The sequence below is a fragment of the Algibacillus agarilyticus genome, assembly GCF_003286125.1.
GTDB lineage: Bacteria > Pseudomonadota > Gammaproteobacteria > Enterobacterales > Alteromonadaceae > Algibacillus > Algibacillus agarilyticus.
On sequence record NZ_QMED01000010.1, the window covers coordinates 57,672 to 115,342 of the forward strand.

Consider the following 57,671-nt stretch of genomic DNA (forward strand, 5'->3'; position numbering starts at 1 on the left):
AGCTGAACTTTTAATTTCGTATACGTTAAATTGGCTTTATCAACACTACCAAAGTAAATGGGGGAAACCTACCAATGCTGCAGGTGAAGAGCAAGCATTCTATGTACTGGGTATGGGCAAACTCGGCGGCGGCGAACTCAATTTTTCATCCGATATTGATCTCATCTTTTGTTACCCCGACTCGGGCTACACCCAAGGCGGTACAAAAGAGCTTGATAATCAAAGCTACTTTACCCGGTTAGGGCAAAAACTGATCGCGGCCCTAAACCAACAAACGATGGACGGGTTTGTTTATCGAGTTGATATGCGCTTGCGACCTAATGGCGAATCAGGGCCTCTCGCCATGAGCTTTGCCATGTTAGAAGATTATTATCAGTCTCAAGGTCGTGATTGGGAACGTTACGCCATGATCAAAGCCAAAATAATAACGTCTAAGCAATGGTATAAAACCCCAACTTATAACGAATTAGCGCAACTCTACCGCCCCTTTGTTTATCGTAAATATATCGATTTTTCTGCCATCGATTCATTACGAAAAATGAAAAAACTCATCAGCCAAGAAGTTAAACGTAAAGGGCTACAAGACAATATAAAACTTGGGGCGGGCGGGATCCGTGAAATTGAATTTATCGCGCAAACTTTTCAACTGATTCGCGGCGGTCAAGATCCTAGCCTTAGATTACATTCAACTCGTGCCGCCTTAAAGCAAATCGCACTCGGTGGTGAACTCCCCAGCGAACAGGTAGACATATTATTATCGGCTTATGCATTTTTGCGTAAAACAGAGCATGTTTTACAAGAATTAAACGATGCACAAACCCAAACATTACCCAGCGATGAGCACGATCAGCTACGCCTTGCGATCGTTTGTGGCTTTAATCATTACTCCGATTTTTATACCGAACTCACTGCACAATTAGCTAAAGTGCATCAAGTCTTTAAATCTGTGATTGCCGACCCCGAAACCCAACACGAACATGAAGCAGAATTTGATTACTGGCTTGACGGCGTTAAACCAGAAACGATTCAAGAACATATAGAACACACTCATTCGCATTTAAACCATGTAGCCATTGCAGAGCAGATTATTCAGGCGAAAGAGACACTCGATAAACGACATATTGGCCCGCGAGGTCGAGACGTTTTACATCGCTTAATGCCTTGGCTAATCGACGAAATACTCAACTACGATCACCCCGAAATGACTCTATCACGGGTTGCTAAATTTATATCGGCGATTTCAACACGCACAACGTATTTAGAATTATTACAAGAAAACGCCAAAGCTTGTCACCAACTCATCAAGCTACTCGAAGCCAGCCCTTGGATTTTTGAGCAGCTTTGTAAACATCCTGTATTACTTGATGAATTGATCGATCCTGAACAACTCTACAAAGTTTATAACAAAGCACAATATGCCGATGATTTGCGTCAAAAGTTATTAAGAGTTGAGCCTGACGATTTAGAATTACAAATGGAAACACTTCGACATTTTAAAAACACGCAACAACTGCGAATTGCAGCCGCTGATGTCAGTGGGATATTACCTGTGATGAAAGTAAGTGATCACTTAACCTGGCTAGCCGAAACCATATTAGATCAAGTAATGCATTTGGCTTGGCAACCTATGGTCGCTAAACACGGAAACCCCGAAAATTTAAGCAACACGAATGATAAAGGTTTTTCGATATTAGGTTACGGCAAACTTGGTGGCTGGGAACTAGGTTACGGTAGTGATCTCGATATGGTTTTTGTACATAATCAAGACATCAACACCAATACCACGGGCGATAATAACGGTGCTCGCAGCATTAGTATTCCACAATTTTACATTCGCTTTGCGCAAAAAATGATTCATTTAATGGCGACACGAACACACTCAGGCATTTTATATGAAGTCGATATGCGTCTACGTCCGTCAGGTAATTCAGGCTTATTAGTCACATCAGTGCAAGGCTTTGAAGACTATCAAAAAAATGATGCATGGACATGGGAACATCAAGCACTCGTGCGCTGTAGAAGTGTCGCCGGTGATCAAAATCTAGCCCAAACATTAAATGATGTGCGTCATCGAATACTTTGCATGCTGCGAGAATCGCATCAGTTACAAAAAGAAGTAACCGAAATGCGCGACAAAATGCGTAAACATTTAGCTAAAGGCACAGAAACAGAGTTTGATATAAAACAAGACACAGGCGGGATCGCCGATATTGAGTTTATTACCCAATACTTAGTGCTCAATTATAGCGAGCACCACCCGGCATTAACACAGTGGTCAGACAATGTACGTATATTAGAAACAGCGGAAAAAAACCAAATAATCAGCCCAGAACAAGCTGAAACATTAATCGAAAGCTATCTAACATTACGTAATAAAGGCCATCGTCTTGCACTTGCGCAGCAAGAAGTGATAACAGAGGCACAAGCCTTTCAGCAAATACGAGAAAGTGTGATTAAAGTTTGGCAATCAATTTTAGAAAACACATGAAAATATTAAATAAGTAAAAGACTCAATAAAATTAACAGGTTGCTTAACTGACTATTTAAGCAACCTATTTTTATTTACGTCATTAACGTAGAGTGGCAGATGCTATAACGGTTTTACATTAACCGCTTGAGGCCCTTTTTGACCGTCTTCAACTTCAAATTCAACCGATTGACCTTCGTTCAACGTTTTGAAACCAGTGCCAGTGATCGCGCGAAAATGCACAAAAACATCATTTCCACTATCTCGCTCTAAAAAACCAAACCCTTTTTTCTCATTGAACCATTTTACACGGCCTGTTGTTGTCGCCATTTTATAACTCCGTTATTTTAAAGCTAAGGTGATTCAATTGGCGCAGCTTAACAGCGAAAAAACGCTAAAACTAACATTGAACTCACTTAGACATATTATTATGTATATCGATGGCGTAACGCCAGATCGATGATGTGCTGAAAGATGCAGATACTACTTAGGGTTAAACAAGCGGCGATATCCAGAAATGTCATCGAAACTGCTATAACTTAAGTTGCTGTATTCTGTACCAGCAACTAAAAGTATAAACCACATTATTAACTTGTAAACTCAAAAAACATGACACTTTTATTTACCGTATAAATCTATATTTATCATTATCTTACCTGTATTAACATCGAGTTAATCATGTTGATAAATAAGAATACAGTTTCTATAACCACTTATTTCTTGAGTTTTAATTAATGTTAAATTTAAACTTGAAAAATGTGCTTGCAATAAATTGAGTTCAAAGCGCGTTTCAGGCATAAAATTAATATACAGATAACCACCAACCGCTAAATGCTGGCAGATCTGCTGACAATAAGCACGAGTTAGTAAATTCATACTAGAGGCTTGCTGACTGTATATATCACTAATGATCAAATTGTATTTTGCTGAGCTTTGTTCTAAATAAGCTAACCCGGTGTCGAGTACACAATGTATTTTATGCTCATCAGGGTTAAAATGATCTTGGAACAGTTGTAACACCGCCAAACTCGGATCAACCACTTTATAGCTAAACTGGGGGTAATACGTTTTAAGATAACGAAAATGACTTCCCCCGCCCAACCCAACTTCTAACACACTGGCATCAAGCGGTAATTCACACAGCAATGGAATTAAAGGTTGTTGATGAGGAAACAAGAGTTCAGCTTGATCAGCAAAGCCCATAACAGATTGCACCGTCCCATTTAGCGTTAACCAACGGTATTGCACATTTTGATTAACCTGCCACTGAGCACTACTTTCAATTTTCATGGCGAGTAATGAGTCAGGCACTAAACTTTTTTTCAGGTCGACAAGCACAAATAAAGCGTTTAATCTCAATTGATAGATAAAACAATTAAAGCACGCTTTTACTCATGTATCGAATAATTACACCAAAAACAGCAGAAGATCTTGCACGATACTACCAATTTCGTTGGCAAATGTTACGTCAACCTTTGGGCTTGCCCGAGGGTTCAGAGAAAGATGAATACGACAATTTAGCAGAACATCGCATGGTTGTTGATTTACAAGGTGAGATAATTGCCGTTGCGCGTTTACATTTGAACTCTTCAGACGAGGTACAAATCCGTCATACCGCGGTTAAAGCCAATAAACGTAATCAAGGTTTAGGCTCTTTGATCATGACAACGCTAGAAGAAGCCGCCAAAAAAATGGGCGTTCAACGTGTTACGCTGTTTGCCCGAGATGACTCTATCGGCTTTTATGAAAAATGCGGCTATGAAGTCAGTGGGGAAGCGCCACAAGAAAAAGGTGGTGTTGATCGTTGTCAGATGATCAAAACCATTCCGGACAAACCGCACTTTTTACGTCATCCTAAATGGTGTGAAGAATTACAAAAAATTTGGGATAAAGAGATCCCCGTTGCGCATTTAATGGGGATAAAAGTATACCAATTCACAGGCTATTTATTAGAAACACGAGCGGCACTCAACGCTAATTTAAATTTGCATGGCACCATGTTCGCCGGCTCGATTTATTCGCTAGCAACATTAAGCGGCTGGGGCTTAATCCATCTGATGTTAAAAGAAAAAGGCCTAGAAGGTGAAATTGTATTAGGTGATGGTAACATTCATTATCACAAACCGATCACGAGTGTACCCAGAGCTCTTTGCCATCTAAGCTCTGTTGAAGGTGATTTAAAAGGTTTAAAGAGAGGACGTAAAGTCAGATTGCGTTTAAAAGTCAGTATTATGGATGAAGATAAGGCCGTAGCTGAATTTTTTGGTGTTTATGTCATATTACCAAAAACCGTTATACCTCAAATTGCCAATGAGCCAAATCAATAAATTGAAGCCACGCCCAAAGGACGTGGTTTTAATTTTTAATAAAGAATAAAGAATAAAGAATAAAGCTCAGATTGCTATTTTCTGAGCTTATACCCTAGCGACTTAGATAAAAACCGCTATTTTTCTTGTAACCAGCGCGCAGCCTGCAAAGCAAAATACGTTAAAATACCATCGGCCCCAGCACGCTTAAACGCGAGTAACGACTCCATGACACAGGCTTTTTCGTCTAGCCAACCATTCTGAATCGCCGCCATATGCATCGCATATTCACCCGAAACTTGATATGCAAATGTCGGTACCCCGAATTCATCTTTAACACGACGCACAATATCTAAATAAGGCATACCCGGTTTAACCATCACCATGTCTGCACCTTCTAACAAGTCTTGCGCCACCTCTTGTATGGCTTCATCACTATTAGCCGGATCCATTTGATAACTATATTTATTGCCTCCTTTTAAATTGCCAGCAGAACCAACCGCATCTCTAAAAGGACCATAATAACTCGAGGCATATTTTGCCGAATAAGCTAATATTTTCGTATTCACATAACCCTGAGCTTCTAATGCTTGACGAATAGCGCCTACACGACCATCCATCATATCAGATGGTGCCACAACATCAGCGCCCGCTTCAGCATGCGACAAGGCTTGTTTAACTAATACGTCAACGGTAGCATCATTTAGAACATAGCCGGCTTCATCTATAATGCCATCTTGACCATGCTCGGTGAACGGGTCTAAAGCAACATCAGTGATGACCCCTAATTCCGGAAACTCCGTTTTTAAGGCACGAATGGCTTTTTGAGCTAAGCCATCTTCGGCATAAGCTTCTTCAGCATTCAATGATTTCATCGCATCAGAAACAACAGGAAACAGCGCAATGGCTGGTACACCTAACTCAACTAATTCGGCGGCCTCTTTTAGCAATAAATCAATCGATTTTCGTTCAACGCCAGGCATCGACTCTACCACTTCAACTCGATTTTTACCTTCAACAACAAACACAGGATAAATTAAATCATTAACACTTAATGCATTTTCTGACATAAGACGACGTGAAAAATCATTTGCACGCATGCGTCGTTTACGAGAAGCCGGAAATTGATTAAAAGCGCGAGTTGTCATAATGCTCTCCTTGAGTTGATTAATTTGAAACGACCACTTTATTACGGCCGGTTTGTTTAGCTTGATATAATGCATCATCAGCCGATTTAAGCAGATCAGCTTCTGATTTTTTGCCACTAGCAATGCAGGATGCCACACCAGCGCTGATGGTTATACTTAACGCACCGCCACAGGTATGGAGATCTTTCTCAGTAATTTGTTGACGAATATCTTCAGCCATTTGCAAACCGCCTTCAGCTTCAGTCGCCGGTAAAATTAAAGCAAACTCTTCGCCGCCATAACGACAAATAGCATCTGTTGGGCGTTTTAACAGGCTCTCTGCTATTTTGGCCACTTGCCGGATCACATCATCACCCGCCTGATGACCATAGGTATCGTTAACGCGTTTAAAGTGATCAATATCAAGCATGATCACGGTTAAACAAGTTTGTTCTCGCCGTGAACGCCGATATTCAGCTAATAATTTTTTATCAAAAAAGCGCCGGTTACGGATCCCAGTGAGTGGGTCTAACGTACTTTTTTCCTCTAACTCTTGATTTTTTTCTTGTAGCTCACGCAAGGTAACCTCAAGCTCAAAAGTACGTTCTTGCACCATCGCTTCCAGCTCTTCTTGTTGCTCTATTTGCACTTCAATCAACTTAGCTTGGGCTTCGCTTGCATGCTGAGCTTGAATCAATGCTTCTTTTTGAGTCGCCAATGCATTAAAACGTTCTTCGCTGTAAGCAAAAGCCAACGCAATCGCCAACAACAACGTTTGACCAAACATCGCGATTAAAATAGCTTTAAACACATAATCGGCACCAAATAAACCAAACTGATTTAAGGCATAAAAAACCAAGAATAAAAAGGTAAATACCCAAGCCGAAATATAAGATTTAGCGCCTGAGATCGCCTGCTTGTATGCAATAAAACCAACACAAACAAACCCGATAACTAAGGTTAAACTTAACGTTAATGAGCCTAATGAAGCCAATTGATACGGTAAAAAAAAGCTCACTAGCAACCAAGTTGCACAGACAACAGTTAGGGTTCGTTTCACTTTTTTAATGCGCTTGGTGTAACCACTTTTCTGCAACTTAGGCATAAAATGTAAAGAAAATAGCAACATAGCGCAGAAAAACACACTACTCAAAGAAGAAGAAAACGCCCAATCATTAAACGAAAAACCATCAGGCCGACTATTAAGCCAACATAAAGACATCATCAAATAACCTGCGTAATATAAAAATCGAATGCCTTTAGTTGTAAAATAAAGTAATACACCGCCAATAAAAACAGCTAGTAAAAAGCCGGTAAAAAGCAAACTCATATGTTGATGCAAGTTATTAATTTCAGCTCGTTCTGCCAATGCAGGAAAAGAGCTAAACAGAAAGCCAATAATGAAAAGCCAAGCAAATCGCCATTTACTCTCCTGACCTAACATGGCTTGAGATCCAAGTTAAAAAAGTCACAACTGTTAGACCATAATTGAGCGGCAAGCCATAATTCATCTACTTGGCGCTCTTGTGCAATAGTTTTAAGAATATGAGGTAAAAAAGCCGGCTCATTACGTCTATTTTTAGGTTTGTTAACAAGATCGCGAGGCAATAAAAAGGGCGCATCGGTTTCGATAAGCAGTCGATCGGCAGGGACTTTCTTTGTTAATTCTTTTACCGCGAGCCCACGGCGTTCATCACAGATCCAGCCAGTAAAACCAATATAAAATCCCATATCTAAATAATCATAGAGCTCTGATTCAGTGCCCGTAAAGCAATGAACAACGGCTTTACTTAAGTTGGTTTGATAAGGGCTAATAATTGCTTTAAAACGCTCATGTGCGTCACGCTGATGCATAAATAATGGTGCATTGAGCTCAACAGCTAACTCAACTTGTTGTTCAAAGATACGTTCTTGGATCGGTCGTGGAGAGAAGTCACGGTTAAAATCAAGACCACACTCGCCTATCGCAACCACATTTTTATATTGAGTAAACAGCTGTTGCAATTGGGCTATAAAATTATCCGGAGCTTCTTTGGCATCATGCGGGTGGATCCCAGCGGTAGAATATAAGCACGAGCTAAACTCTTGTGCTAATTCAGCCGCCAGTTTAGATTCATGCATATTCGTGCCAGTCGCGATCATCACTTCAACACCGTGATCGAGCGCACGCGCTAATACGGCACGATAGTCCGCAGCAAACTGCTTATTGGTAATGTTTATTCCGACATCAATTAATTTCATGCTACTTGATACGCTTCACTCTAATTTGGTCTTGATACCATAGCGGGCTTATTAGCTAATTTTAAAGGCAGCCCGTTTGTTTTCACTGACGTAACGCTGTTGCTATCTATCAGTTCAAAGCATCATTATGATGGCTCTTGTTCATTTTCAAGGTCATCATCTTCTGTGTCTTTTGGCTGATAAAAACGGCTACACAAAACGCCCACTTCAAACAAAAACCACATCGGCAACGCCAATAATGTTTGTGAAATAATATCAGGTGGTGTTAGCAGCATACCCAATACAAAAACACCAACAACGACATATGGACGTTTTTCAGTTAATTTTTTAGCCGTCGTGACGCCTGCCCAAACCATTAAAATAATCGCCACGGGTATTTCAAATGCCAAACCAAACGCGAAGAAAATCTTCAAAACAAAGTCTAAGTAGCTGCTAATGTCTGTTGCGATCGTGACGCCTTCGGGGGCAATTTGAGTAAAAAAACCAAACGCGAGCGGAAAAACCACAAAATAGGCAAAAGCGATACCGGCATAAAAAAGTAAAGATGATGAAAACAGTAGCGGTAAAATTAAACGCTTTTCATGTTTATACAAACCTGGGGCTATAAAACTCCAAATTTGATGCAACACCACCGGGATAGCCACAAAAAATGACAACACCATGGTTAATTTAAAAGGGGTTAAAAAGGGTGCAGCAACGCCTGTCGCGATCATGCTACTTGAATCAGGTAATACATCGAGTAAAGGCTTAGAGACCCAAAAATAGATATCGTTAGCAAAGTAAACCAAGCAACAAAAAACAATAATAACCGCCGCAACGATCCTTAAAAGTCTATTGCGCAGCTCGATTAAATGGCTAATAAATGGCTGTTGTTCACTTGTCATTTGTGTTTTCAGATGTTTTTGGTTGTGAAGAATGTAGAGCGGTAGACACATCATCAGCAGCCGACTTCAGCTCAGCAAGTGCGTCACTTTCTCGGCTATTTAAATTTTGCATACTTTTTTGCTCTGCTTGTTTTAGTTGCTCATGTAACTCATGGACTCTTAATTCATGATTAATTTCGGATTTAACCGAATTAACCGTTTGCTTTATGTTAGTAAAAGTACGACTAACACTGCGTATCGCACCAGGCAATCGCTCTGGTCCTAATACCAATAAAGCAATAACAGCAACAAAAATGAGTTCCCAAAACCCAATATCAAACACTTAATCTACTCTACTTTGCTTTTGTCTTTATTAACAACCGCTTCAGATTCAGTGAATTTCGCATCACTTTTATCTTCCATCACTTGAACTGATTCATCTTCTTTCTCTGCCGCTTTTTCAGGTGTTAATTCATCTTTAAACCCTTTAACCGCGCCACCTAAATCTTTACCTAATGAACTCAATTTTTTAGATCCAAACACTAAAACAACAATTAACAATATGATAAGCAATTGCCAAATACTAATTCCGCCCATAAATTTCTACCTATATCTACTTTAATCAAATTAACTGAAATGTATCTTACACGTGATAATCAACGTATCGATACTATACTTATTTTTATTCATCTAAATAACTTAATATGCCTTGTTAAACAAAGAGGCGATCAAAACATTAAATATTAGCCTTAACTATTAATAAAAGCCTTATTAATACACCAACATATTGTTTTAATTGCTTTAACGTCTTTTTACATTCAACATTTAGAGTTGTTCAGACACATTCACTTGGTGTGATAAAAACATTTTAATGGAGCTCGCTTGTATTTACCAACAAAGTATTTGATCTTCGGCATACTAATTACATTAAATGGGCAATTATTTGCACAAGAAAAGCCTTTGCCTTGGTTAGATCAATTTCATGTTGATGTGAGTAACTCTTTATTCAATAGCGCAGACTGGTTCGATAATTTTTTTGCAGATGAGCATATCGCTGATTTAGAAACGCAAGCAAGTGCAAAAATACGCATTGGCTGGGAACCTAAAGAACATGATCTCGCTAAATTGAAAACTCGAGTTAGGCTACGATTACGTTTACCTAACTTTAAACGTAAAGTAGATCTGATTTTTGATGACTATGAAGAAGTAAAACAAGAAGGGGTAACCGAAGAGCTCATTAATGAATCAAGAAATAAACAACAATCATCCGACTTTAATGTTGCGCTGCGTTGGATACATAAGTCAGATAAAAAACATTACTTTTCAACACGTATTGGTTTAGCGAGTCATCCAGATATATACGCTAGAGCCTTGTATCGCTATATTTGGCAAACCTCTAAAAACACAAATATTGTATTACAACCTTCAATTTACTATTACGCAGATCAAGGACATGCTGAACGTTTGTCTGTCAATTTTGAAGCCAGTACAACAGACACGGATTTATTCCAATTTAATAATAGTTGGCGTTATATACAAGAACGCGACAAAGTTGACTGGTCACACAGCGTAGCTTACTTAACTCAGCTAACCCAAACTCAAGCGCTTATATCCAGTATATTTGTAAATGGCATAACCAACAATGGCTACCATCTTGAAAATAAAGGTATCTCGATACGATATCGAATACAGTCATCACGCACTTGGTTGTTTTTTGAGGTTGAACCTTTTATACACTGGCCTGAAAGTGAAGATTTTGAGCAAACAGCGGGAATAGCATTGCGAGTTGAAGGCCGATTTTATCAATAATGATAAAAACCAACCCAGATTGATAAATGTAAAAACCCATATGATTATACTGCGTTAAGGTTAATTAAGCCTCTAACCACAACGTGACGGGGCCATCATTAACTAAAGCCACTTTCATGTCGGCTCTAAATGTGCCGGTTTGAGTAGTGATGCCTTGCTTTTTTATTGCCGCGACAAATTCAAGGTAAAGTTCATTTGCCCATTGTGGTTCGGCTGCGCCAGAAAAGCTCGGACGAGTCCCTTTTTTAGTATCGGCAGCCAATGTAAATTGCGAAACCACTAAAATCTCGCCTTCAACATTGCGCACATTTAGGTTCGTTTTGCCTTGCTCATCTTCAAAAATGCGATAGCCGACAACACGCTCTGCCAGACGTTGAGCTTGGGCTAATGTATCGCCTTTTTCAACGCCAATAAAAACCAATATACCTTGATTAATTTGCCCAACAATATTATTTTCAACGGTTACACTGGCTTGTGAAACCCGCTGTAAGAGTACCTTCATACTTTTTACCTTTGATTATAAATTTAAGCAATATCGATGAATGCTTTTGATGCTCGGCAAAACGCTTTAGCGATACCCGGCTCGGCCACAGAGTGACCGGCTTCAGGAATAATCTGTAAATGACTATTTGACCATACTTGATGTAAAGACCACGCTTGCTTTAAGTCACAGACAGCATCATATCGACCATGAATAATAGTCGCAGGAATATGGGCAATCTTATCCATATTTAACAAGATTTGATTTTCTTCAATAAAAGATTGGTGTCGAAAATAATGACACTCGAGCAAAGCCATCGGCAAACAATTTTGCTTTTCAGCTAAGTCTGCTTCATTATTCGCATTAAAATTTATACGAGAGATTCGATATTCCCATAGCGCCCATTGCCGAGCCGCATTTAATTGCTCTAGTTCATTATGGCTCGATAATTTAGGCCAATACGCCTCAATCGGATTCTCATCAACTTTAACTAGACGATTGAAGTGTTGATATTGATCGGGAAATAAACAAGCTGCGCCGCCATTTGGATAATATAACCACTCGATATCTTGCTGACGAGCCAAAAAAACACTTCTTAAAATCATGCCTTTAACACGCTCAGCAAAAGCTTGTGCATATAACAAAGCCAATGTTGTGCCCCATGAGCCCCCCGTAACAAACCACTTATCTATAGCTAAATGTTGACGAATTGCTTCAATATCATTAATGAGATCATGAGTTGTATTTGCTTGGGTAGACAAATAAGGGCGAGATTGCCCACAACCGCGCTGGTCGAATAAAATAATGCGATATTTCGCAGGGTCAAACAAACTACGGTACAGCGCAGATGAGCCACCACCAGGCCCACCGTGTAAATAAATAATAGGGATCCCTTCAAGCGAACCCGATTGTTCAATATAAATTTCATGACCATCACTAACCGGCAGCCACTCTTGATGAAACGGTTTAATCGGTGGATAAAACATAAGGTCTAGGGCCTTTAAAACGCTTTTTTCGAGTAGGACGCGCATTTAACCAGTAAACGATTTGTGCCCCCATTAATACAATATTCCAAACTAAAAATAACCATAAACAAAAAATGGGTAAAATAGCGAGAGAACCATATAAGTCATCGTAGGTGGGTACATAGAATAGATATAAGTTAAATCCCCATTTAGCCAATTCAAAAACCACACTACAAAATAAAGCACCGATTAAAGCAGGCTTCACCTTAATTTTTTTCATGGGTAAATAGTAATAAAGCACAAAAAAGTAGGCCGAGGATAACAGCAGAGGCACAACGCTCAAAAAGAGTGAAAAACCTTTAACATCATCAAGTAAACGACTCGTTGCAATGGTTGAGCTAATGATAACACTCGTCGCGATCACTAATGAACCAACCACAACAACAGATAAATACAATGGTAGCGCTTTTTTAAAGGGTCGTCGGCGTCGCACCACAAAAATACGATTAATTTCAAAATCGACGGTTTTCAATAACGATAAAACAATAATACCTAATGCCACAAAGCTTAATACAGAAGAGCCCTGCACATTATCCAAAAATTGATGCAGGTAGGTTTGAATATGCGAACTCGACTCCGGTAAAAAATTAAGAACGATAAACCGTTCGATATCCCCCATAAATTGCTGGAAAAAAGGCAACATAGCCAATAACGATAACGAAATCACAAATAAAGGTACAATAGCGAGTAACGAAATAAAGGCTAAATGACCGGCAACAGTACCAATTTCATCATGTTGGCATTTATTAAAAAAATTTTTAATAACCCACCAGTAAACTAAATATTTATAGCGCATGTAATTATAAAAACCGTTTAAGAAATTCGATAGAAGGCGCAAAAAAAGCGGCTCCGGTTTCAGCTTGGGTATAATTCAGTAGTCGATCATAATGACCACGGCCATCTCCCTCAATCATGCTTTTTAGCATTTGTTTAAACGGGTTAGGATCGTGACACAACGATATAAAAAACAAACCCTGTACTCGCATTGTGCCATAAGGCATAGATTGACGTAATATTTCAATCGATTCACCTAGGCCATTCTTTAAGTTAGTCCGTTTAGTATGCGAAAAAGCCGGTTTTTCAGCACTTGGGTACTCAATGTTATCGGATTTAGTTCGGCCTATGATATCTTCTTGTTGTTTTGTTGGGATCTCGTGCCATGTATCCATACGATGACGGTAACGTTGAATGTGTACATAACTGCCACCCGCAAAAAGTGGGTCGGTTTTATGATCAACTAAAGCGACTCTACGACGTTTTTCACCATGTGGATTTTCGGTCCCATCGACAAACCCTGTTAAATCACGACCATCTAAATAACGAAAACCTTTAACCTGTTCGATAAGCTTAAGCGAATCGGCAAATAACTCACAGACATGCGTGCCAACCAGATGATTAACGTCTACTCGGTCTGAACGAATATGAACAAAAATATCGTAAGGTGTATGCGGTGCAACCCTGCTTTCAACCGCCATACCGGGGAAAGCAGCTAATCGATTAGGTCTTCCTTCAGGAAACAAAACCGACCAATATTCAGAGCCTATTGCAACAAATGAACTCAGCTCGCTCTCTGAATATTCATCGACATAATCATTTATCATCGGGTGAAAACAAGCAAGATGATGCCTTATGAGAGCCTCTGTGCCCGGTTCAGCTTCAAACAATAAATATAAACTATGTAAATTCGCCTCGGCTAACAAACCAGGTTGATGACGCATATTTAAAAACCTATGAACCCATAAAACAGCTAAATAACGAGTGAATAAAGTGATTGAGCATAACCTAAACAACCCTATTTTACGAATTTTGCAACAATTAGGTTATAACGGCGTGGGTAAATTGCTGCAACTCCATTTTTAATGCCGTGATCTGCGGCTCTAATAATTGAATATTTTGCTCTTTAAGTGCAGATTCAATCAATGCGGCTATTTGTGTAATTTTGGGGTAACCAAACCCACCAGCACTGCCTTTTAAACTGTGAGCTAGAGCTTGGCATTGTTCCCATTTTTCATCAGTGTAGGCTTGTATAATTTCATCAATTAAAGCAGGCAATGCTTTAATAAACGCTTGGGTTAACTGTTGATACTCGATAGATTGACTCATATCGATTAATTCAACATCGTTATTAAGCTCTCCAAGCGTGTGGTTAATAGCGGTAAATAAATCTTGTTGATCTATTGGTTTCGCCACCGTTGCGTTGCAACCTTGCTCTTCATATAACGCAATTTCATCTTTCATTATATTAGCGGTTAATGCGATCACCGGCGCTTCAAAGCCCATGGTACGTAACATTTGCGTTGCTTCTAAGCCTCCCATAACTGGCATTTGCATGTCCATTAATACTAAATCATAATCATTAGTTAACGCCGCTTCTACAGCAAGCGAACCGTTATCGACAATATCAACGGTAAAGCCGCGCTTTTCTAGTAACAATTTAACTAAACGTTGATTGTCTTGATTATCCTCTGCAACTAAAATGTGCGCAGCAGTGGCCTCACTTATGCGTTTATTTTGCTGATAATGATCCAGTTCAATTAATGGAAACTCGTCCAACCAATTAATATCGCTTAATGACAAACCAATATTTAATGTCACTTCAAAACGACTACCGATGCCTTTAGCACTTTGCACGGTTATATTGCCGCCTAACAATACAGCCAAACGTTTTGATATACATAAACCTAAACCGGTGCCACCAAAATTACGCGTCGTGCTGGTATCGGCTTGTTCAAAAGGGTTAAATATTTTATCTAACTCATCACTCGACATACCAATACCGGTGTCAATAACTTGAATGATAATGTGACCGGTTTGTGGTTGAGCTTTTACATTAACATCAACCTTTCCTTCCATCGTGAATTTAACAGCATTAGAGCACAAGTTAAGCAATATTTGCTTTATTCGCATTGCATCTGATTTGATAACATCTGGCAACGGGAAGTCATAATTAATCGTAAACTCAAGCTCTTTATCTTTTGCACAAACCGCAATAACCGGTTCGATATCCATTAATACAGTAAATAAGCTAAGTGTCTTATATTCTAATTCAAGTTTCTCGGCTTCAATTTTAGACAAATCGAGTATGTTATTAATTAATCCTAATAAGTGGCTACTATTACGAAGGACCGTTGAAATGTTTTTTTCACGCTCTTCTTTAGTGCATTCTTCAATAAGCAACTGCTCAGTAAAGCCAATTATCGCGGTCAGGGGGGTTCTTATTTCATGACTCATGTTGGCTAAAAAGCGACTTTTCATTTGATTCGCATTATCGGCTTCGATAATCGCTTGTTTTAATTGGGCATTAGCCGCATGTAAGTCTTCTGTGCGCGCGGAAACTTGTTGCTCCATGGAATATTGATAACGTTCAACTTGTGTTTGATAGTTTTTGAGTCGGGTCGCCATCACTCTAAACTCGTTAAATAAATCGCCCAGCTCATCTTCACTCGCGAATTCAAATTGCAAATCAAATTCACCTTTACCTATTTTTTTACTCGCACGACTCAACTCTTCAACCGGCCAAACAAGTAATTTACGCAGAATAATAAAAATAACAGTGGGAATGGTGAAAATAGACACAACCAATAACAATAATGCAAATAGCGTTATATTTTGCGCATCGTTATAAAGTTTATTGTAGGGTACAGCAGAAAAATAATGCATATCATCAGTGAGTCGGGTACTAAAATGAACATAACGCTCTGCACCTAAAAAGTTAAGGACTTCCGATGATGCATTGCCACTTTTCTCAATTGCTAATAATTCAGCTAATTCTGCTGGCGAGAGTTGCACATTTATAAATTCGGGTTGAGAGCTTTGAAATACGCGCCCCGAATCGGTATATAACAAATTGACCGCATCATCAAAAAGCTTGTCGTTAATACTTTGAAATAATAAGGCGGGCTGCAAATTAATCGCAACATAACCCCATAAAATGACATCATTTGTATCAAAATCAACTTGATGAATTTTTTGAATATAATGAATGTTAAATGCGCTACCTTGATTTAGCACCAAGACTTGCTGCTCATTCATAATAGAATCTAATGTCGGCTTGATATAAGAAGCTTGAGACTCTGAAAACAAATCAGCACTGTAAAATGCAATGTTATCACCTGTATTAGAGATTAATTCGACACTCGCGATTTCAGGGTAAGCTTCGGTATAGCTTGAAAAAACAGCAAGCAAGTCACCTAAACGAGATTCATAAAAAGAGGATTGTAAGGGTGTTGTGATCAAACGCTCTAAAATAGGCGAGCGAGACAATAAACCAAGTGTTTGACCATATAAAGAAATGATACTATCTATTTTTTGCTTATTTTGTGCAACATTATGCTTAACAACTAACTCAGATTGTTTCTTGGCGGATAAGTTAGAATTAATAAGTGTAAACCCACCTAACACGAGTAAAGGTGCGATCACTAAAGGGATAACATACCGTATAAGTTTATAACTGAGCTGGTGTTTTCTCATCTTATGAGCTTACTAAATCCATGTTTAAGCACTATTTTTATATTAATCTTTTTATAACATGAATGCATCGTATTATACAGCGACTTAAAATCACAAGGACACATGCGTTAAAACCACTCGTTTTATAAACAAAGTGAGTGTAAATTATAGCGTTAATTTTAGATTTGTGGCTTTCAAATTCCACAGCTCAAGACTCTACCCTATATAAAAAGCGTATATTGCAGTGACTTGAGTGTAAAATAGTTTGTAAACACCGACATAAAAGGAGTGATCACGTATGAGTAATTCAATCAATACTATGAAAAAACATTGTGAAGTGATAACTTTGCACTCTATGCTACAATATTAAAAACGAATTTAAATGGATTTAGGTCAATAACAGTATGCTCCCTAGCGTTTTGCACCCAATCAATATTAGCGTAGAAAGACGTTTACTCGCCTTATGCTTAATATTCTTTACCTGTAAGTTAACGGCTGTAGAGTTACCAGACGACCTGCAAGCAGTATTGTTATCAAAACTGCTGCCTTATGAGCAAAGTATTGTGCAGCAATCTCAAGATTTAAATATATTTATTATTAACTCCCCAGGGATCTTTCAAGCCTTTAGCCGCTTAAAAACCAACAGCAATATCAAGTTCAGCAAAATAAAACAAGGCGATACACTGCCAGAAGAGCATTACCAACTCATTTATTTAAATGATGAAAAAAATTTAGCGGGGGCAATGCAATACGCTCGAGAACACAATGCGATAATAGCCACAGGGCAAGTCGAGTTAGTTAAGAAAGGCGCAACAATTGGAACGGGCACAGAAAAAGGCAAGCCTAAATTTTATCTTAATTTATCTTCATCTTTCGCCGCTAAATTACATTGGGATCCGAAAGTCTTAAAAATAGTAAAAACCTACCCTTAGCTAAGCCTTAAACAGGTATCTTCTGCTTTCAATTTAACTTACGTACAAAGATAAAATCAAGCAAACAGATACTCAGGTTACATCAAGATGCAGGGTTCGCTCGGCATTTAAATGGTTTAGCTATAACTTCTCATCCTGCTCACGCCAAAAAACACCTGCATTCCTGTGACGTGGCAAACAAGTCCATGTTTAGCATGGTTAAATTAAACACGCTTACCGCATTGATCACTTTAGACCGACCCTAAGATTATAAACTAACGCTCAACTTTAAGTATATTTGGCGACCAGGCTGTGGATGATAAGCGGGTATAAAACCAGCAGGGTTAGGGTTAGTCAAAACATCATACTCAGTTTCATCACTTGAGCCATCTTGTCTACCGACACCATAATATTGTGCATCAAATAAATTTTCGATTTGTAAAGAAGGCCTCATGTTTAAACCCGATACCGAAAACGTTTTTCCGCTGACCTTCAAGTTGAACTTAGTGTAACTCGGCGCTACATGTTCAAAATAACCATTTGCAGGATGTACCGTTCTGTCGCCTACATAATTCATTCTGATATCAATATTATAATCGTCAGAATCGTAATTTAAGCCAAGGTTGAACTTGTGAGAGGCGGAATTATTAATGCCTGAATAGCCATTACCATTATCACCTTCATTAAAGTGATAATTTACATAGCTTTTAAATTGGCTAGTGAAGCGTAAATCAGAGCTAAAACTATAACCTAAAACTTTATGTTGTTCGGTGTTAGCATAAACACTGCCACTATCACCATTAAGCCCATCTAAAGGCACTAAGGTAATAAGGTCCGACATATCAGAATAAAAAACAGATGCGTTAAAGCTCATACCATCAAGCCAACTGACTTTATCATCTAACCAACTACCTTGCATGATAACTTCATAAGTGCTGATCTCTTCTGGCTTTAATTCATTGTTGCCTCTAAACTCATCCGTCAATTCAAAGATAGAAGGCTCTCTAAATGCTTGACCATATAAAAATTTCAAATTGAGTTGCTCAAACAGTTTGGTCGGCATTTTATAAATAAACGCTACGCGGGGGTTAAGCGTACTGCCAAAATCATCACTTTTGTCATATCGCAAACCTAAACTATAATTCCACCGGGCGCTCAGCGTTGAGTCATAGATAGCATATAATGCTTGCTCGTTAACAACATCTACCGCTTGTGTTTCAACCGCACCTAAACGTTTGTTTTCGCCCTGAGTAGCATGTAACCAAGAAGAAGAGGTGATCGCATCATGTCCTTGCTGCATATTACCTAGAAAGGCTATTTGATTCATTTTATCACTTTGCATGACTCTAAAACCGAGCACCAAAGCGCTTTCATCATTATGACGCCATTCAATTTGCTCTTCTAGTCCCACTTGTGAATTAAAGCTATGGTAACTCTTTGTTAACTCTGAAAATTGATAAGTATATCGAAATGCCGTTTCAGGTTTTTGCCTATTTTCTCTATACCATGTTCTTGTTTTTGATAAGAATTTTTGGTTTATCCGGTAATCTAAATCAAAATACAGGTGCTTGCCGGTGTGATGAGACTTAAAGGTATCCAACCAAGATTGATATTCATAATTAGGTACATAACTCGCTAAACCTTCTTCTTTATCCCATAAATAAGCACCTGCACTTAATTTGCTGATCCCTTGTAGTCGGTTTTCTTCTTCTGGTGAAAAATAACTGACATTGCCCCTCAATGCCCAAATATTTTTTTCTGTATTAAATCCACCCGGCATCAATTCGCCAGCTGAAGGATGATTTACATCCGTTTGGTAATTACCATCCACATAAGCTTGAGTTTGCATTTGAGGCCATTCGTGGCCCGAAAAATAACCTTGTGGATCATAGCGATCACCCTGATCGCCCTGAGTCGTATAATGTTTTAACGCCGCATTAATATTAATGTTTTTAAATTGGCCATGGTGAGTGAAAGTAATGCTACGGGTATTGTTTTGCCCGGCTATAACATCAAGCGACGAGGATGTCATCGATACTTGTTTTTTAGTGATAAAATGAATGACGCCCGAAAACGCATTCGCACCATAAGCAGCAGAACCAGGGCCTTGGATTATTTCAATACGATCTAAATCAGCAAAGATATTTTCTTCACCCCAAAGCTGAGACCAATTAAAAGCAATATGGTTTTGCACTACACCATCTAATAAAACAAGTAATTTGGGGTTTCCAGGGCCGCCACCGACCCCGCGGTTAGCACTATGAGTCGGATATTCACCTCCGCCATCTTCATAGGTAGAAAAATCAAAACCCGGGATATCTTGCAAAACTTCAACTAAATTATTATAGCCACGTTGAGTTATTTGCAGCTGCGTTATCACCGTAATATTGGCAGGAGAATCGATAAGGCGCTGTTTAGTACGAGAAGGGGTAATGACATCAAGCTCGAGTAATTCAGAAAGCGACATCCCTTCTAACGTTTCGAAAGACAAAGACGTTAATTCGGTATCAGTGCGGGCATGCGACCAAGTTGAAAATAAAGATAACGATAATATCGCTAAAGTACGACTTAAAAATTGACTATTAACATCCATGAAATAAGTATTGTTCAGGCCTGAAAGTTAAATTAATTGTATACAGAAATCTAAGATCTGTCTGCTTAAATGATAAAAAACAAAGCATTAAAAACTAAAAAGCCCCTTTATAGGGGCTTTTTATTGAATGTTACATCTAGGCTATTTAATTATTTGCCTGAAGTAAATTCTGGATAAGCTTCCATACCACATTCAGCAATATCAACGCCTTCATACTCTTCTTCTTCAGAAACTCGAATACCCATAATAGCTTTCAGTGCAAACCACACAACGAAGCTAGAAGCGAATACCCAAACGAAGATAGTAACGGCACCCACTAATTGACCAACAATAGTGGCATCAGTAGTTGCAGGAACAAGTAATAGACCTAATAAACCAACAACACCATGTACAGAGATAGCACCCACTGGATCATCAATCTTAATTTTATCTAAAGCTAAGATAGAGAATACAACTAGAACACCACCTAAAGCACCAAATAGTGTAGCTTGTAAAGCAGTAGGAGCAGAAGGTTCAGCTGTGATTGCAACTAAGCCTGCTAATGCGCCATTTAACGCCATTGTTAAATCAGCTTTCTTGAATAATATACGGGCAACAATTAATGCACCGATAACACCACCAGCCGCAGCCGCATTAGTATTTAAGAATACCATCGCAACTGAGTTAGCACTTGCAATGTCGCCAAGTTTAAGTACAGAACCACCGTTGAAACCAAACCAACCCATCCATAAAATGAATGTACCTAAGGTAGCCAATGGTAAGTTTGCACCAGGAATCGCTTTAGCAGTACCGTCTGCGGCATATTTACCTTTACGAGCACCTAATAAAAGAACACCCGCTAAAGCAGCTGCAGCACCAGCCATATGAACAATACCTGAACCCGCGAAATCAGAGAAACCAAAATCGTCGCCAAGGTTGTAAAGACCAAATACATCGTTACCACCCCAAGTCCAACCGCCTTCTAACGGATAAATAACACCCGTCATGACAACAGCAAACGCTAAGAAAGCCCAAAGCTTCATACGCTCAGCAACCGCACCCGATACAATAGACATAGCCGTTGCAACAAATACAACTTGGAAGAAGAAATCAGACGCACCAGAATAGATAGAACCACCTACAAAGCCATCTTCACGTGCAGCAAAATCAGAAAGAACCGCTGCCGAATCTACAGTTTCAATACCCTGTAAGAAAACACCACCACCATACATAATGTCGTAACCAACAACTAAGTACATGATGCAAGAGATAGCGAATAACGCTACATTTTTAGTTAAAATTTCGGTTGTATTTTTAGCACGTACTAGACCTGCTTCTAACATGGCGAAACCAGCCGCCATCCACATAACTAAGGCACCACATACTAAAAAGTAAAATGTGTCCATAGCATACTGTAAGTGGAATATGTTGTTTTCCATTATATTCTCCCCAAATATAGTTAATTAATCAAAAGGTTAAATAGCTGAATCGCCAGTTTCACCGGTACGGATACGCACAACTTGTTCTAAATCGTAAACGAAGATTTTACCATCGCCGATTTTGCCGGTTTGCGCTGCAGATGAGATTGCTTCAAGCAGACGTTCAACGTTGTCGTCTGTGATAGCGATTTCTAATTTAACCTTTGGTAGGAAATCGACTTGATATTCTGCGCCACGATATAGCTCAGTATGACCTTTTTGACGTCCAAAACCTTTTACTTCTGTTACTGTTAAACCATCGATGCCAATTTCAGAGATAGCTTCTCTTACATCGTCTAGTTTAAATGGTTTGATGATCGCTGTGACCAGTTTCATGTTATTACTCCAAATTAACCAAAAAATTAATCTCGAGTAGTACAATACAACTGTTATGCCAACATTAATAAACACTTAAAAAACAAATAGTTAGCAATATAGAGAAGTATTAAACACAGAAACGCACAACATTTGTGCGCTCAAACAGGATTTCACCGCACCAAATTAAAGCAACCAGTTTTAAAACACGCGTTAAAAACGATAAAAGCAAGTGGATTACAACAAATCAGTCATAATCGAATAAAAAAACGATTTAGCTGAATATTAGTGTTTATGCGTTATAAATTAAGGCTTAAGCCATTAACGATAGGTTAACAAACTATATACATTTTAAAGAAAAGCACTATAAAGGGGATTTATCACACTGCACAAATATAATGCAATGTGATTCTATTCATTATTTTCGGCGAAGCGGTGGTGCATCTATATCCATTTTAGGTGCAACTATCGATACTTTTTTCTTTGGCTTATGTACTTTAGGCTTACTACTTTTAGCTTTATTTGATTTAGCTTTAACCGCATTAGCATTTTTAGGTTTAGCCGGTGTTTTAAACACGCCTTTAAATTTAGCCTCTAAGCCTTCGATCACAGAGAAGTTAATATCTATTTGTAAAAAGGCTTTAAGCTGCTCAAAGCTTTGCCAATCACGTTTGCCCACAATAGAGTATGCATCACCTTTAAAACCAGCACGTCCGGTTCGGCCGATACGATGAATATATTCTTCTGCTATTTTAGGTAAATCAAAGTTAATAACCGCACTCACGTTTTTTAAATCTAATCCCCGAGAAGAAACATCAGTCGTAACCAGTACTTTAAATCGACTACGTGAAAAATCATCTAAAACTGAATTACGCTTGGCCTGCGAAAGGTTACCCGACAACCCGGCAGCATCCATACCTTGCTCAACTAAAAATTCAGCTAACCCTTGAGTGTCATCTCGCGTTGCCGTAAAGATTATTATTTGGTTTTGCGGTGTTGATTTGACTAAATATGCCAATAACGCTTTTTTGTGATCCAGATGATCAGCAAGATAAAAGTGCTGTGTGATATCTTGGTGTTGATCACTTGCAGCCCCAACGGCAATCCGTTTGGGCGCATTTAACAATGATTGACCAATCGATAAAACATCGGCGTTATCTAACGTTGCCGAAAAAAGTAATGTTTGCCTTTTTCGATGATTTGCCGCGGTATGTATGTGCTTTAATTGGTCTGAAAAACCAAGGTCAAGCATGCGATCAGCTTCATCAAAAACTAAGACTTCTAAACTCTCTAAGGTTAAATGGCGATGAGTTAAGTGATCAGCCAAACGGCCAGGTGTAGCAACAATGATTTTAGGTTGCTTGCGTAATATCTTGGCTTGATCATTAAAATTATCACCCCCTATTAATTTCACTGCCGTGTATTGCGTATTAGCAATTAATAACCGTAATTGCGCATAAACTTGATTAGCTAACTCACGAGTAGGCGCCAAAACGACAGCTCTAGGATCACGTTTACTAAACGCACGTGTGTATAACATGTTGTGCAATACGGGTAATAAATATGCAAGCGTTTTACCTGAACCTGTTTGTGACGACGCGATGAGATCACTGCCATTTAAAGCCGATGGGATCGCAAGCTGTTGTATTTCAGTCGCGCCTTTAAACCCCATATGGTCTAGTGATTTAAGTAGAAGAGGGTGTAAACGGAATTCGGTAAATTTCAACGAGAGAGCTCCAGTAAATTAACAGCGCTTATTATACCGTTTCTTATTAAATAAGCGAGTTAACAGCATCCCTAAAGGTTTAAAATTCAAATATATTAACTCACATGCAGCTCTCTAGTAATGGGAATCTAGTAGAGCTACATCAACAACAATGGATTACATTTATTGTAAATTTTTAGCAACCACCGTATCTTGCAATGATATATCTAACCATAAATGCGACTGCGCAATGGGTGTTCCGTTAGGTAGATTATGATTTTCCAATTGAACTATATTCAGGTTTTCTTTGCTCAACTTACTAATAGCGTTTTTAACAAAAGTTTGTTGATAATAAAATTGATCAAACTCACCACTTTTAATCAAAATATTTATACCTTGCCTAAGGTCATTTGCCAATTTTGCGTTATTTGTAAAATAATAAATGGGCTGTGTGTATGCCAATGCAACAGCCGAACGATGAATTCCATTATCAAGCCCCTTTTCTATCATTATTTTGTTATAAGTATCAAAAACCAGTAAAGGAATGGGAAGCATATCAAAACGCCCGCCTTCAAGCATATGCAATAAATGAGCTGGTTTGCTCGCAGTGTAGGTAGTCAAACCACTGCTAAGTAACGTGTTTGCATTTTCTGAAGCGCGTAGCTGGCCAAAAGTATAATTTTTTAATTTTGTTTGAGTTAAATAGCGTATGCTTGAGAGATCCATGCTCTTATTAGTGAGAATAATCTGATATCCTTCTAGGCCTTTATATATCGGTATTTTAACTGCATTAAACTCCAGCTCCAATGCTTTAGAAGTTGTTTGCCACATTACCGATATTTCATCTTCAAGTAGCGCTTGCTGCAAAGCATGTCCACTCAAGTTAGTCGGCTTAGTCGCAATTCTGGGAGGAGTACGATTATCTTTAGCACTTAATGCTTTGTGTAAAAGTACTTGAGCATAATGGTCTTGAGCACTAAATGTTTTAGGCGTAATTATGTCAATACTCGCCATTGCGCTCACCGAAACAAGCATACTATATAGGGTTAATACATAGATGAGTTGATGTTTTATCATGACCCTTTCCTTAGTTAATTATAATAATCTTCTTTAATTAACTATTAGTTTAAGTCGGTCTGTTGCTTTAATTATGTTCAATTAAATTATATTTTTATTACCAAACGTAAAAAATGAAGGTCATTTAATTTAACTCCCTGTTAATAAATGATTATTTTAAATGAGTAATATTACCAACCATATTTAATTGGGTTTAAGCTAGGTAATAGATGGGAAATAGCGACTTAATTCTGCGGCGATCGCTTACAATTATCTTTTAATGAATAAAGACCATTTGTGAATAGAGTTAACCCTTTCAGTGACTAACTCTATTCATAACTATCATAATAGCTAGGTATCTAGGGTAACAAACTCTTCTGCCGAGGTAGGATGAATTGCAATCGTATTATCGAAATCCGCTTTAGTCGCGCCCATTTTCATTGCAACAGCAAAGCCTTGCAATAGTTCATCTGAGCCAAAGCCAATAGAATGAATGCCGACTATTTTTTCATTTTCGCCAACACAAACTAATTTCATACGTGTAGGTTGACGATGAGAGGTCATCGCCTGATAGAGTGCAGTAAATTGAGATTTATACACCTTAACACTTTCATTACCGTGTTTAGCTATCGCCTCTGCTTCTGTTAAACCGACAGTGCCAATCGGTGGGTGACTAAAGACAACCGTCGCGATGGTAGAGTAATCTAGGTGTGCATCAACTTGATTATTAAATAAACGCTCTGCTAATCGACGTCCTGCTGCAACGGCTACCGGTGTTAATTGAGCTCGCCCGGTATTATCGCCAACGGCATAAACACCTGCGACGCTTGTATTTTGATATTTATCAGTTGGAATAAAACCGTTATCATTTAGTTCAATACCTGCCGCTTGAATATTAATATTGTCTGTTGCTGGTTCTCGCCCTATCGCCCAAAGTACACAGTCAACAGGAGGTAAACTATTGCCATTTTCTAAATGAACCACTAATGACTTATCTTCTAATTGCTCAATATTTGTTGGCGAAGATTGTTTATGCAGCATAGGGCCATCTTCATTCATCACTTCAACTAATGTGTCGCTCAAAATAGGATCAAAATTACGTAGCGGCTTATCTTTACGCACAACCAAATGTGTTTCAGAACCTAAAGCATGAAATACCCCCGCGATCTCAACGGCAATATAACCCGCTCCAATAACAGCTACGCGCTTAGGTTGCTCAGTCAAGGCAAAAAAACCATCAGAGGTTATACCAAACCCTGCTCCCGGTATATTGGGAACAGCAGGTCGACCACCAGTGGCTATAACAATATGGTCAGCGGTATATTGAGTTCCATTGACTTCGACTGTATTTTTATCAATAAACTTCGCAAAGCCATTGATTACGGTTACACCATTGCTATCAAACCCTCGTTGATATGAGGCATGTATGCGCTCTATGTAGGCTTCTCGGTTTTTAACTAAACGCGACCAGTCTAACGTCGGGCTTTGCATGTCAAATCCGTAATCTTTACCATATTTTATTGCATCAGCTATTTGCCCTGCATACCACATCGCTTTTTTAGGAACACAACCGACATTAACACAGGTGCCACCAATATATTTGGCTTCAATCACGGCTGCTTTTTTACCATGCTTAGCAGCCCTGTTAGCACTGGCAATACCGCCACTGCCACCACCAATCGCTAAAAAATCAAAATGTTGTGTCATGTTCACTCCGTTTTATTTTAGTTCGATACTTATGAATTATGATTAAAGCAGATAAAATCATCTATGAATATTTAACCTGTACTTAATCAGCTTATTAAATAGCTTGGTTTATCATGTTGGATTGAAATAGCGTGAATAGCAATTTACTTTTACCGATTACACTTATCGATAAAATATATTAAGCTTAATGCTAATTTATAATTTAATCGATTTTATTATGCAAACTACAATTTTCGACAAAATCATAGCTAAAGAAATCCCTGCGGATATTGTCTATGAAGATGATAAGGCACTTGCCTTTAAAGACATTAGCCCACAAGCCCCCACTCACCTATTGATCATACCTAAAGTGAGTATTGCCACCATTAATGATATCAATAGTGATAATGCAGAATTAGTCGGTCACTTATTTGTTGTCGCAGCTAAAATAGCAAAAGAAGCGGGGTTTGCTGATGATGGGTATAGGGTTGTTATGAACTGCAATGAAGATGGTGGCCAAACCGTCTATCATATCCATTTGCATTTATTAGCCGGCAAGCCTTTAGGCTGGCCACCTTACCAAGAAAGATTAAAATAATAATCACAGATATAAAAAAACCGATAAGCAGCTGCATATCGGTTTTTTTAACAGTGAAACAGAGTTTACTTAATAACTTTCAAATGACTTCTGCTTTTTGCTTTATTGGTTTGCTCAGCTTGCGGTGGCTCTTCGTTTTCGATTGCAGTTAGCGGCGACTTCGAAACCTCTGGCTCTTCAGCTTCGCTAAGTATGTTGAATACATCACTGCTTTCAACTTCATCACTTTCTTCAATATCTTCCGGCGGAAACGGCATGCCTTCACCCGTTTCTTTGGCATAGATATAAACAATAGCATAAATAGGCACGATCAAATGTCGAGGCTGACCACCAAAACGCGCATTAAATGAAAGCTCATCGTCGTTTATTTGTAATGAACCCGTCGATTGCGAGGAGATATTTAAGACAATTTGACCATCTTTAACATGCTCGCGCGGCACTTGTACATTTGGCGCATTCGCGTTAACAACTAAGTACGGAGTACAATTATTATCTTGTATCCATTCATACATAGCTCTAACCAAATAAGGCTTACATGAAGTCATTGTTGGCATAACTAAACTCGCATATCTCTTTCAGCATCAGTTAATGATGCTTGAAATGAATCACGTTCAAAAACACGCATCATGTAGTTTTTAACTTCTTTACTGCCTTGGCCAATTAAATCAATGCCAAGTTTTGGCAAGCGCCAAAGTAAAGGAGCTAACACACAGTCAACCAAACTGAATTCTTCACTCATAAAGTAAGGTGTTTCAGCAAACACAGGGGCAATAGCTAAAATACTTTCACGTAATTCAGAACGTGCAGCAGCTGATTCTTCATTGCAAGCTTCGATTTTAGTAACAAGGGAATACCAGTCTTGCTCGATACGCTCCATCATTAAACGACTTTTACCACGGGCAACAGGATAGACAGCCATCAGTGGCGGATGAGGAAAACGCTCATCTAAGTACTCCATAATGATATTTGCGTTATACAACACTAATTCACGGTCGATCAAAGTTGGAACGCTTCCATATGGATTTACTTCCCAAAGTTCTTCCGGTTTGTTGTTTTCGTCAATTAGTTTAATGTCAACACTAACACCTTTCTCTGCTAATACGATTCGAACCTGGTGACTATACAGATCGATTTCGTCAGCATATAGCGTCATGACAGAACGTTTATTGGCGGCAACAGCCATGGGTAATCTCCTAAAATAGCTTGAATATTATCTGACACCTGTCAGTAATATAATCGTTACTTGTTGTAGAAAAATAATATTTTAACAACAACTTAAGCAAGACTATACAAACACTAAAGGGGAGCTAAGCCCCCCCAATATTAATTAACGCTTACATTACACTAATTAGTGTACGTCACGCCAATAATCTTTCTTAAGTAGGTAAATAAAGAACACAAAGATAATTAAAAACCCTATGACCCATGTACCTAATCTTTCTGATTCTAAACGCGTTGGTTCAGCGGTATAAACTAAGTAATTAACTAAATCACGCATTGCTGCGTCATATTCTTCAGGTGACAATTTACCAGAACCATCAACTACAATTTTTTCACCTTGTTGTACACCTTCTTCACCATCAACCATTGCAGTGTGCGCAATTTTAGTTGGAATACCTTGTAAGCTTTGTAAAACATGCGGCATACCTACATTAGGAAATACCGTGTTATTTACGCCAAAAGGTCTTAAAGGATCAACATAAAAACTTCGTAAATACGTATAAATCCAATCAGGGGTACGAACACGTGCAACTAAAGTTAGATCAGGTGGTGTGCTACCAAACCATTTAGGCGCATCGTCTTCAGGCATCGTATTAGTGATATGATCACCTACTTTTTCGCCTGTAAACATTAAATTTTCTTTAAGCACATCAAGTGAAATACCATTGTCATCAGCTGTACGCTGATAACGTTGATATTTTTGCTGATGACAACCTAAACAATAGTTAACAAATAATGCCATACCACGTTGAATAGACGCTTTATCCCTTAAATCAACTTCAACATGATCTAAAGGCACACTTGAACCCGCACCAAAAGCAAGAGCCGGTAATAAAGCCAATAAAGTAATTAGTATTTTTTTCATTTCGTGATCCTCTCTGGTAGAGGCTTACATTTCTCGTTTTTACTATACAACCATAATAAGCCGAAGTAGGCAAAGTATAACAATGAAGCAACTTGAGCCATGATTGTATACGTTGGTGTAGCAGGTTTAACACCTAAGTAACCTAATAGTACAAAGCAAACCGTAAATTGCGCTAAGTTAACCTTATGTAATGTGCTTCTATAGCGAATAGACTTAACTTTACAACGATCTAACCAAGGCAATAATGCAAGCATGACAATTGCAGCAAACATCGCAATAACACCTAATAATTTATCAGGTACAGCTCGTAAAATGGCATAGAACGGCGTGAAATACCAAACTGGAGCAATATGCTCTGGTGTTTTCATTGGGTTTGCAGCTTCAAAATTTGGTGGCTCTAAGAAGAAACCGCCCATCTCTGGGGTAAAGAAGAGCACATATGAACATAATATTAAGAATATACCAAACGCCACTAGATCTTTTAAAACGATGTGTGGGAAGAAAGGTACAATATCATCCAAGATATCTTTCTTATTAGTGTAATATTCATGAATTTTGAACTTCGTTTTCTCATCATCAGATAAAGAACCTTTAGGTCGTTTTACATCAACGCCATCTGGGTTATTAGACCCAACCTCGTGCAACGCAACAATGTGTAAAAAGACAAGAACAACAATAACTAAAGGTAAAGCAATAACATGCAATGCAAAGAAACGATTTAACGTCGCACCCGAGATTACATAATCACCACGGATCCAAAGCGTTATATCATCACCAATAACAGGAATTGCACCAAACAATGAGATAATAACTTGCGCCCCCCAATATGACATTTGCCCCCATGGTAATAAATATCCCATGAATGCTTCAGCCATTAAGGCTAGGTATATAAACATACCAAATAACCACAATAGTTCACGCGGCTTTTGGTAAGAGCCATACATCATCCCACGCATCATGTGTAAATAAACCACAACGAAGAATGCAGATGCACCGGTTGAATGCATATAACGTAATAACCAGCCATACTCTACATCACGCATGATGTATTCTACAGAAGCAAAGGCGCCTTCTGCACTAGGGTTATAACTCATTGTTAACCAAATACCCGTAACAATTTGATTAACTAAAACAATTGTTGCTAAGAAACCAAACACATACCAAAAATTCATATTTTTAGGTGCTGGGTATTGTAAAGCATGCATGTTGGCAACACGCATCATTGGAATACGATATTCAATCCAATCAAGTAAATTTTTCCACATGATTATGCTGCCCCTTGCTCTTCACCAACTAAAATGGTGTTGTCGTCAATATAGTAATGAGGTGGGATCTGTAAGTTTAATGGCGCAGGTACGCTTTGAAACACGCGACCTGACATATCAAATTTAGAACCGTGACATGGGCAGAAGAAACCATCAGGCACACCTTCTACTTTCGCTTCAAACTCTTCAGGAATATACTGAGGTGAACAACCCAAATGAGTACAAATACCCACTGCAACCAATATTTCAGGTTTAATAGAACGGTGTCTATTTTGGGCATAGCTTGGCTGCTGTTCATTTTCAGACGCAGCATCACGTAGCTGGTCTTCATGACCCGCTAGGCCAGCAATCATTTCAGGTGTACGATTTACAATCCAAACCGGTTTGCCACGCCATTCTACGCGCAGCATTTGGCCAGGTTCAATTTTACTAATATTAACTTCTACCGGTGCACCAGCTGCTTTAGCTTTAGCACTTGGGTTCCAAGAAGCAATAAAAGGAACAGCGGCTCCTGCTACCCCAACGCCACCCACTACTGAAGTGGCGACGGTCAGAAAGCGACGACGACTGTTATCGACAGGCGCATTACTCATCCAATGTTCTCCGAGACTTTAACTTTATGGTAAGTTCAATACCAACTTTAGTGACAATACACCAATCATCATAGTAACAACGCTCATAAAAATTAAAATCACATAGCCGTTTTGGCTTCTTAGCTCATATTCTTTCACAAGAATGAAAGCAAACTAACTATGTTGACCGAAATGATTAAAAACGCTTATTTATTATACTGATTTGCGTAAATCGACCTAACGCTGACAAAATAAGGTGAATGATATAAAAATTCCGCTATTTTTGACAGGAAAAATGTCAAAAAACACCGTTAAATCTAGGCTTTAGTTTGAATTAGATCAAATTCAACAGCGTTGTTTACAAAACAATTAAAAAATGCAAAAAAAAACCCAGTAAAAACTGGGCTTTTCTGATATTCGAAAATTCGAATTAACGTTTTGAGAATTGTGGACGCTTACGCGCTTTCTTAAGACCCACTTTCTTACGCTCAACTTTACGTGCATCACGAGTAACATAACCCGCTTGACGTAATGCTGGACGTAATGATTCATCAAATTCCATTAATGCACGAGTGATACCGTGACGAATTGCACCAGCTTGACCTGTCATACCGCCACCAACAACTGTTACATAAATATCAAATTTTTCAGTCATTTCAACTAATTCTAATGGTTGACGAACAACCATACGAGAAGTTTCGCGACCAAAGAAAGTATCTAATGAACGTTTATTTACTGTGATGTTACCACTACCTGGACGTATAAATACGCGAGCAGTAGAACTTTTACGACGGCCAGTACCGTAATATTGTGTAGTTGCCATGCCTATAGCTCCCTATTAGATGTCTAATACTTGAGGCTGTTGAGCCTGATGATTATGCTCTGTGCCAGCGTAAACTTTTAGCTTACGAAACATAGCACGACCTAATGGGCCTTTAGGCAACATACCTTTAACCGCACTTTCGATGATCATTTCTGGCTTTTTCGCTTGTAATTTATCAAACGTAATTGATTTTAATCCGCCAATATAACCAGAATGCGCGTAGTATACTTTATCAGTGAATTTAGCACCGGTAACAGCTACTTTTTCAGCATTAACAACAACGATATAATCGCCAGTATCAACGTGAGGAGTGTATTCTGGCTTATGCTTTCCGCGTAAACGGCTAGCGATTTCAGTCGCGATGCGACCTAATGTTTTACCTTCTGCATCAACAACATACCAGTCGCGTTGAACAGATTCGGCTTTCGCAGTAAAAGTTTTCATTATTAAATGAACCCAAACTCAAAAAAATCTATAATATAATTGAGGCTTTCGCCTCCCCATTTTATGCTGAAAACCCCTTCGAGAATTCATACAAGGGCTGACAATATAATCAGCCGGATCGGGCTGGGGCGCGAATTATACAGGATGGTGAAAAAATATTCACCTTTTTATTTAAAATTTCAATCATAATTCAATAACACACGACTGAAACAAGCCAGAGCAATGCTTTTATTTGAAGCACAGAAAGAAATTAGCGGTTAAACGACCGGTTTGTGGATCACTATTAACATTTTTATTAATGTCATCAACGTAAATTGAATGAAATACAGACGTTGGATAAATAACTAATCGATTTTGCTTATATTTAACCAGGTGCGTTAAATTAAAGTGAGCATTAGAATCCGTAAAATATTTACTCTCGGTTTTATCTTGTTGCGAAATAAACTGCTCTTCAGCTTTGATATAGGTATCAAGCCGTTCAGCGCTAATGCATTCAAAATTTGATGGGTTATGCCGATAAAATGCAGTCCCGCCAAAATCCCCTTGATTCAAATAGTGCAACACAGCATAACAATTAGGCATTGGCGTATCAAAGTGAGGTTTACTTTGTGCAGGGGTCAAATTTTCAACGGTTGATGTTAGTAATGAATAAACCCCATCCATTGGATATAAAGACAAATACGGCGAAACATTAAAAGGGTCACGCTGAAATAGAGGTTTTATTGCGCGTAAAATCGCATTGCCATACTCAGCGCCAATAGATGAATGCAACCCTGGATAATGCAAACCATCTCGTGGAGAAGTAAAAGGTTGAGCGGCTGCAACACTGCGCACAGATTCAATATTTTCAACAAAATCATCAATCACTAAGATAGGTGTTTTCTCGTTACCCACATGGAAAATCGAACATTGCATATTTTGATTAATTTCAATCATAGAATAATATCCATCAAAGCTTAAGGAATATGAGCTGTGGCAAGATATTCGTGAGATTGCATTTCTTGCAACCGACTCATACAACGTTTAAATTCAAAATTTAACGTCCCGTCAGAATACAGCCCCTCAATAGGTGACTCTGCTGAAATAATCAATTTAACATTCCGTTCGTAAAACTCATCTACAAGCGAAATAAAGCGCCTAGCGGCATCATCATTTGTACGCCCCATATTTTTAACATTACGCAGCAATACCGTATGATAAATCCGGCTGATTTCCATATAATCGGTTTGGCTGCGTGCCGATTCGCATAATACTGAAAAATCAAACAATACCACACCATCACAAACTGAACGGCAAGGAATAGCCCGATTAGCAATATCAATGGAAACCGAATGCTCAATAGGCTCTATAGCCAGTTGAGAGAAATATTGATTTAAATTGATGTCAGCTTGTTCATCTAGAGGTGCATGAAAAATCTCGGCTTGCGTCAGTGTACGTAGTCGATAATCCACACCATGGTCAACATTCACAATGTCACAATGTTTATTAATCAATTCAATAGCCGGTAAAAAACGCGCCCGTTGTAATCCGTTGCGATAAAGTTCATCAGGGATAATATTTGAAGTCGCAACAAGTATGACATCGTGTGCAAATAGTTTTTCGAACAAACCGCCTAGCAGCATAGCGTCGGTAATATCTGAGACAAAAAATTCATCAAAACAAATAATCCTGACCTCACTGGCAAATTTTTTAGCGATGACATCCAGTGGGTTTTCAGTATTTTTTAACTGTGCTAATTCATCATGAACCCGGTGCATAAATCGATGAAAATGCACTCGCATTTTATTATCGAAAGGAAGGCATTCAAAAAAAGTATCAACTAAATACGTTTTGCCTCGACCAACCCCGCCCCAAAAATACAAACCATTTATAGGTTCTTTTGTTGGTTTCTTAAACAATGTCGTTAAATTAGCGAGAAATCCGGTTGAATTAACTTGATCAGAAGTCACTAAAGCATCATATAATCGTTGTAGATGCTTAATCGCATTTTCTTGAGCAGGATCATAATGAAAATCGTCTCGTTTTAAATCAGATTGATAACAGGAGAGTGGCGTTTTTGCAGATATTTTCATATTTATGATAAAAAGCGATTAGGTTAAAGTATTTTATATTAAGCTAGAATTATACATGCAAGCACGCGCAAATGAACTAATAGAAGGTAATAAGCTATGACGTGGTTAATCGGAACATCAATTTTTATCGCAGGCACAATCATTGGTTTTGTTGTAAACCACTTTTTGTCTCTTACCAATCAAAAAAAGAAGCAACTTGAAGCCGAGTTAGCTGAAAAACAGCAAACTCAAGATGAATTAAAAGTTGCACTTAATGAATACTTAGCGGGTGTTGAATCAGCATTTTTATCTTTAGCCGAACAAGCACAACAGGCAGCGGTTAAAGCTAACGAATTTAGTTCGACGGTGTCTTCAACTAAAAAGCCGATTGACGAGATAATTCCTTACTTTGGCAGTGCCGTAACAGAAGGCTTAAAGCAAACTAAACCGGTTGAACAACTCAGTAAAAATGTAGAAAAAGCCTCAACCGATAATGCGCCGCTTGATTACACCGAAGGTAACTCAGGTATTTTGATGAACCAAACAGCAAAATAACTTGAAATTCAAGCAACTAAACATTATTTCAGATCAGCAGTATTAAATAAACATCACACAGTAACTAAATTAATTTTTATGTGTAGTGAATTGAACTTTTTAAATTTATAACGAGTCTAGTATGTTATTAACGCATGGGTAAGCGCTATTGCCCATGCAAAACTGACATTTAGTTTTCAATTTAATAGGGGAATCCATTTAAATATGTCTGTTTTTAATTTACCTAAAATAATTATTCTAACCGCTTGTTTGGCCATTCCAACATTTGCCAATGCTGGCATTCCTTGGTTTAACGATAATGACAAGCAGCCGACGCTTGCACCCATGCTAGAAAAAACGACCCCCGCGGTCGTTAATATATCAGCTGCGGGTACAAAGGTAGAAAAACAAGAAATCCCTGAAGTATTTCGTCGTTTTTTTGGTCATCAATCACCTCGAAATCAACAAACAGAGCGTCCTTTTAGTTCTGTCGGTTCAGGCGTTATTATTGATGCTAAAAAAGGTTATGTCGTCACAAACCACCACGTGATTGATAATGCCGATGAAATTGTCGTAACGCTAAAAGACGGCCGTCAATTTGATGCAAAAAAATTAGGTTCAGATCCAAAGAGCGATGTTGCATTACTACAAATATCCGCTGATAATTTAACCGCAATTGGTATCGCTAACTCGGATGAGTTACGTGTGGGTGATTTTGCCATCGCAATAGGCAATCCATTTGGTTTAGGTCAAACAGTGACTTCTGGCATTGTCAGTGCATTAGGCCGTAGCGGACTTGGTGTTGAAAAGCTTGAAAACTTCATTCAAACCGATGCAGCCATTAATAGTGGTAATTCAGGTGGCGCACTGGTCAATTTCAAAGGCGATTTAATCGGTATAAATACCGCAATTCTTGGTCCTAATGGCGGTAATGTTGGAATTGGCTTTGCTATCCCATCTAATATGATGCAAAGTTTAGTTGATCAAATCATTGAATACGGCGAAGTAAAACGTGGGGTGTTGGGTATTTCCGGACGCTCTATTACTGCTGAATCAGCCAAAAGCTGGGGGTTAGACACACCACAAGGGGCTTTTGTAGAGCAAGTTTATCCTGACACGGCCGCTGCTGAAGCGGGATTAAAAGCAGGCGACATTATTGTTAGCGTTAATGGTAAAACGACGGTTTCTTTTAATGAATTACGAGCCCAAATAGCCACAATAGGTGCCGGTAAAACCGTAACGTTAGGCATTATTAGAGAAAGCAAAGAGCAATCCATTGATGTGGTTTTACGAGAAGCATCAGCAAGTAAAGTAGAAGCCGCTGTATTACACCCTGCTTTAGAAGGTGCTGAATTAAGTAATGCTGAAGACGGCGGTATTAGCGTTGATGAAGTCGCTTCTCGCTCACCGGCACACGCCATTGGCTTAAAAACCGGCGATATTATTGTTGGCGTTAATCGTTTGCGTATTAAAAATATAGCCGAATTACGTGAGATATTTGACGAGAAAAAGGGTTCTGTATATCTAAACATTGTACGCGGGCAAACTTCGCTGTATATTTTCATTAGATAATAATTAAAGTGCGGAGATATCTCCGCACTTCCCTACTCACCATTAGAATGCTAAATATAAATACAACCTTTAATTTTATTTTAAAAACCTGCGCCCTAAGCATTTTGTTTATTGTTCTAGCATTTACTTTTTTCCCTGATCTAAAATCAAATAATAGGTTATGGCACGCAGTCATTAAACAAAGCACGCCGAGTAACGACCCCATCAGCTTTGCTGTCGCCGTAAAACGTTCAGCCCCTGCCGTGGTCAATATATACACACGAGGTTTTCAACCCGGAGGACGCCTTTTAAATAACACAACACGTGAAGTTCAGCGCTTAGGTTCAGGCGTTATTGCATCCAATAAAGGTTTTATTTTAACCGCCGAACATGTCGTAAAAGATGCTGAATTGATCATGGTTGCACTGCAAGATGGGCGTTACTTTGAGGCCCAGTTAATTGGTACCGATCCTGCCAACGATCTCGCCGTACTTTATGTTGAAGCAAACAATTTACCTGTGATCCCAATAAACAAAACTAGATTGATTCAAGCTGGCGATGTTGTGCTGGCAATTGGTAACCCATACAACCTTGGACAAACAATAACTCAAGGTATTATCAGCGCGACAGGTCGTTCGGGGCTCACATCCAATAAAGCGATTAATTTAGACTACTCTGATTTCATTCAAATGGACGCTGCGATCAATGATGGTAACTCAGGTGGTGCGCTCGTTAACTCACTAGGTGAATTAGTGGGCGTTAACTCAGCTAAATTAGCAACTCGATTAAGACAAAATACCCAAGGTATTTTCTTTGCCGTTAATGCACATTCTGCACTTAAAATAATGGACCGAATCATCGCGGATGGCCGGGTCGTACGCAGTTATTTAGGCATTGCCGGTAGTGACCATGTTCTGCCAACAGAATTAAAGAAAATAGATAATGCGATTGCGATTGAAGTCAGTAGTGTCGCCCCAGGTAGTCCAGCCGAGTTAGCAGGGATCCGCCGTGGCGATTTAATCTTTGAAATAGCTAACAACCCAATTACCCACCCTAGTGACGTACTCGAATGGCTCGAACATTCTAAACCAGGAACCGAAGTAAAAGTGCTTCTTGTAAGACAAAACATTATTCTAGAAAAAACCGTAACGTTAGCAGAAGTACCTCAAGCATAAATCGCTTATAAAAAAGGGATGTTAATTAACATCCCTTTTTTTAACGACTTAACGTAAGCCTTTATCATTTTCGCTACTTAATACGGATGACTTCCGCACCTAACTTAGCAAATTTTTGCTCTAATTTTTCATAACCGCGATCAAGATGATAAATTCGATCAACCGTTGTAGTGCCTTTGGCAAATAAACCAGCAATGACTAAACAAGCAGAAGCTCTTAAATCCGTCGCCATAACTTGAGCCGCCGAAAGTGAATCAACCCCCTGACAGATAGCCGTATGGCCTTCTAATTCAATATCAGCACCCATGCGCTGTAATTCAGGCACATGCATAAACCGATTTTCAAAAATGGTTTCGGTTACTTTAGAGCTACCTTTAGCAACACAATTTAAAGTCGTAAATTGCGCTTGCATGTCGGTTGGAAAAGCAGGATGTGGCGCTGTTTTAATATTAACCGCTTTTAATGTACGACCACGCATATCAAGCGATATGGTATCGGCAGTTGTTTCAATTAATGCGCCCGCTTCTTCTAGCTTGATTAATACCGCATCTAATAAATCTGGCCTAGTATGAGTGCAACGAACTTGACCATTTGTTACGGCCGCCGCAACTAAAAAAGTGCCGGTTTCAATGCGATCAGGTAAAATACTATGCTCACAACGGTGTAACGATTCTACCCCTTCAATAATAATTTTATCTGTGCCTGCGCCGGTAATTTTTGCGCCCATTTTGATTAAACAATTTGCTAAATCAACAACCTCTGGCTCTTTAGCCGCATTTTCCAGTATCGTTGTTCCTTCAGCTAAAGTTGCGGCCATTAATAGGTTTTCCGTTCCCGTAACCGTAACCATATCAAAAAGAATTCGAGCCCCCTTTAAGCGCCCTGCAACCTTAGCCTTAATATAACCTTCTTTAACAACGACTTCTGCACCCATTTGCTGTAAGCCTTGAATATGAAGATTTACGGGTCGAGCGCCAATAGCACACCCTCCAGGGAGCGACACTTGAGCTTCACCCATGCGAGCAACTAATGGACCAAGCGCCAAAATAGAAGCACGCATCGTTTTAACGAGATCATACGGGGCTAAAGTCGAAGTGATGTGAGTCGCATTTAAAACAACATTACCATCTGATACTTGACTACTAATACCTAACTCAGATAATAATTTTACCGTTGTATTAATATCTCTTAACTGTGGGACATTTTGAAAAGAAACGGGCTCAGATGCGAGGATGCTTGAAAAAAGGATCGGCAATGCTGCATTTTTTGCGCCCGAGATTCGTACGTCGCCACTTAAAGTCGCGCCGCCCGTGATTTGTAGTTTATCCATGAAAAGGTTACCGCAGGGATTAGAAGTTTAATAATTTATGTTTACGCCATTCTTCTTCTGTAAGCGCCTTTATCGCGATAGCGTGAACCGTACCATCTGCAATAAGCTCCATTAAGGGAGCATATACCGCCTGTTGACGTTTTACTGAACGCATGTCAGCAAAATCATTTGAGACAACAGTCACTTCTAAATGTGAACCTTCGGCTTTAACTTTAATATCAGTTGGAGATAAAGCTTGCGTTAACAAGTCTTTAATTAGATCAAGATCCATTATTTACTCAATTTCTAAAATGTGATTTACATCGCTAATACGGGCTAAGTTACTCAAATCTTGAGGCACATTTTGCCACGCAATAACAACACTCTGCGCAGCAAGCACCTGCTTTTGCTGCAACAACCAAGCTAACCCTGCGGTATCAATAGTTAATTCCATTAAATCAACATTAATATTCTTATCATTAACCGGTAACGATAAAGAACCAATGTTATCAAAACGAGTCAAGCTCCCAATGAGTTTGATGTTTTGTGCTGTTTGTTGAATTTCGATCATTTTGTCTAGCCTTTACCATCCGATAAAACGAGCGGGTTTTGGGCTTTTCGACGTAAGTCAGAGATAACAGATTCTATTCCTGAGCGCTTAATCGCTTCGTTTATTTCTTTACGCTTAGTATCTAACATCGAAATACCTTCGGCATCCATATCATAAGCCAGCCAAGTAACACCATCGCTGCTCTCTTTTTTACGTAATTTAAAATAAATATCGATATCAGGATGACCAGGTTCTGTGATCTTACTTTTAACCACAACTATTTTACTGTCACCATAATTTTTACTCGGCTCAACATAGACTTTTTGTGATGCTTTAAAATTAGTAAAAACTTGGGCGTAAATTGCCACCATGTAATCTTTAAAAGCACCGATGAAACTTTTAATTTGCTCTGGTTTCATTTTTTTTAAGTTGTTATTCCCTAAAACCTTAAACGAAGCATAGGTATAATCGATATACGGCAATAATTCTTGGGTAACGATGTCTTTTAAAATTTCAGGGTTTTTCTGAATTTCAGGTAATTCTTTTTCAAATCGATTAAATGTATTACCTGCAATCACCTGTAATAACACATACGGATTATCTTGATTAACTGTTTCTTTTTCACCAGCATGGGCTGCCGAACAAAGCAAAAGGATAGCGAAACCAATAAGGCGTTGTAATTTATACATTGTTAACTCCATGCAACAAATTTAATCATCGTTTTGACTAAACAAAAATTGTCCAATCAATTCTTCCAGTACTAAAGCCGATTTAGTATCTTCTAAAAAATCACCGTCTTTCAAATAACCTACACCTTCGATAACAAAACCGGGCTCTAACCCAAGGTATTGCTCTCCAAGTAAACCGGCAGTTAAAATACTCAATGAACTCGTTTCAGGTATGTTTTGATATTCAGTATAAATATCCAATGTCACAACTGGCACGTAATTAACTTTATCTAAATCAATACTCGATACTCGGCCAACAACAACCCCGCCCACTTTAATTGGACTGCGCACCTTAAGGCCGCCGATATTGTCAAACTTCGCCTTTAATTGGTAAGTATCCGAACTACTTACCGATCCTGAATTGGCGACTTCAAATGCCAATGTAAAAAAGGCTAAAAAACCAACAACGATAAACAAACCAACCCAAAATTCCACTTTACGGCTTGTCATTTTTACTCTCCAAACATCAAAACAGTTAATAGAAAATCTAATCCCAATACAGCTAGTGAAGAATGAACAACCGTTTGCGTTGTTGCTTTACTAATTCCTTCAGAAGTTGGGATACAATCATACCCACGAAAAATCGCGATCCAAGTCACCACAATGGCAAATACAACGCTTTTTATAAAGCCATTCATTATATCAGCACTTAAATCAACATTGGCTTGCATAACAGACCAAAAACTACCTTCATCCACACCCAGCCACTCAACCCCGACTAAGTGCCCGCCATAAATGCCAACCGCACTAAACATGAACGCTAACAATGGCATACTATAAAAGCCAGCCCAAAAGCGTGGAGCGACAATACGACGCAATGGATCAACAGCCATCATTTCCATGCTCGTAATTTGTTCAGTCGCTTTCATTAAACCAATTTCAGCGGTTAATGCAGAGCCCGCGCGACCGGCAAATAATAAAGCAGTTACAACAGGGCCTAATTCACGTAATAACGATAAGGCAACCATCGGCCCCAAGCTATTTTCAGCCCCATAATCAATTAAAATAGTATAGCCTTGTAAAGCCAATACCATGCCGATAAACAAACCACTAACGATGATAATCGCCAACGATTGCACACCAACAACATAAATTTGGCGGATCACAAGTGGAATTGACTTAGCGAAATTAGGCGCAGCAAATATAGCACCAAATAACATAAGCGCAGCACGACCTAATGTCACCACTTGACTAATAGCAGTACGGCCAATTTGAGTTATCACAGAAAGACGTCCTTTAATTCATCTGCAAATGGTTTTGCTGGATAATGAAATGGTACCGGCCCATCAGCTTGTCCCTTCATAAATTGTCGCACTAAAGGTGACTCATCTTGATGAAGTTGCGCGGGAGTGCCGTGTCCAATAACTTTTTTGTTTGCCATAATGTATGCATAATCTGCAATTTGCATCACTTCTTGTAAATCATGAGAAACAATAATAGATGTCAGGCCGAGCGCATCATTTAATGAGCGAATAAGCTTCAACAAAACACCCATAGAAATAGGATCTTGGCCAACAAACGGCTCATCATACATGATTAATTCAGGATCTAAAGCAATAGCGCGCGCTAAAGCAGCTCGACGCGCCATACCACCCGATAATTCATTTGGCATTAACTGAGCCGCGCCACGTAACCCAACTGAATTTAACTTCATTAAAACCATACTGCGAATAATAGGTTCTGGTAATTTGGTATGCTCTCGAATGGGAAAAGCGACGTTATCAAATACACTCATTTCAGTAAATAGCGCACCGCTTTGAAACAACATACTCATTTTTTTACGAACGTCATATAGCTCACGTCGATTCACTTGCGCTATATCTTTATCCGCAAATAAAATTTTGCCTGAGTCAGGTCTAATTTGCCCGCCAATCAAACGTAATAATGTCGTTTTTCCAATACCGCTAGGCCCCATAACGGCAATCACTTTTCCTTTAGGGATCGTTAAGCTAATATCGTCGTATATGACTCTTTCGTCACGCGAGAATGTAAGATTCTCTATCTGCACAAAGTTATTTGGATCCATCAATAGTCCTGCATGCGTTCGATTTTTAATCGCTTAGCCTTAATACTGCAGATTCTAACAGAAAGAATCTAACTAATCAGACGAAATATTGTAAATTAATGTTCAGCTTTCGATATAATACCTAATACTTAGTTCACTAACTCAGAATTTTTTTAACTTATGCTTATTGCTTGTATTTTACTTCTTGTTGGATTGGCTGCACTTATGTGGAGCGCTGACAAATTTGTTTACGGTGCGGCAGCACTCGCTAGAAACATCGGAATATCACCTCTCATTATAGGCTTAACCATTGTTGCGATGGGGTCATCAGCACCTGAAATGATGGTAGCCGCTTCTGCCGCTTTAGATGGCAAAATAGATACCGCGGTCGGTAATGCAATTGGCTCAAACATCACAAATATCACTTTAGTTTTAGGGATCACCGCAATACTAAAAACCATTATGGTTTCATCCACTACGATTAAACGCGAATTACCTTTAGTTTTATTAAGTTCAGCCTTTGCTGTCGCACTCCTTTACGATAACCACTTTGCTTTTTGGGAAGGTATTGCATTATTTATCGCGTTCATCATAACAATAGGTGGGCTAACTTGGTACGCACTCAAACAAAGTAAATCAGGTGTTGATGATTTATATGATGAAGAGTTGGTTGATGATGTTCCTTCAGACGTCTCAACAAAAAAAGCCATTTTATGGCTAGTTGTCGGTATAATCGTTTTACCCCTAAGTGCCGATATTTTAGTTGATTCGTCAGTCACTATTGCCAAATATTTTGGTTTGTCGGATTTGGTGATAGGCTTGACGATTATTGCAATCGGTACCTCGCTTCCAGAGTTAGCCGCATCGGTAGCCAGTGTCTTAAAAGGTGAAGATGAACTTGCCTTAGGGAATATTGTCGGCTCGAACATATTTAATGCCCTAGCGGTAATGGCCATCCCAGGCATAATTGCACCAGGCGCTATTGATCCTTCAGCTATTCATATACATGGTATGATCATGCTAGGGATTACGTGCTTGCTGATCGCAATGGCCGTCGGCATAAAGCGAAACCGTAGTATAAATAGAGTCGAAGGTTTTATACTGCTTGGCTGTTTCATTGCTTATCAATATTTACTTTTTTTCTATAGCGCATAAGGGTAAGGGTAAAAACCATGACAAGCCTTGCCAAGAAATCGTATTTAGCAACGGCTAAACGCGTCCTTAATCTTGAGATAGACGCGCTTAGTAATCTATTCCAATATTTAGATCACTCATTTGAGCAAGCCTGTGATGAACTACTCAATTGTAAAGGCAAAGTTATCGTATTAGGTATGGGGAAATCAGGCCATATAGCGAAAAAAGTTGCCGCGACATTAGCAAGCACAGGGACTCCAGCCTTTTTTGTTCACCCAGCGGAAGCTAGTCATGGAGATTTGGGCATGATAGGGGGAGCAGATTGTGTGTTTATGCTCTCTAATTCAGGCGAAACAGACGAAATTGTAAAACTACTTCCCGTGATTAAGCGCATCGGCACGCCCATTATCAGTATGACCAGCAACCCAAAATCAACGCTTGCAAACGAATCACTTATTCATATCACGTGTGCTGTTCAAGCTGAAGCCTGCCCACTAGGATTAGCACCAACATCAAGTACAACAGCTGCACTTGTATTAGGCGATGCGCTTGCTGTTGCATTACTTGAAGCCCGTGAATTTACCGAAAATGACTTTGCCTTGTCGCACCCCGCGGGTAGTTTGGGCCGTCGTTTGTTATTACGTGTTGAAGATTTAATGCACATGAATGATGAATTGCCGATTGCAAAGCACACATTAACCATTGCCGAAGCCCTATTAATTATCACTGAAAAACGCATGGGATTTACGGCTGTCGTTAATCAAAATAAAGCCTTGATCGGTGTTTTTACCGATGGAGACTTGCGCAGAGCCATTGATAATCGAATCGATTTACATAGCACTCAACTCAAAGACATCGTTAAATCAGGCTGCACCGTTGTAAAACCAACGTTACTTGCTGCAGAAGCGCTAAAAATAATGGAAGATAAAGCCATTAATGGCTTAATCATCACCGATGAGCACAACACGCCTGTAGGGGCGCTCAATATGCATGACTTACTACGAGCAAAGGTTTTATAATGTTTAGTACTATTTATGGACCCATTACGGCTTTACAGCACAATAAGTACCTCAACACTCAATTACTCATTTGTGATATTGACGGCGTATTTAGCGACGGTCGTATTTATCTAGGTAATAACGGCGAAGAATTAAAAGCGTTTCATACTCGTGATGGTTTTGGTATTAAAGCGATTATTAACGCTGGCATTCAAGTCGCGGTTATTACCGGTCGTAAATCAACGATTGTTGAAAAACGTATGACGTCATTAGGTGTGCAACATATTTTCCAAGGCCAAGAAAACAAACTTGAAGCCTACGCCAAGTTAAAACAGCTCACGCAATTGAATGATGCACAAATTGCTTATATTGGTGATGATGTGCCCGACCAAACAGTGATGACTGAAGTCGGTTTAGCCATTGCAACTCAAGATGCTCATCCCATTATTCAGCAAATAGCCGACCACAAAACATCAATTAGAGGAGGGTTTGGCGCAGTAAGAGAAGTCTGTGATATTTTACTTGAGACTCGCGGTATACTTGCACAGGCCCAAGGTATGAGTGTCTAACCATGCGAGTCTATTTATTAATTGTGCTTATCTGTGCTTGCGCAGGGTATTATTTTTATCAACAATGGCAAACTCAACCAAAAAACATCATAAAACCAAGCACTGAAAAATCAGAACCCGATTATAAAGCAAGCGGCTTAAGCATTAAGCTATTTAACAAAACAGGCGTTCCGAGCGTTGAGCTCAAAGCGCAATCAATGGCCTATTACCAGAAAAAAGCCGTTGCCGAATTTGAACAGACTGAATATAACTTATATAACAACAACGCTGAAATAGATTGGCAACTGCACGCGCAAAAAAGTGTACTGCATAATAATAATGCTCTTGAGTTAAGCCACCAAGTTACCTTAAGCTCAAACGCAACAACCCATTGGCTAACAAATTTATCAACCGAGCAATTAAATGTTGATATTACAAATAAAACAATTGAAACAATAACACCAATAAACTTACATGGTGAACGTTTTAATTTAACCGGCAAAGGTATTTCTGCCAATTTAAACCAAAATAAATTTGAAATTAAAGATGAAATTAAAGCAGTTATTATCCCTAATTAAGTCGGCAGCTTTTTGCCTATTACTCGGCGTAAACACATTTGTTCATGCCAATTTATTTGATGATGAAAATAAAGAGTCCATTTTAATTGAAGCTAACCGTCAAGCAATGGACCTAACCAATAACACATTAACCTTCTATGAAAACGTTAAAGTTGAGCAAGGAGGTATGACATTACTCGCAGAACAATTAGACGTTGTTAGAAATAAAGCAGAACAAACAGAATTACTGATTGCTCAAGGAGCCCCCGCTAGCTTTAGCCATAAACTTGAAACAGGCGAAGTTGTAACGGCTGAATCCTCAAACATAACGTTTAATGTCAATACCCGCATTTTGACATTAGTTGGAGATGCAAAAATTGCACAAGCCGACAGCCAGATCACCGGCGACAAAATAGAATACGATGTGAAACAACGTAAACTAGTTGCGTCATCTGAAAAAAACCAATCACGTGTTCGTACCGTGTTAACACCCAATTAATAACATGAGTAAATTAATCGCTAAGCATTTAGCCAAAAGTTACAAAAATAGACAAGTTGTACAAGATGTTTCACTTGAGGTTAACTCGGGTCAAATTGTTGGTTTACTCGGCCCTAATGGTGCGGGCAAAACAACAACGTTTTACATGATTGTTGGGTTAGTGGCTGCCGACAAAGGTTCAGTCATGTTGGATGATAAAGAAATGACCCACTTCCCGATGCACGAGCGAGCCCGATTAGGTGTAGGTTATTTACCGCAAGATTCATCTATCTTTCGTAAATTGACCGTGCGTCAAAACATATTGGCTATTTTAGAAACAAACAAGGCATTAACTAAGCAAGATAGAGAAAATAAACTTGCACTATTGCTTCAAGAGTTCCATATTGAACATATAGTAGATAGTCTTGGTATGAGTCTTTCGGGCGGTGAACGCCGTCGGGTCGAAATAGCGAGAGCATTAGCTGCCGACCCTCAGTTCATTTTATTAGATGAACCTTTTGCGGGTGTAGATCCGATATCCGTTTTAGATATTAAACGGATCATTACTCACTTAAAAGAACGTGGGATAGGCGTTTTGATCACGGATCATAATGTACGAGAGACACTCGATGTATGTGAAACAGCATACATTGTCAGTCAAGGTAACTTAATCGCTTCAGGCAAGCCTGAAGCTGTATTAGCAAATAAACAGGTACGTGAAGTGTACCTAGGTGAGCAATTTAAGCTCTGATTGGCAGGATAATCCGATTAAATGAAACAATCGTTACAACTCAAATTTAGCCAACAACTAACCATGACTCCACAGTTGCAACAAGCGATCCGCTTGCTACAACTGTCGACTTTAGATTTGCAACAAGAAATACAAGATGCAATGGATGCTAATCCATTGCTGGAGCAAGAAGAGCAAGACAACTTTGATTCACTCGAAAGTTTAGACACCGTAAAAGAGCCAACCACGACTATCAAAACGAGTGATGCTGACACGCCTGAAAACATAGCCGATACGCGTGAAGAACTTGATAAAACAGAAATCCCAGAGCAACTCGCTAGCGATACAACATGGGATGATCATCTATCACAAGGCTCCAGCACATCAAGTAAAAACAGCAACAGCTATAATTCAGATGATGACAGTGTTTATCAGGGTGAAACAACCGAATCTATTCGAGACCACCTTTTTTGGCAAATGGATTTAACCCCTTTTAGTCCAACCGATTTAGCCATTGCCACCGCGATTATCGATGCAATTGATGATTCCGGTTATTTGACAGTCAGTGCAGACGACATTCTCGAAAGTTTAGGAGACGATGAAGTTGAACTTGATGAGATAGAAGCCGTCATTAAACGCATTCAACTATTTGACCCCGTTGGTGTCGCTTCTCGCACCGCCCAAGAATGCTTATTAGTCCAACTAAACCAATTTGCCGATACAACACCTTGGCTTGCCGAGACCAAAAATGTCATTAAAAATTACATTGATATATTAGCTAACCGAGATTACCGCACACTCAGTCGTAAAACCAAATTGAAAGAAGAGCAATTGAAAGAAGTGATGAAGCTCATTCATACACTTAACCCGCGACCCGGTAATGCTGTAATAGCTGAAGATTCACAATACATAGTGCCAGATGTTTCAGTCAGAAAAGAAAAAGATATATGGATAGTTGAGCTAAACCCAGAAAGTGTGCCTAAACTTAAAGTAAATCAGGAATATGCCGCATTGAGTAAAACAGCTAAAAACACAGCTGACTCTCAATTTATTAAAACGCATATGCAAGATGCAAAATGGTTTATTAAAAGTTTAGAAAGTAGGAACGACACACTATTGAAAGTCTCTAATTGCATTGTCGAGCATCAAGTTGGGTTCTTTGAATATGGCGACGAAGCCATGAAACCCATGGTGTTAAATGATATTGCTGAAGCAGTTGAAATGCACGAGTCAACGATCTCTCGTGTAACAACACAAAAATATATGCACACGCCTAGAGGCATATTTGAACTCAAATACTTTTTCTCTAGTCATGTTAGCACCGAAAATGGGGGCGAGTGTTCGTCAACCGCAATACGAGCTTTGATTAAAAAGCTAGTCGCCGCTGAAACCCCCAATAAACCGTTAAGCGACAGTAAAATAACCACATTACTTGCAGAGCAAGGTATACAAGTTGCGCGTCGTACCATTGCAAAATATCGCGAAGCTTTGTCTATTCCACCCTCTAATCAACGTAAAAGCCTTTTATAAGGCTCCACTCACTAAAGAAGAAGGAAAAGCCTATGCAAATCAACTTAACTGGCCGTCATGTAGATGTTACCGAGGCTTTAAAAGACTATGTCGATACTAAGTTTGCAAAACTAGAGAGGCACTTTGATCATATCAACAATGTTTATGTTATCCTTAGTGTTGAAAAATTAGTGCAAAAAGCCGAAGCAACCTTGCACTTAAAGGGGGGCGAAGTTTTCGCAACTTCAGATCATCAAGATATGTATGCAGCCCTCGACTCGTTGATTGACAAATTAGATAGACAAGTCATCAAACATAAAGAGAAATTAAAAAACCATTAGCCTTATTTATGGACATAACGTCATTAATTTCGCCAGACTGCGTTTTTTGCGCAGTCCCGGCGACAAGTAAAAAAAAATTACTGCAAGTTGTAAGTGAATTAGCGGCTCAGCACCTATCAGGTCAAGTTGAAGAGCATGATATATTAGATGCTTTTTTAAGTCGTGAGAAGCTCGGAAGCACTGGTATCGGTAACGGCATTGCACTTCCACATGGCCGTTTAGCAAACTGCGATAAAGGGCTTACTTTTTTAATTACAACTGAAGAGTCAATTGATTTTGACGCAATCGATAATCAGCCCGTTAAAATATTTTTTGCACTGCTAGCGCCTGAAAGTGAATGTCAAACACATTTAAAATCATTAGCCACTATTGCCGAAAAATTATCTAACAAAGATGTCGTAAAACGTATTAAACTAGCCAGCACCAACAATGAGCTTTATCAAGCCATCACAGAATAGCCTATATAGCTAAACGGATATTACAATGTTGAAACTTGTTATTTTTACAGGTCGATCAGGGTCAGGAAAAACAGCAGCACTGCATAACTTAGAAGATTCAGGTTATTATTGTGTTGATAATATGCCTTTAGAGCTACTACTTTCACTGATCTCAACCCTAAAAGATAAAACTAACAAACTTGCCGTCACTTTAGATGTGCGTAATTTAACATCTCCATCAGAACAGCAAGTCGCTACTTATATTAGCACTCTCAAAAAACAGGTTGATTTAAGCGTTGTTTACCTTGATGCCAATAATGAGTCATTAATCAAACGCTTTTCAGAATCAAGACGCATCCATCCCTTATCTTTGCAAAAATCCGACTTAGGTTTAGAAGAAGCAATAAAAGAAGAAGAAAGGCTACTTGAGCAGGTTAAACAACTGTCAGATATGATTATTGATAGCAGTGGCTTTAGCATCCATCAATTAAACGATGCGGTACACACTGAAATTTTAGGTACCAAAGCAAAACAAATGAAGCTGGTTTTCTCTTCATTTGGCTTTAAATTCGGTTTACCACAAGATGCTGATTATGTATTTGATGCACGCTTTCTGCCAAACCCTCATTGGGTTGAAGAATTAAGAGCACTTACCGGTCTAGATCAACCCGTGCAAGATTATTTAGGCAACTGCCCTGAGGTCACCGAGTTTATTTGGCAAATCAAAATATTCTTAAAAACATGGTTACCTGCACTAGAGCGTAATAATCGCAGTTATGTTACCGTCGCTATAGGTTGCACGGGTGGTAAACATCGCTCTGTTTATACCGCTCAAACGTTAGCGGATAACTTTAAACAAGAACGCGACAACGTAACAATTATTCATCGTGAACAAAAAATACAAGAACATTTATAATGACCGTTTTAGAATGCAGTAAAGAATTAACCATACAAAACAAGCTAGGTTTACATGCGCGAGCCGCAACAAAACTAGCCGAGTTAACCCTGCAATATAAATCAGTGATCACGATTTCTTGTGGCGCTAAATCAGCCAATGCCAATAGTGTTATGGCCCTCTTGTTATTAGCTGGCGCACAAGGCAAGCAAATTAATGTTTCTTGTTCAGGTGAAGACGCGGCCACTGCCTTAAATGCCGTAGCGAATTTAATTGACAACAAATTTGAAGAATCGGAATAAAGACATTTTTCATAAATCACAAAAGATTCATCACCTTAGCCAGTCTTCAATAGAGTTTTTTATGTCTTTACGTTACAGTATGGCATAAGCTTGCTTCACGCTAGGCAAGCGTGAAAACATAAAAATTTGACCTTCGTCGTATTAATCTAGCTCAAAAAGTTTATACCTAACGTCACAGTATTTCGGCTATAACTCTTTTTTGTAGGAACACCTTAATGCCAGATGCATTTGAACATGAAAGCAAACACAACCAATTAAGTGATATCAATAATGCGCTTAGCCAGGGTATGTTTGTCCATGTTCGCAATATGCTGCATGACTTATCTGATGGCGACATTGCCTATATCTTAGAATCATCACCGCTTAAACAACGTCAAGTTTTATGGGCGCTCATTGATAGCGAATTTCACGGTGATATCCTTGAAGAACTAACCGAAGATGTTCGCTATAGTATCTTACATAAGATGCCGCCCTCAATGGTTGCTGAAGCAACTGAAGGTTTAGATACCGATGATCTGGCTGAAGTCCTTAGAACCCTACCAAACGCAACTTATCAAGCAGTATTAGATTCATTAGACGAGCAAGACCGTCATCGTGCCGAACAAGCACTTGCATACGAAGAAGATACGGCCGCCGCAATAATGAATACGGACACAGTGACCATCAGACCCGATGTAACCACTGAAGTCGTCATGCGCTATTTAAGATTACGAGGTAAATTACCTGAAAATACCGATGTGCTTTATGTGGTAGATGAAAAAGATAAACTTATTGGCACCTTACCCTTGTCCACTCTTGTGGTCACCGCCAGCCCAACAATTCATGTCGCTGACATTATGATCCGAGATGCGGAGACGATCCATGCCAACATGGATGAATCCGACGTGGCACAGTTATTTGAACGACACAACTGGGTATCAGCGCCTGTTATTGATGACGAAGAACATTTATTAGGCCGGATAACAATCGATGATGTCGTTGATATAATCCGCGAAGACGCAGAACATTCAATGATGAGTATGGCGGGTTTAGATGACGAAGAAGATACATTCGCCCCCGTTATTAAAAGTACCAAAAGACGTTCTTTATGGCTCGGTATAAACTTAATTACCGCTTTGCTCGCGGCGTTAGTTTCAAGTGCTTTTGAAGATATTTTAGGTCAACTCGCAGTGCTGGCGATACTCAATACAATCGTTCCTAGCATGGGTGGCATCGCCGGTAATCAAACACTCACCCTTGTAATACGCGCAATGGCTCTTGGTCATGTTGCCCCCAGTAATGTACGTTGGCTTATTTTTAAAGAGTTCACGATTGGTTTATTAAACGGTATGTTATGGGCGGTATTAATCGCCTCAGTAGTGGCTGTTTGGCAACAAAATCTGTTACTTGGCGGGATAATTGCCTTCGCAATGTTGATGAATATGCTCGCTGCGGGCATAGCGGGTGTCACAATTCCGCTAGTATTAAAACGGCTTGAAATTGATCCCGCATTAGCAGGAGGGGTTATCTTAACAACGGTAACCGATGTAGTCGGTATTTTTGCCTTTTTAGGCACTGCAACTTGGTTACTCAGTTAAGTATATTGACTTTAGTTCTGCTCTCTCTCCGACAAAACCAAACAAGCGGATAAAAAATAATAAAGCCGCGTATTAACACGCGGCTTTAACAAATACGATTTGTGTGATTAAAACAATCTAGAGAAGCAGAGAGTTATTTAGTAACCGCTTGGGTATCCATTGTTGTTTCTATTTCAATCCCATTTACGGTGTAATCTGTGCTTACTTGAACTTGCATGTCTAACTTAGCAAAGTCAGTAAAGCCTTCAGGTATAGGCTTACCGGTCGATTCTAATACCGTATTTAAAGGACCAAACAACGATTTATAATCAACAGAAAAAGCATTAACGCCATTATTAACAAGTGCTTCATTCGTTAAATTATCAGCTACCGCTGCCGCTTTATCACCTTGATAAATAACAACATGATTGCCTTTAACCGCAACCTGTGGGTTTAACCCCAGCGCAGGTGGTAATGGAAAAAATGAACTAACAGCTAACGGGCTACCATCTTCCGGGATCGTGACATCGGCTAAAGGCGGATACAATGCTTTTAAACCATTAAAAATAGTTAAGGGTGCATTAGCAGATAACGTAATAAGCGCTTCAATACCTTTAACAGGGACTTGTTCGTTTTCTAAATCAAGCTCAAAATCAAATATTGTTGCACTAATCCCTTTAACACCACCCACCATGCCAGTAAACATACCTAACATCATCGGGCTAGTTTGCGAAATTTTAGTCTGAGCAGCAACAAGTGACTCACATGTATAGTCCGCGTTAGTAAATTCAGTCCAAAATTGCATCAAAACAGGCGTTAGTTCATCAACATCAAAACCAAACGCAACATTAGCAATTTGGTTATCAAAATTATAGACATGTTGAGGAATAAAACCTCTGAGCTGGCCAAGCGACGCATTCGTTTCTTGATTGGTACTTTCTACAGCAAGTGCCGCTTTTATTGAAGAAGACTCATTATCAATTTCTACATGACGTGTGCCCATAACTGTGCGCGGCCACGCATTAGCAATTGCAGAAAAATCGGTTGCACAAGCTTGCTCACGCATACTATTAAACATATCAGGTTTAGTTAACTGAGCTAAGTTCGTTAACATACGACCAAACGCGTTACCCTCGGCTTGGGTTAAACCTTTAATAATTTGCACATGGTCAATAAATCCAACTGAAGAACCATCAAATGCATACTTATCCGTGATAGCTTGTAACGATTCTGCGGCTAGTGCGTTTTTGGGCTTTTCGATGGCTAACGCAATATTCAAATCTTCGGGTGTATTTATCGGTGTATTAATGGTGATAGAAGCCCAGCCATCAATCACAGAAACGGCAAGTTCAACCATAACACCGTCATTGTTAACAACAGGGTATTTAACATATGAAAAAGCATCTACAGCCACTTTTTCAGGCGTAATACCCGCTTCTGAAGCTAAAGTATCGAGTGAAGACCACAACGCTTGCGCATCTGCTATTTCATAGCGAAAAACAGGTAACAAACCAACCGTATAAACCAGCATACGCACATCATCACCAAAACCAAATCTAGCTTTTAGATCATCAGCTGATTGTGAAGCTGTTAAGTAATGTTTTATTAAGTTAACTGAAAACTGAGCTTCAGGATTTTCAGGCTTAAAGGTTTCATCTAACATCAACATCACTTGGGTAGGATCACCAAAGCTGGCTTGATAAGTTTGCATATATTGCGTTAAAGGAAACGCTTCTAGCTGACCTGAAAACAGTACGGTATCGGCAGGTACATTTTCAAGAGCCATCAACTCATCGTTAGACATTTGAGAAGCATAGTAAGTGGTCGCACCGGCAGCCGAAGCTAAGCCCAATGCAAAAAGAATGGGTTTCATTATGAAAGTCCTTTTAATTTAATGTAAAGACATTGAATACAGACATTCCGCATTCAATGTTATAGGTGTATTGATAAACAAGTAGAATTTAACAAATAAACAACTTAATTACCAATACAAAAGCGAGGGGTTAGCTACCTGCGACTTGCAGCTCTTCAAGTAAGATAGAACCAGTATAAATGCTGCCACGTTTTTCAACGTCATTACCAATGTTAACAATATTTTTAAACATGTTGTCTAATTTACCGGCGATCGTAATTTCTTGAACAGGGTATTGAATAACCCCTTTTTCAACCCAAAACCCAGCCGCACCTCGAGAATAATCGCCATTAACCACGTTAACACCTTGACCCATTAGTTCAGTTACTAACAACCCTGTGTCTAATTGTTTTAACATGGCATCAAAACTCGCATCCATCGCGCTATTATTAAATAAACGCCAATTGTGAATACCACCGGCATGGCCCGTTGTTTGTAATTTCATTTTTCGAGCTGAATAACTCGATAATAACCAAGTTTGTAACACCCCTTGGTCAACGATATCACGAACTTTTGTCGCTACCCCTTCATGATCAAAGTAGCTACTGGCTAACCCTTGTTTAATTAAAGGGTCTTCATGGATACGCAGCCACTCTGGGAAAACTTGCTTGTGCAAAGAATGCTGTAAAAATGAGGAATCACGATATAAGTTTCCGCCACTGATCGCGGCAATAAAATGACCAAATAAACTATTGGCGACATCAGCACGAAACATAACGGGCATCTTTCCCGTTCCGAGCTGCTGCGCGTTTAACCGCGAAATAGTCTCAAGTGACGCATCACGTCCAACCTGCTCAGCAGGTGTGAGTTCATCTAAACGGCGCGAAACGGTATAAGCATAATCACGTTGCATATCTTGGTTTTCATCTTCAGCTATAACCGCACAACTCAAGCTATGTCGAGAACTCGGGTAAGACGCGATAACACCATGACTATTGCCATATACCCTAAAACCTTGATGACTTGAAAAACTTGCACCATCTGAATTTTTAATTCTAGGATCAGTATCAAATGCAGCTTGCTCACAACGTTTAGTAAGCTCAATGGCTTGGTCTGGGGTTAAATCGCTTGGGTGATACAAATCCAAATCAATATTATTTTTAATCATTAAATCGGGATCAGCTAAACCAGAAAATGGATCCTCTGATGTATATTGAGCAATATCACAGGCGGCAGCGACAGTTCGTTTAATAGCGGCTTCAGACAAATCTGACGTAGATGCCGAACCTTTGCGTTGCCCTTTCCATAAAGCGATGCCCAAAGCACCATCATGATTAAATTCAACGGTTTCAACTTCACCTAAGCGAGAAGCAACTTGTAAACCTTGGGTTTTAGAGATTGATACTTCAGCTGAAGTCGCACCCAGTGATTTAGCATAAGCTAATGCACTTTCGACAGCCGATTCTACACGCTTCATTTCATCAAGCATAAAAGGGAACACCTATAATTATTTCTTGGTTATTGTGTCGCTTAACCTTGGGTATAAACTTAAGCTTAGTGTAACATATGTATAGGCAAGTTACTTAGTGATGCCTTTTCACTATTTTAGCGTAATTTGGTTATTAAATAATGATTTAACAGGCGAAATATGACAGATCCAAAGCACGACATCGATGAAATTGAAGAAGAAATAATCTACGTGAGTAAAGAAGAGCTGAAAAGAGATCTGGCAGAAATGCGAGAACTTGCAAATCGCCTTGTTGAAATGTCGCAAACCAAACTAGATAAGCTCACCTTAACCCCAGCTCAAATAGACGCAGTCGCTTTGGGTAAAAAAATAAAAAATAAAAAAGATGCTTATCATCGTCATCTGCAATTTTTTACTAAATTGTTACACAACAAAGATCTTTCCGCTTTGTATCTCGGCCTAGAAAAAATAAAGCAAGGCCCATTACTTGCCAATCAGCATATCCAAAAGTTAGAAGCATTAAGCTTAAAAATCATAGCGGAAGGTGACCCTGCTATTCAAAGCTTGCTTAATGAGCACGCCGATCTAGACCGCAGCAAGTTAAGACAATTTGCACGGCAAGCAAAAAAAGATCAAGCGGCAGAGAAACCTTCAAAAGCAGCAAAACAATTACTACAATATTTAAGAAGTATGATCCCACAACAATAACAAAAGAAGGATGAACAATGCAGCAAGTAAAATTTATCATATCGATGTGGCTAACTTTTTTACTTGTTGCGTGCGGAAGTGGCCACTCAGGTAAAAATGATGACGCTGAGACAGACGTTTCAGAAACATATAGCTTAACGTTATCGATTGATAGCGAACATTGTAATAATGATTGTAATCATACATTTGCGAGTGATGACACGGTCGTTGTAACCGCAACCTTATTGTTAGGCTCGGCCCCTGCCGCAGGTGAAATTATTAATTTTACTGCCGGTGTTGGTGAGTTATCCGCTAGTCAGGCATTAACAAACAGCAACGGTGTTGCAACCATCAATTTAACCAATAGCAGTGAAAATTTAAATGCCGGTATATTGAATGCGAGCTTTGATACCCTCACCACGAATCAAAACTATCAATTTACCGCCGCAAGCGATGATGATCCTGACGTTAGCACACCTGAAGTTTATAGCTTATCTTTGACACTCGACAACCCGACTTGCAACAGCAACTGTAATCATACCTTTTCTAGTGATGACACGGTTATCGTCAGCGCGACCTTACTTTTAAATTCTGCACCTGCCGCAGGTGAAATTATTAATTTTACCGCCGGTGTTGGTGAAATATCTGCAAATCAGATATTAACGAATAGCAACGGTGTGGCAACGATAAACTTAACAAACAGCAGTGAAAATTTAAATGCCGGTATATTGAATGCGAGCTTTAATGGCATCACGACTAATCAAAATTATCAATTTACCGCGGCTGATGGGGAGCCAGATGTTGGCACACCGGATGTCTACAGCTTATCTTTGACACTCGATAACCCAACTTGCAACAGCAACTGCAATCACTCTTTTTCTAGCGATGATACGATTGTCGTTACCGCAACCTTACTTTTAAACTCTGCGCCTGCGGCGGGTGAGATTATTAATTTTACGGCGGGTGTTGGTGAATTATCTGCAAGTCAGGCATTAACTAACAACAACGGTGTTGCGACCATCAATTTAACCAATAACACTGAAAACTTAAATGCAGGTATATTGAATGCGAGCTTTGATACCCTCACCACGAATCAAAATTATCAATTTACTGCAGGCAATACTCAATCAGCAACCCATGTGCTCAGCATCGACTTAACATCTCCGGATTGTCAGCTTGAGTGTGCTAGTTTTACTCAAAATGAAACCGTCACCATAACGGCCACATTAACAGATGAAAACAACACACCGCTAACAGGTCAAGTGGTCAACTTTACCGCACCGTTAGGTCAGTTAAATGTAAATAGCAAACTCACAAACAACGAAGGTAAAGCCAGTGTGAGCCTGAGCAATTCAAACGGCACATTAGGCGCCTCGACTATTTCAGCCAGTCACGACGCTTTAAATGCCAACATCAATTATGAATTTGTATTATCAACACAAAACTCGACGGCTGAACCGCAGTTCGCTTTAACATTACCATCAGGCATTCGTATTCAAGTTGGGCAAACAACCACACTTAACGCCCAAGTACACGATGCCAACGGCGATGTAATGGTTAATCAATTAGTTAACTTTTCGCTAGCGCAAGGCATATTAAACACCAATTCAGCGTTAACCAATGCACAAGGCATAGCAGAGGTTACCTATACCCCGCTCGATACCGATTTAGGTGCCTTTTTAGCGACTGCATCGACCACGATAAATGATGTAATATACAACACCGAAACGTTATATGAAGTGTTACCAGAGAATGCGGTTGAAGCTAATATCGAGTTTGGTTATTTTGATGGCACAACCTTTATTCCGAATAAAATAGGAATACAAGGCGCAACCCGTGACGAAAGTGTAAACATTGCAGCCGGCGGTACAGCCAGTTTATTTGTATCACTAGCAGAATTGCAAACCGATGGGGTTACTTACCTACCCTATTTTAATTCCGCAGTTATTAATTTTTCGTCTATTTGTGTTCAGCAAACATCAGCAACCATTGATGCG

General features: G+C 39.2%; 59 protein-coding genes (2 of these 59 cut by a window edge). 22 read left to right on the forward strand and 37 right to left on the reverse strand.

What is annotated here, in order from left to right:
- Positions 1–2,488, forward strand: the 3' portion of a protein-coding gene (glnE, locus tag DPX34_RS09810; protein ID WP_111978249.1) for a bifunctional [glutamate--ammonia ligase]-adenylyl-L-tyrosine phosphorylase/[glutamate--ammonia-ligase] adenylyltransferase. Its footprint begins 425 nt before the window's first position; 2,488 of the gene's 2,913 nt are visible here — the last part of the coding sequence; the start codon falls outside the window, past its left edge; its stop codon occupies positions 2,486–2,488.
- A 102-nt stretch (positions 2,489–2,590) separates the two neighbouring features.
- Here the strand turns inward: glnE and DPX34_RS09815 are convergent, their stop codons facing one another.
- Together DPX34_RS09815 and DPX34_RS09820 are read right to left on the reverse strand one after the other, a co-directional pair.
- On the reverse strand, positions 2,591–2,797 hold the full coding sequence (locus DPX34_RS09815) for a cold-shock protein (RefSeq protein WP_111978250.1): 207 nt from the start codon (positions 2,795–2,797) through the stop codon (positions 2,591–2,593).
- Positions 2,798–3,139: 342 nt separating this feature from the next.
- Complete coding sequence (locus tag DPX34_RS09820) at positions 3,140–3,778, reverse strand: spermidine synthase (RefSeq protein WP_232824702.1); 639 nt, start codon at positions 3,776–3,778, stop codon at positions 3,140–3,142.
- Positions 3,779–3,861: 83 nt separating this feature from the next.
- On the opposite strand from DPX34_RS09820, the gene DPX34_RS09825 reads away from it, so the two are divergent.
- On the forward strand, positions 3,862–4,794 hold the full coding sequence (locus DPX34_RS09825) for a bifunctional GNAT family N-acetyltransferase/hotdog fold thioesterase (RefSeq protein ID WP_111978252.1): 933 nt from the start codon (positions 3,862–3,864) through the stop codon (positions 4,792–4,794).
- A 116-nt stretch (positions 4,795–4,910) separates the two neighbouring features.
- Here DPX34_RS09825 and hemB read toward each other — a convergent pair whose 3' ends face one another.
- From hemB to tatA, 6 genes are all read right to left on the reverse strand, one after another.
- Positions 4,911–5,921, reverse strand: a complete 1,011-nt coding sequence (gene hemB, locus DPX34_RS09830) for a porphobilinogen synthase (protein ID WP_111978253.1) — start codon at positions 5,919–5,921, stop codon at positions 4,911–4,913.
- Between the two features lie 19 nt (positions 5,922–5,940).
- Positions 5,941–7,344, reverse strand: coding sequence for a sensor domain-containing diguanylate cyclase (locus tag DPX34_RS09835; protein WP_111978254.1), 1,404 nt, complete (start codon positions 7,342–7,344; stop codon positions 5,941–5,943).
- A complete protein-coding gene (locus DPX34_RS09840; RefSeq protein ID WP_111978255.1) occupies positions 7,338–8,141 on the reverse strand; it encodes a TatD family hydrolase in 804 nt (267 codons plus the stop codon). The genes DPX34_RS09835 and DPX34_RS09840 overlap by 7 nt, the downstream gene beginning before the upstream one ends.
- Before the next feature lie 125 nt (positions 8,142–8,266).
- Positions 8,267–9,025 carry a twin-arginine translocase subunit TatC gene (gene tatC, locus DPX34_RS09845; protein WP_111978256.1) on the reverse strand — a complete coding sequence of 253 codons (759 nt, stop codon included), beginning with the start codon at positions 9,023–9,025 and terminating at the stop codon, positions 8,267–8,269.
- Entirely contained in the window at positions 9,015–9,347 is a 333-nt protein-coding gene (gene tatB / locus DPX34_RS09850; protein ID WP_157964684.1) for a Sec-independent protein translocase protein TatB, read from the reverse strand. The genes tatC and tatB overlap by 11 nt, the downstream gene beginning before the upstream one ends.
- A gap of 5 nt (positions 9,348–9,352) precedes the next feature.
- On the reverse strand, positions 9,353–9,601 hold the full coding sequence (gene tatA, locus DPX34_RS09855) for a twin-arginine translocase TatA/TatE family subunit (protein WP_111978257.1): 249 nt from the start codon (positions 9,599–9,601) through the stop codon (positions 9,353–9,355).
- A 285-nt stretch (positions 9,602–9,886) separates the two neighbouring features.
- Between tatA and DPX34_RS09860 the strand changes: the two genes are divergently transcribed.
- Positions 9,887–10,813 (forward strand): hypothetical protein, encoded by a 927-nt coding sequence (locus DPX34_RS09860; protein WP_111978258.1) that lies wholly within the window; start codon positions 9,887–9,889, stop codon positions 10,811–10,813.
- A 64-nt stretch (positions 10,814–10,877) separates the two neighbouring features.
- On the opposite strand, the gene dtd is transcribed toward DPX34_RS09860, so the two are convergent.
- From dtd to DPX34_RS09885, 5 genes are all read right to left on the reverse strand, one after another.
- Positions 10,878–11,315: a D-aminoacyl-tRNA deacylase gene (gene dtd / locus DPX34_RS09865; RefSeq protein ID WP_111978259.1), complete on the reverse strand. Its 438-nt coding sequence runs from the start codon at positions 11,313–11,315 to the stop codon at positions 10,878–10,880.
- Positions 11,316–11,338: 23 nt separating this feature from the next.
- Positions 11,339–12,280 carry a prolyl aminopeptidase gene (gene pip / locus DPX34_RS09870; protein ID WP_111978260.1) on the reverse strand — a complete coding sequence of 314 codons (942 nt, stop codon included), beginning with the start codon at positions 12,278–12,280 and terminating at the stop codon, positions 11,339–11,341.
- A complete protein-coding gene (locus DPX34_RS09875) occupies positions 12,261–13,115 on the reverse strand; it encodes a YihY family inner membrane protein (protein WP_111978261.1) in 855 nt (284 codons plus the stop codon). The genes pip and DPX34_RS09875 overlap by 20 nt, the downstream gene beginning before the upstream one ends.
- Positions 13,116–13,119: 4 nt before the next feature.
- Positions 13,120–14,037 carry a Dyp-type peroxidase gene (locus DPX34_RS09880; protein ID WP_111978262.1) on the reverse strand — a complete coding sequence of 306 codons (918 nt, stop codon included), beginning with the start codon at positions 14,035–14,037 and terminating at the stop codon, positions 13,120–13,122.
- A 97-nt stretch (positions 14,038–14,134) separates the two neighbouring features.
- Positions 14,135–16,789 carry an ATP-binding protein gene (locus DPX34_RS09885; protein ID WP_111978263.1) on the reverse strand — a complete coding sequence of 885 codons (2,655 nt, stop codon included), beginning with the start codon at positions 16,787–16,789 and terminating at the stop codon, positions 14,135–14,137.
- A gap of 383 nt (positions 16,790–17,172) precedes the next feature.
- On the opposite strand from DPX34_RS09885, the gene DPX34_RS09890 reads away from it, so the two are divergent.
- Positions 17,173–17,700, forward strand: a complete 528-nt coding sequence (locus DPX34_RS09890; protein ID WP_111978264.1) for a YfiR/HmsC family protein — start codon at positions 17,173–17,175, stop codon at positions 17,698–17,700.
- Positions 17,701–17,947: 247 nt separating this feature from the next.
- Here the strand turns inward: DPX34_RS09890 and DPX34_RS09895 are convergent, their stop codons facing one another.
- The 6 genes from DPX34_RS09895 to gorA form a co-directional block, all read right to left on the reverse strand.
- A complete protein-coding gene (locus DPX34_RS09895; RefSeq protein ID WP_111978265.1) occupies positions 17,948–20,272 on the reverse strand; it encodes a TonB-dependent receptor plug domain-containing protein in 2,325 nt (774 codons plus the stop codon).
- A gap of 149 nt (positions 20,273–20,421) precedes the next feature.
- On the reverse strand, positions 20,422–21,690 hold the full coding sequence (locus DPX34_RS09900; RefSeq protein WP_111978266.1) for an ammonium transporter: 1,269 nt from the start codon (positions 21,688–21,690) through the stop codon (positions 20,422–20,424).
- A 36-nt stretch (positions 21,691–21,726) separates the two neighbouring features.
- Positions 21,727–22,065 (reverse strand): P-II family nitrogen regulator, encoded by a 339-nt coding sequence (glnK, locus tag DPX34_RS09905; RefSeq protein WP_111978267.1) that lies wholly within the window; start codon positions 22,063–22,065, stop codon positions 21,727–21,729.
- A 397-nt stretch (positions 22,066–22,462) separates the two neighbouring features.
- Positions 22,463–23,770, reverse strand: coding sequence for a DEAD/DEAH box helicase (locus DPX34_RS09910; protein ID WP_198673672.1), 1,308 nt, complete (start codon positions 23,768–23,770; stop codon positions 22,463–22,465).
- 162 nt (positions 23,771–23,932) lie between these two features.
- Positions 23,933–24,826, reverse strand: coding sequence for a hypothetical protein (locus DPX34_RS09915; RefSeq protein ID WP_111978268.1), 894 nt, complete (start codon positions 24,824–24,826; stop codon positions 23,933–23,935).
- A 330-nt stretch (positions 24,827–25,156) separates the two neighbouring features.
- On the reverse strand, positions 25,157–26,512 hold the full coding sequence (gorA, locus tag DPX34_RS09920) for a glutathione-disulfide reductase (RefSeq protein ID WP_111978269.1): 1,356 nt from the start codon (positions 26,510–26,512) through the stop codon (positions 25,157–25,159).
- A 217-nt stretch (positions 26,513–26,729) separates the two neighbouring features.
- On the opposite strand from gorA, the gene DPX34_RS09925 reads away from it, so the two are divergent.
- Positions 26,730–27,089 carry a histidine triad nucleotide-binding protein gene (locus tag DPX34_RS09925; protein ID WP_111978345.1) on the forward strand — a complete coding sequence of 120 codons (360 nt, stop codon included), beginning with the start codon at positions 26,730–26,732 and terminating at the stop codon, positions 27,087–27,089.
- A 65-nt stretch (positions 27,090–27,154) separates the two neighbouring features.
- On the opposite strand, the gene DPX34_RS09930 is transcribed toward DPX34_RS09925, so the two are convergent.
- From DPX34_RS09930 to zapE, 9 genes are all read right to left on the reverse strand, one after another.
- The gene (locus DPX34_RS09930) at positions 27,155–27,643 is read right to left on the reverse strand and encodes a ClpXP protease specificity-enhancing factor (RefSeq protein WP_111978270.1); all 489 of its coding nucleotides are present in this window, start codon (positions 27,641–27,643) and stop codon (positions 27,155–27,157) included.
- Positions 27,644–27,645: 2 nt separating this feature from the next.
- Positions 27,646–28,272 carry a stringent starvation protein SspA gene (sspA, locus tag DPX34_RS09935; RefSeq protein ID WP_111978271.1) on the reverse strand — a complete coding sequence of 209 codons (627 nt, stop codon included), beginning with the start codon at positions 28,270–28,272 and terminating at the stop codon, positions 27,646–27,648.
- A 165-nt stretch (positions 28,273–28,437) separates the two neighbouring features.
- Complete coding sequence (locus tag DPX34_RS09940; protein WP_111978272.1) at positions 28,438–29,175, reverse strand: cytochrome c1; 738 nt, start codon at positions 29,173–29,175, stop codon at positions 28,438–28,440.
- The gene (locus tag DPX34_RS09945) at positions 29,172–30,440 is read right to left on the reverse strand and encodes a cytochrome b (RefSeq protein ID WP_111978273.1); all 1,269 of its coding nucleotides are present in this window, start codon (positions 30,438–30,440) and stop codon (positions 29,172–29,174) included. The genes DPX34_RS09940 and DPX34_RS09945 overlap by 4 nt, the downstream gene beginning before the upstream one ends.
- Before the next feature lie 2 nt (positions 30,441–30,442).
- On the reverse strand, positions 30,443–31,033 hold the full coding sequence (petA, locus tag DPX34_RS09950) for a ubiquinol-cytochrome c reductase iron-sulfur subunit (RefSeq protein ID WP_111978274.1): 591 nt from the start codon (positions 31,031–31,033) through the stop codon (positions 30,443–30,445).
- Positions 31,034–31,442: 409 nt separating this feature from the next.
- A complete protein-coding gene (gene rpsI / locus DPX34_RS09955; protein ID WP_111978275.1) occupies positions 31,443–31,835 on the reverse strand; it encodes a 30S ribosomal protein S9 in 393 nt (130 codons plus the stop codon).
- Positions 31,836–31,850: 15 nt separating this feature from the next.
- The gene (gene rplM, locus DPX34_RS09960; protein ID WP_111978276.1) at positions 31,851–32,279 is read right to left on the reverse strand and encodes a 50S ribosomal protein L13; all 429 of its coding nucleotides are present in this window, start codon (positions 32,277–32,279) and stop codon (positions 31,851–31,853) included.
- Between the two features lie 228 nt (positions 32,280–32,507).
- Complete coding sequence (locus DPX34_RS09965) at positions 32,508–33,215, reverse strand: DUF6445 family protein (RefSeq protein ID WP_111978277.1); 708 nt, start codon at positions 33,213–33,215, stop codon at positions 32,508–32,510.
- 20 nt (positions 33,216–33,235) lie between these two features.
- Complete coding sequence (gene zapE, locus DPX34_RS09970) at positions 33,236–34,351, reverse strand: cell division protein ZapE (RefSeq protein WP_198673673.1); 1,116 nt, start codon at positions 34,349–34,351, stop codon at positions 33,236–33,238.
- Positions 34,352–34,447: 96 nt separating this feature from the next.
- On the opposite strand from zapE, the gene DPX34_RS09975 reads away from it, so the two are divergent.
- The 3 genes from DPX34_RS09975 (at position 34,448) to DPX34_RS09985 (ending at position 37,590) form a co-directional block, all read left to right on the forward strand.
- A complete protein-coding gene (locus DPX34_RS09975; RefSeq protein ID WP_111978278.1) occupies positions 34,448–34,885 on the forward strand; it encodes a Z-ring associated ZapG family protein in 438 nt (145 codons plus the stop codon).
- 204 nt (positions 34,886–35,089) lie between these two features.
- Positions 35,090–36,436, forward strand: coding sequence for a Do family serine endopeptidase (locus DPX34_RS09980; RefSeq protein WP_111978279.1), 1,347 nt, complete (start codon positions 35,090–35,092; stop codon positions 36,434–36,436).
- A 104-nt stretch (positions 36,437–36,540) separates the two neighbouring features.
- On the forward strand, positions 36,541–37,590 hold the full coding sequence (locus DPX34_RS09985) for a trypsin-like peptidase domain-containing protein (protein WP_232824704.1): 1,050 nt from the start codon (positions 36,541–36,543) through the stop codon (positions 37,588–37,590).
- A gap of 73 nt (positions 37,591–37,663) precedes the next feature.
- Here the strand turns inward: DPX34_RS09985 and murA are convergent, their stop codons facing one another.
- From murA to mlaF, 7 genes are read right to left on the reverse strand one after another with little or no spacing between them, the layout of a single operon-like run.
- Positions 37,664–38,920, reverse strand: a complete 1,257-nt coding sequence (gene murA, locus DPX34_RS09990; RefSeq protein ID WP_111978281.1) for a UDP-N-acetylglucosamine 1-carboxyvinyltransferase — start codon at positions 38,918–38,920, stop codon at positions 37,664–37,666.
- Between the two features lie 19 nt (positions 38,921–38,939).
- Entirely contained in the window at positions 38,940–39,191 is a 252-nt protein-coding gene (locus DPX34_RS09995) for a BolA family protein (protein WP_111978282.1), read from the reverse strand.
- Between the two features lie 3 nt (positions 39,192–39,194).
- Complete coding sequence (locus DPX34_RS10000) at positions 39,195–39,470, reverse strand: STAS domain-containing protein (RefSeq protein WP_111978283.1); 276 nt, start codon at positions 39,468–39,470, stop codon at positions 39,195–39,197.
- Between the two features lie 5 nt (positions 39,471–39,475).
- Positions 39,476–40,138 (reverse strand): MlaC/ttg2D family ABC transporter substrate-binding protein, encoded by a 663-nt coding sequence (locus DPX34_RS10005; RefSeq protein WP_157964685.1) that lies wholly within the window; start codon positions 40,136–40,138, stop codon positions 39,476–39,478.
- Positions 40,139–40,159: 21 nt separating this feature from the next.
- Entirely contained in the window at positions 40,160–40,627 is a 468-nt protein-coding gene (mlaD, locus tag DPX34_RS10010) for an outer membrane lipid asymmetry maintenance protein MlaD (protein WP_111978285.1), read from the reverse strand.
- 2 nt (positions 40,628–40,629) lie between these two features.
- The gene (mlaE, locus tag DPX34_RS10015) at positions 40,630–41,400 is read right to left on the reverse strand and encodes a lipid asymmetry maintenance ABC transporter permease subunit MlaE (RefSeq protein ID WP_111978286.1); all 771 of its coding nucleotides are present in this window, start codon (positions 41,398–41,400) and stop codon (positions 40,630–40,632) included.
- A complete protein-coding gene (gene mlaF, locus DPX34_RS10020) occupies positions 41,397–42,203 on the reverse strand; it encodes a phospholipid ABC transporter ATP-binding protein MlaF (RefSeq protein ID WP_111978287.1) in 807 nt (268 codons plus the stop codon). The genes mlaE and mlaF overlap by 4 nt, the downstream gene beginning before the upstream one ends.
- A 159-nt stretch (positions 42,204–42,362) precedes the next feature.
- Between mlaF and DPX34_RS10025 the strand changes: the two genes are divergently transcribed.
- From DPX34_RS10025 to mgtE, 12 genes are all read left to right on the forward strand, one after another.
- Positions 42,363–43,337, forward strand: a complete 975-nt coding sequence (locus DPX34_RS10025; RefSeq protein ID WP_111978288.1) for a calcium/sodium antiporter — start codon at positions 42,363–42,365, stop codon at positions 43,335–43,337.
- Positions 43,338–43,354: 17 nt separating this feature from the next.
- Positions 43,355–44,335 carry a KpsF/GutQ family sugar-phosphate isomerase gene (locus tag DPX34_RS10030; protein ID WP_111978289.1) on the forward strand — a complete coding sequence of 327 codons (981 nt, stop codon included), beginning with the start codon at positions 43,355–43,357 and terminating at the stop codon, positions 44,333–44,335.
- On the forward strand, positions 44,332–44,883 hold the full coding sequence (kdsC, locus tag DPX34_RS10035; RefSeq protein ID WP_438938517.1) for a 3-deoxy-manno-octulosonate-8-phosphatase KdsC: 552 nt from the start codon (positions 44,332–44,334) through the stop codon (positions 44,881–44,883). Before DPX34_RS10030 ends, kdsC begins: the two co-directional genes overlap by 4 nt.
- A gap of 2 nt (positions 44,884–44,885) precedes the next feature.
- Entirely contained in the window at positions 44,886–45,440 is a 555-nt protein-coding gene (gene lptC / locus DPX34_RS10040) for an LPS export ABC transporter periplasmic protein LptC (protein WP_111978291.1), read from the forward strand.
- Entirely contained in the window at positions 45,409–45,918 is a 510-nt protein-coding gene (gene lptA / locus DPX34_RS10045) for a lipopolysaccharide transport periplasmic protein LptA (RefSeq protein WP_111978292.1), read from the forward strand. Before lptC ends, lptA begins: the two co-directional genes overlap by 32 nt.
- A 4-nt stretch (positions 45,919–45,922) precedes the next feature.
- A complete protein-coding gene (lptB, locus tag DPX34_RS10050) occupies positions 45,923–46,648 on the forward strand; it encodes an LPS export ABC transporter ATP-binding protein (protein ID WP_111978293.1) in 726 nt (241 codons plus the stop codon).
- Positions 46,649–46,669: 21 nt separating this feature from the next.
- On the forward strand, positions 46,670–48,157 hold the full coding sequence (locus tag DPX34_RS10055) for an RNA polymerase factor sigma-54 (RefSeq protein ID WP_111978294.1): 1,488 nt from the start codon (positions 46,670–46,672) through the stop codon (positions 48,155–48,157).
- A 32-nt stretch (positions 48,158–48,189) separates the two neighbouring features.
- Complete coding sequence (hpf, locus tag DPX34_RS10060) at positions 48,190–48,477, forward strand: ribosome hibernation promoting factor (protein WP_111978295.1); 288 nt, start codon at positions 48,190–48,192, stop codon at positions 48,475–48,477.
- 8 nt (positions 48,478–48,485) lie between these two features.
- Positions 48,486–48,935, forward strand: coding sequence for a PTS IIA-like nitrogen regulatory protein PtsN (gene ptsN, locus DPX34_RS10065; protein WP_111978296.1), 450 nt, complete (start codon positions 48,486–48,488; stop codon positions 48,933–48,935).
- Positions 48,936–48,963: 28 nt separating this feature from the next.
- Positions 48,964–49,830, forward strand: a complete 867-nt coding sequence (gene rapZ, locus DPX34_RS10070; protein ID WP_111978347.1) for an RNase adapter RapZ — start codon at positions 48,964–48,966, stop codon at positions 49,828–49,830.
- Positions 49,830–50,111, forward strand: coding sequence for an HPr family phosphocarrier protein (locus tag DPX34_RS10075; protein WP_111978297.1), 282 nt, complete (start codon positions 49,830–49,832; stop codon positions 50,109–50,111). Before rapZ ends, DPX34_RS10075 begins: the two co-directional genes overlap by 1 nt.
- Before the next feature lie 215 nt (positions 50,112–50,326).
- Positions 50,327–51,688: a magnesium transporter gene (mgtE, locus tag DPX34_RS10080; protein ID WP_111978298.1), complete on the forward strand. Its 1,362-nt coding sequence runs from the start codon at positions 50,327–50,329 to the stop codon at positions 51,686–51,688.
- 133 nt (positions 51,689–51,821) lie between these two features.
- Here the strand turns inward: mgtE and DPX34_RS10085 are convergent, their stop codons facing one another.
- A complete protein-coding gene (locus tag DPX34_RS10085; RefSeq protein WP_111978299.1) occupies positions 51,822–53,540 on the reverse strand; it encodes a hypothetical protein in 1,719 nt (572 codons plus the stop codon).
- A gap of 130 nt (positions 53,541–53,670) precedes the next feature.
- Positions 53,671–55,008, reverse strand: a complete 1,338-nt coding sequence (gene pmbA / locus DPX34_RS10090) for a metalloprotease PmbA (RefSeq protein ID WP_111978300.1) — start codon at positions 55,006–55,008, stop codon at positions 53,671–53,673.
- Between the two features lie 159 nt (positions 55,009–55,167).
- Here pmbA and yjgA point away from each other — a divergent pair, with 159 nt between their 5' ends.
- Positions 55,168–55,695, forward strand: coding sequence for a ribosome biogenesis factor YjgA (yjgA, locus tag DPX34_RS10095; RefSeq protein ID WP_111978301.1), 528 nt, complete (start codon positions 55,168–55,170; stop codon positions 55,693–55,695).
- Between the two features lie 17 nt (positions 55,696–55,712).
- Positions 55,713–57,671, forward strand: partial view of a beta strand repeat-containing protein gene (locus DPX34_RS10100; protein WP_111978302.1) — the 5' portion only. Its footprint extends 1,566 nt past the window's final position; the window shows 1,959 of its 3,525 coding nt (coding positions 1–1,959); its start codon is at positions 55,713–55,715; the stop codon falls past the right edge of the window.

What these genes read in the sequence shown, in the direction of transcription:
- DPX34_RS09815 (WP_111978250.1), bottom strand. Translation starts at nt 2,797, where the DNA reads ATGGCGACAACAACAGGCCGTGTAAAATGGTTCAATGAGAAAAAAGGG.
- DPX34_RS09825 (WP_111978252.1), top strand. Translation starts at nt 3,862, where the DNA reads ATGTATCGAATAATTACACCAAAAACAGCAGAAGATCTTGCACGATAC.
- hemB (WP_111978253.1), bottom strand. Translation starts at nt 5,921, where the DNA reads ATGACAACTCGCGCTTTTAATCAATTTCCGGCTTCTCGTAAACGACGC.
- DPX34_RS09835 (WP_111978254.1), bottom strand. Translation starts at nt 7,344, where the DNA reads ATGTTAGGTCAGGAGAGTAAATGGCGATTTGCTTGGCTTTTCATTATT.
- DPX34_RS09840 (WP_111978255.1), bottom strand. Translation starts at nt 8,141, where the DNA reads ATGAAATTAATTGATGTCGGAATAAACATTACCAATAAGCAGTTTGCT.
- tatC (WP_111978256.1), bottom strand. Translation starts at nt 9,025, where the DNA reads ATGACAAGTGAACAACAGCCATTTATTAGCCATTTAATCGAGCTGCGC.
- tatA (WP_111978257.1), bottom strand. Translation starts at nt 9,601, where the DNA reads ATGGGCGGAATTAGTATTTGGCAATTGCTTATCATATTGTTAATTGTT.
- dtd (WP_111978259.1), bottom strand. Translation starts at nt 11,315, where the DNA reads ATGAAGGTACTCTTACAGCGGGTTTCACAAGCCAGTGTAACCGTTGAA.
- pip (WP_111978260.1), bottom strand. Translation starts at nt 12,280, where the DNA reads ATGTTTTATCCACCGATTAAACCGTTTCATCAAGAGTGGCTGCCGGTT.
- DPX34_RS09875 (WP_111978261.1), bottom strand. Translation starts at nt 13,115, where the DNA reads ATGCGCTATAAATATTTAGTTTACTGGTGGGTTATTAAAAATTTTTTT.
- DPX34_RS09880 (WP_111978262.1), bottom strand. Translation starts at nt 14,037, where the DNA reads ATGCGTCATCAACCTGGTTTGTTAGCCGAGGCGAATTTACATAGTTTA.
- DPX34_RS09885 (WP_111978263.1), bottom strand. Translation starts at nt 16,789, where the DNA reads ATGAGAAAACACCAGCTCAGTTATAAACTTATACGGTATGTTATCCCT.
- DPX34_RS09890 (WP_111978264.1), top strand. Translation starts at nt 17,173, where the DNA reads ATGCTCCCTAGCGTTTTGCACCCAATCAATATTAGCGTAGAAAGACGT.
- DPX34_RS09895 (WP_111978265.1), bottom strand. Translation starts at nt 20,272, where the DNA reads ATGGATGTTAATAGTCAATTTTTAAGTCGTACTTTAGCGATATTATCG.
- DPX34_RS09900 (WP_111978266.1), bottom strand. Translation starts at nt 21,690, where the DNA reads ATGGAAAACAACATATTCCACTTACAGTATGCTATGGACACATTTTAC.
- glnK (WP_111978267.1), bottom strand. Translation starts at nt 22,065, where the DNA reads ATGAAACTGGTCACAGCGATCATCAAACCATTTAAACTAGACGATGTA.
- DPX34_RS09915 (WP_111978268.1), bottom strand. Translation starts at nt 24,826, where the DNA reads ATGATAAAACATCAACTCATCTATGTATTAACCCTATATAGTATGCTT.
- gorA (WP_111978269.1), bottom strand. Translation starts at nt 26,512, where the DNA reads ATGACACAACATTTTGATTTTTTAGCGATTGGTGGTGGCAGTGGCGGT.
- DPX34_RS09925 (WP_111978345.1), top strand. Translation starts at nt 26,730, where the DNA reads ATGCAAACTACAATTTTCGACAAAATCATAGCTAAAGAAATCCCTGCG.
- DPX34_RS09930 (WP_111978270.1), bottom strand. Translation starts at nt 27,643, where the DNA reads ATGCCAACAATGACTTCATGTAAGCCTTATTTGGTTAGAGCTATGTAT.
- sspA (WP_111978271.1), bottom strand. Translation starts at nt 28,272, where the DNA reads ATGGCTGTTGCCGCCAATAAACGTTCTGTCATGACGCTATATGCTGAC.
- DPX34_RS09940 (WP_111978272.1), bottom strand. Translation starts at nt 29,175, where the DNA reads ATGAAAAAAATACTAATTACTTTATTGGCTTTATTACCGGCTCTTGCT.
- DPX34_RS09945 (WP_111978273.1), bottom strand. Translation starts at nt 30,440, where the DNA reads ATGTGGAAAAATTTACTTGATTGGATTGAATATCGTATTCCAATGATG.
- petA (WP_111978274.1), bottom strand. Translation starts at nt 31,033, where the DNA reads ATGAGTAATGCGCCTGTCGATAACAGTCGTCGTCGCTTTCTGACCGTC.
- rpsI (WP_111978275.1), bottom strand. Translation starts at nt 31,835, where the DNA reads ATGGCAACTACACAATATTACGGTACTGGCCGTCGTAAAAGTTCTACT.
- rplM (WP_111978276.1), bottom strand. Translation starts at nt 32,279, where the DNA reads ATGAAAACTTTTACTGCGAAAGCCGAATCTGTTCAACGCGACTGGTAT.
- DPX34_RS09965 (WP_111978277.1), bottom strand. Translation starts at nt 33,215, where the DNA reads ATGATTGAAATTAATCAAAATATGCAATGTTCGATTTTCCATGTGGGT.
- zapE (WP_198673673.1), bottom strand. Translation starts at nt 34,351, where the DNA reads ATGAAAATATCTGCAAAAACGCCACTCTCCTGTTATCAATCTGATTTA.
- DPX34_RS09975 (WP_111978278.1), top strand. Translation starts at nt 34,448, where the DNA reads ATGACGTGGTTAATCGGAACATCAATTTTTATCGCAGGCACAATCATT.
- DPX34_RS09980 (WP_111978279.1), top strand. Translation starts at nt 35,090, where the DNA reads ATGTCTGTTTTTAATTTACCTAAAATAATTATTCTAACCGCTTGTTTG.
- murA (WP_111978281.1), bottom strand. Translation starts at nt 38,920, where the DNA reads ATGGATAAACTACAAATCACGGGCGGCGCGACTTTAAGTGGCGACGTA.
- DPX34_RS09995 (WP_111978282.1), bottom strand. Translation starts at nt 39,191, where the DNA reads ATGGATCTTGATCTAATTAAAGACTTGTTAACGCAAGCTTTATCTCCA.
- DPX34_RS10000 (WP_111978283.1), bottom strand. Translation starts at nt 39,470, where the DNA reads ATGATCGAAATTCAACAAACAGCACAAAACATCAAACTCATTGGGAGC.
- DPX34_RS10005 (WP_157964685.1), bottom strand. Translation starts at nt 40,138, where the DNA reads ATGTATAAATTACAACGCCTTATTGGTTTCGCTATCCTTTTGCTTTGT.
- mlaD (WP_111978285.1), bottom strand. Translation starts at nt 40,627, where the DNA reads ATGACAAGCCGTAAAGTGGAATTTTGGGTTGGTTTGTTTATCGTTGTT.
- mlaF (WP_111978287.1), bottom strand. Translation starts at nt 42,203, where the DNA reads ATGGATCCAAATAACTTTGTGCAGATAGAGAATCTTACATTCTCGCGT.
- DPX34_RS10025 (WP_111978288.1), top strand. Translation starts at nt 42,363, where the DNA reads ATGCTTATTGCTTGTATTTTACTTCTTGTTGGATTGGCTGCACTTATG.
- DPX34_RS10030 (WP_111978289.1), top strand. Translation starts at nt 43,355, where the DNA reads ATGACAAGCCTTGCCAAGAAATCGTATTTAGCAACGGCTAAACGCGTC.
- lptC (WP_111978291.1), top strand. Translation starts at nt 44,886, where the DNA reads ATGCGAGTCTATTTATTAATTGTGCTTATCTGTGCTTGCGCAGGGTAT.
- lptA (WP_111978292.1), top strand. Translation starts at nt 45,409, where the DNA reads ATGAAATTAAAGCAGTTATTATCCCTAATTAAGTCGGCAGCTTTTTGC.
- lptB (WP_111978293.1), top strand. Translation starts at nt 45,923, where the DNA reads ATGAGTAAATTAATCGCTAAGCATTTAGCCAAAAGTTACAAAAATAGA.
- DPX34_RS10055 (WP_111978294.1), top strand. Translation starts at nt 46,670, where the DNA reads ATGAAACAATCGTTACAACTCAAATTTAGCCAACAACTAACCATGACT.
- hpf (WP_111978295.1), top strand. Translation starts at nt 48,190, where the DNA reads ATGCAAATCAACTTAACTGGCCGTCATGTAGATGTTACCGAGGCTTTA.
- ptsN (WP_111978296.1), top strand. Translation starts at nt 48,486, where the DNA reads ATGGACATAACGTCATTAATTTCGCCAGACTGCGTTTTTTGCGCAGTC.
- DPX34_RS10075 (WP_111978297.1), top strand. Translation starts at nt 49,830, where the DNA reads ATGACCGTTTTAGAATGCAGTAAAGAATTAACCATACAAAACAAGCTA.
- mgtE (WP_111978298.1), top strand. Translation starts at nt 50,327, where the DNA reads ATGCCAGATGCATTTGAACATGAAAGCAAACACAACCAATTAAGTGAT.
- DPX34_RS10085 (WP_111978299.1), bottom strand. Translation starts at nt 53,540, where the DNA reads ATGAAACCCATTCTTTTTGCATTGGGCTTAGCTTCGGCTGCCGGTGCG.
- pmbA (WP_111978300.1), bottom strand. Translation starts at nt 55,008, where the DNA reads ATGCTTGATGAAATGAAGCGTGTAGAATCGGCTGTCGAAAGTGCATTA.
- yjgA (WP_111978301.1), top strand. Translation starts at nt 55,168, where the DNA reads ATGACAGATCCAAAGCACGACATCGATGAAATTGAAGAAGAAATAATC.